The organism is Pseudarthrobacter sulfonivorans, from assembly GCF_014712225.1.
In the GTDB taxonomy this organism is placed as follows: Bacteria; Actinomycetota; Actinomycetes; order Actinomycetales; family Micrococcaceae; genus Arthrobacter; species Arthrobacter sulfonivorans.
Genome location: NZ_JACXBW010000023.1, coordinates 1 through 57,671 on the forward strand (window position 1 = coordinate 1; position 57,671 = coordinate 57,671).

The 57,671-nt window shown below is 64.3% G+C and carries 45 protein-coding genes and 5 pseudogenes (1 of these 50 running past the window's edge); 22 read left to right on the forward strand and 28 right to left on the reverse strand.

Annotated elements, in window-relative coordinates; genetic code table 11:
* The 4 genes and pseudogenes from IAQ70_RS20795 to IAQ70_RS20810 all read right to left on the reverse strand — a co-directional run.
* Window positions 1–2,136, reverse strand: a 2,136-nt coding sequence (locus tag IAQ70_RS20795; RefSeq protein ID WP_190991851.1) for an AAA family ATPase, incomplete at its 3' end; no start/stop codon positions are given.
* Window positions 2,137–3,400: 1,264 nt separating this feature from the next.
* A pseudogene (locus IAQ70_RS23415) lies at window positions 3,401–3,538 on the reverse strand (ATP-binding cassette domain-containing protein); the annotation flags it as partial.
* 6 nt (window positions 3,539–3,544) lie between these two features.
* The gene (locus IAQ70_RS20805; protein ID WP_190991852.1) at window positions 3,545–5,365 is read right to left on the reverse strand and encodes a glycoside hydrolase family 15 protein; all 1,821 of its coding nucleotides are present in this window, start codon (window positions 5,363–5,365) and stop codon (window positions 3,545–3,547) included.
* A 483-nt stretch (window positions 5,366–5,848) separates the two neighbouring features.
* Window positions 5,849–7,432, reverse strand: coding sequence for an amino acid permease (locus IAQ70_RS20810; RefSeq protein ID WP_223860482.1), 1,584 nt, complete (start codon window positions 7,430–7,432; stop codon window positions 5,849–5,851).
* Between the two features lie 497 nt (window positions 7,433–7,929).
* Here IAQ70_RS20810 and IAQ70_RS20815 point away from each other — a divergent pair, with 497 nt between their 5' ends.
* Genes IAQ70_RS20815 through IAQ70_RS20825 form a run of 3 tightly spaced genes read left to right on the forward strand, consistent with a single transcriptional unit; the run spans window position 7,930 to window position 11,197 of the window.
* The gene (locus IAQ70_RS20815; protein WP_190991854.1) at window positions 7,930–9,333 is read left to right on the forward strand and encodes a DUF6421 family protein; all 1,404 of its coding nucleotides are present in this window, start codon (window positions 7,930–7,932) and stop codon (window positions 9,331–9,333) included.
* A complete protein-coding gene (locus tag IAQ70_RS20820) occupies window positions 9,330–10,088 on the forward strand; it encodes an SDR family oxidoreductase (protein ID WP_190991856.1) in 759 nt (252 codons plus the stop codon). The genes IAQ70_RS20815 and IAQ70_RS20820 overlap by 4 nt, the downstream gene beginning before the upstream one ends.
* Window positions 10,085–11,197, forward strand: coding sequence for a threonine aldolase family protein (locus IAQ70_RS20825; protein ID WP_190991858.1), 1,113 nt, complete (start codon window positions 10,085–10,087; stop codon window positions 11,195–11,197). The genes IAQ70_RS20820 and IAQ70_RS20825 overlap by 4 nt, the downstream gene beginning before the upstream one ends.
* A gap of 124 nt (window positions 11,198–11,321) precedes the next feature.
* Here IAQ70_RS20825 and IAQ70_RS20830 read toward each other — a convergent pair.
* Window positions 11,322–11,795 (reverse strand): annotated as a pseudogene (locus tag IAQ70_RS20830) (ATP-binding cassette domain-containing protein); the annotation flags it as partial.
* 177 nt (window positions 11,796–11,972) lie between these two features.
* Between IAQ70_RS20830 and IAQ70_RS20835 the strand changes: the two are divergent.
* Both IAQ70_RS20835 and IAQ70_RS20840 read left to right on the forward strand, forming a co-directional pair.
* Window positions 11,973–13,064, forward strand: coding sequence for a type I restriction endonuclease (locus IAQ70_RS20835; RefSeq protein WP_190991859.1), 1,092 nt, complete (start codon window positions 11,973–11,975; stop codon window positions 13,062–13,064).
* Window positions 13,065–13,212: 148 nt separating this feature from the next.
* Entirely contained in the window at window positions 13,213–13,644 is a 432-nt protein-coding gene (locus IAQ70_RS20840) for a hypothetical protein (protein WP_190991860.1), read from the forward strand.
* Here IAQ70_RS20840 and IAQ70_RS20845 read toward each other — a convergent pair.
* The 3 genes from IAQ70_RS20845 to IAQ70_RS20855 form a co-directional block, all read right to left on the reverse strand.
* Window positions 13,641–15,659 carry an ABC transporter ATP-binding protein gene (locus IAQ70_RS20845; protein WP_317983729.1) on the reverse strand — a complete coding sequence of 673 codons (2,019 nt, stop codon included), beginning with the start codon at window positions 15,657–15,659 and terminating at the stop codon, window positions 13,641–13,643. The two genes, IAQ70_RS20840 and IAQ70_RS20845, sit on opposite strands and share 4 nt — an antisense overlap.
* The gene (locus IAQ70_RS20850) at window positions 15,656–17,404 is read right to left on the reverse strand and encodes an ABC transporter ATP-binding protein (RefSeq protein ID WP_190991861.1); all 1,749 of its coding nucleotides are present in this window, start codon (window positions 17,402–17,404) and stop codon (window positions 15,656–15,658) included. Before IAQ70_RS20850 ends, IAQ70_RS20845 begins: the two co-directional genes overlap by 4 nt.
* 242 nt (window positions 17,405–17,646) lie before the next feature.
* A complete protein-coding gene (locus tag IAQ70_RS20855) occupies window positions 17,647–18,273 on the reverse strand; it encodes a TetR/AcrR family transcriptional regulator (RefSeq protein WP_190991862.1) in 627 nt (208 codons plus the stop codon).
* A gap of 163 nt (window positions 18,274–18,436) precedes the next feature.
* On the opposite strand from IAQ70_RS20855, the gene IAQ70_RS20860 reads away from it, so the two are divergent.
* Window positions 18,437–19,513, forward strand: a complete 1,077-nt coding sequence (locus IAQ70_RS20860; RefSeq protein WP_190991863.1) for an alkene reductase — start codon at window positions 18,437–18,439, stop codon at window positions 19,511–19,513.
* 115 nt (window positions 19,514–19,628) lie between these two features.
* On the forward strand, window positions 19,629–20,342 hold the full coding sequence (locus tag IAQ70_RS20865; protein ID WP_190991864.1) for an SDR family oxidoreductase: 714 nt from the start codon (window positions 19,629–19,631) through the stop codon (window positions 20,340–20,342).
* Window positions 20,343–20,444: 102 nt separating this feature from the next.
* Here the strand turns inward: IAQ70_RS20865 and IAQ70_RS20870 are convergent, their stop codons facing one another.
* From IAQ70_RS20870 to IAQ70_RS20880, 3 genes and pseudogenes are all read right to left on the reverse strand, one after another.
* Window positions 20,445–21,248, reverse strand: a complete 804-nt coding sequence (locus tag IAQ70_RS20870) for a strictosidine synthase (protein WP_190991865.1) — start codon at window positions 21,246–21,248, stop codon at window positions 20,445–20,447.
* Between the two features lie 32 nt (window positions 21,249–21,280).
* A pseudogene (locus IAQ70_RS20875) lies at window positions 21,281–22,148 on the reverse strand (alpha/beta fold hydrolase).
* Window positions 22,149–22,175: 27 nt separating this feature from the next.
* Window positions 22,176–23,171, reverse strand: coding sequence for an NADP-dependent oxidoreductase (locus IAQ70_RS20880; RefSeq protein ID WP_190991866.1), 996 nt, complete (start codon window positions 23,169–23,171; stop codon window positions 22,176–22,178).
* A gap of 100 nt (window positions 23,172–23,271) precedes the next feature.
* On the opposite strand from IAQ70_RS20880, the pseudogene IAQ70_RS23420 reads away from it, so the two are divergent.
* Both IAQ70_RS23420 and IAQ70_RS22950 read left to right on the forward strand, forming a co-directional pair.
* Window positions 23,272–23,379: pseudogene (locus IAQ70_RS23420) on the forward strand (substrate-binding domain-containing protein); the annotation flags it as partial.
* A gap of 24 nt (window positions 23,380–23,403) precedes the next feature.
* A pseudogene (locus IAQ70_RS22950) lies at window positions 23,404–23,744 on the forward strand (catalase/peroxidase HPI); the annotation flags it as partial.
* A gap of 390 nt (window positions 23,745–24,134) precedes the next feature.
* Here IAQ70_RS22950 and IAQ70_RS20895 read toward each other — a convergent pair.
* Entirely contained in the window at window positions 24,135–25,217 is a 1,083-nt protein-coding gene (locus IAQ70_RS20895; RefSeq protein WP_190991868.1) for a LacI family DNA-binding transcriptional regulator, read from the reverse strand.
* A gap of 166 nt (window positions 25,218–25,383) precedes the next feature.
* Between IAQ70_RS20895 and IAQ70_RS20900 the strand changes: the two genes are divergently transcribed.
* The 7 genes from IAQ70_RS20900 (at window position 25,384) to IAQ70_RS20930 (ending at window position 32,046) form a co-directional block, all read left to right on the forward strand.
* A complete protein-coding gene (locus tag IAQ70_RS20900) occupies window positions 25,384–26,250 on the forward strand; it encodes an ABC transporter substrate-binding protein (RefSeq protein WP_317983730.1) in 867 nt (288 codons plus the stop codon).
* Window positions 26,251–26,330: 80 nt separating this feature from the next.
* Window positions 26,331–27,119, forward strand: a complete 789-nt coding sequence (locus IAQ70_RS20905; RefSeq protein ID WP_190991870.1) for an amino acid ABC transporter permease — start codon at window positions 26,331–26,333, stop codon at window positions 27,117–27,119.
* Entirely contained in the window at window positions 27,116–27,895 is a 780-nt protein-coding gene (locus IAQ70_RS20910) for an amino acid ABC transporter ATP-binding protein (protein WP_317983731.1), read from the forward strand. Before IAQ70_RS20905 ends, IAQ70_RS20910 begins: the two co-directional genes overlap by 4 nt.
* Complete coding sequence (locus IAQ70_RS20915) at window positions 27,895–28,935, forward strand: Gfo/Idh/MocA family protein (protein ID WP_190991871.1); 1,041 nt, start codon at window positions 27,895–27,897, stop codon at window positions 28,933–28,935. Before IAQ70_RS20910 ends, IAQ70_RS20915 begins: the two co-directional genes overlap by 1 nt.
* 80 nt (window positions 28,936–29,015) lie before the next feature.
* Window positions 29,016–30,137, forward strand: a complete 1,122-nt coding sequence (locus IAQ70_RS20920) for an NAD(P)/FAD-dependent oxidoreductase (protein WP_190991872.1) — start codon at window positions 29,016–29,018, stop codon at window positions 30,135–30,137.
* 75 nt (window positions 30,138–30,212) lie between these two features.
* Window positions 30,213–31,034 (forward strand): PfkB family carbohydrate kinase, encoded by an 822-nt coding sequence (locus tag IAQ70_RS20925; protein ID WP_190991873.1) that lies wholly within the window; start codon window positions 30,213–30,215, stop codon window positions 31,032–31,034.
* A complete protein-coding gene (locus IAQ70_RS20930; protein ID WP_190991874.1) occupies window positions 31,027–32,046 on the forward strand; it encodes an SIS domain-containing protein in 1,020 nt (339 codons plus the stop codon). The genes IAQ70_RS20925 and IAQ70_RS20930 overlap by 8 nt, the downstream gene beginning before the upstream one ends.
* A gap of 162 nt (window positions 32,047–32,208) precedes the next feature.
* On the opposite strand, the gene IAQ70_RS20935 is transcribed toward IAQ70_RS20930, so the two are convergent.
* From IAQ70_RS20935 to IAQ70_RS20950, 4 genes are all read right to left on the reverse strand, one after another.
* The gene (locus IAQ70_RS20935; protein ID WP_190991875.1) at window positions 32,209–33,963 is read right to left on the reverse strand and encodes a thiamine pyrophosphate-dependent enzyme; all 1,755 of its coding nucleotides are present in this window, start codon (window positions 33,961–33,963) and stop codon (window positions 32,209–32,211) included.
* Window positions 33,964–34,017: 54 nt separating this feature from the next.
* Complete coding sequence (locus tag IAQ70_RS20940) at window positions 34,018–35,559, reverse strand: amino acid permease (protein ID WP_223860483.1); 1,542 nt, start codon at window positions 35,557–35,559, stop codon at window positions 34,018–34,020.
* Window positions 35,560–35,640: 81 nt separating this feature from the next.
* Window positions 35,641–36,573 (reverse strand): glutaminase, encoded by a 933-nt coding sequence (locus IAQ70_RS20945; protein ID WP_190991876.1) that lies wholly within the window; start codon window positions 36,571–36,573, stop codon window positions 35,641–35,643.
* The gene (locus tag IAQ70_RS20950) at window positions 36,570–38,168 is read right to left on the reverse strand and encodes a PucR family transcriptional regulator (protein ID WP_190991877.1); all 1,599 of its coding nucleotides are present in this window, start codon (window positions 38,166–38,168) and stop codon (window positions 36,570–36,572) included. The genes IAQ70_RS20945 and IAQ70_RS20950 overlap by 4 nt, the downstream gene beginning before the upstream one ends.
* A gap of 281 nt (window positions 38,169–38,449) precedes the next feature.
* Between IAQ70_RS20950 and katG the strand changes: the two genes are divergently transcribed.
* Complete coding sequence (gene katG / locus IAQ70_RS20955; protein WP_190991878.1) at window positions 38,450–40,744, forward strand: catalase/peroxidase HPI; 2,295 nt, start codon at window positions 38,450–38,452, stop codon at window positions 40,742–40,744.
* Window positions 40,745–40,805: 61 nt separating this feature from the next.
* Here katG and IAQ70_RS20960 read toward each other — a convergent pair whose 3' ends face one another.
* Window positions 40,806–41,198: a nuclear transport factor 2 family protein gene (locus IAQ70_RS20960; protein ID WP_190991879.1), complete on the reverse strand. Its 393-nt coding sequence runs from the start codon at window positions 41,196–41,198 to the stop codon at window positions 40,806–40,808.
* Window positions 41,199–41,453: 255 nt separating this feature from the next.
* Window positions 41,454–42,920, reverse strand: coding sequence for an HNH endonuclease signature motif containing protein (locus IAQ70_RS20965; protein WP_190991880.1), 1,467 nt, complete (start codon window positions 42,918–42,920; stop codon window positions 41,454–41,456).
* 140 nt (window positions 42,921–43,060) lie between these two features.
* Between IAQ70_RS20965 and IAQ70_RS20970 the strand changes: the two genes are divergently transcribed.
* On the forward strand, window positions 43,061–43,303 hold the full coding sequence (locus IAQ70_RS20970; RefSeq protein ID WP_317983732.1) for an SDR family NAD(P)-dependent oxidoreductase: 243 nt from the start codon (window positions 43,061–43,063) through the stop codon (window positions 43,301–43,303).
* 213 nt (window positions 43,304–43,516) lie between these two features.
* Here the strand turns inward: IAQ70_RS20970 and IAQ70_RS20975 are convergent, their stop codons facing one another.
* Window positions 43,517–43,942: a CBU_0592 family membrane protein gene (locus IAQ70_RS20975; RefSeq protein WP_190991881.1), complete on the reverse strand. Its 426-nt coding sequence runs from the start codon at window positions 43,940–43,942 to the stop codon at window positions 43,517–43,519.
* A 184-nt stretch (window positions 43,943–44,126) separates the two neighbouring features.
* Here IAQ70_RS20975 and IAQ70_RS20980 point away from each other — a divergent pair, with 184 nt between their 5' ends.
* Together IAQ70_RS20980 and IAQ70_RS20985 are read left to right on the forward strand one after the other, a co-directional pair.
* A complete protein-coding gene (locus tag IAQ70_RS20980) occupies window positions 44,127–44,735 on the forward strand; it encodes a sugar O-acetyltransferase (RefSeq protein WP_190991882.1) in 609 nt (202 codons plus the stop codon).
* On the forward strand, window positions 44,732–45,319 hold the full coding sequence (locus IAQ70_RS20985; protein WP_190991883.1) for a TetR/AcrR family transcriptional regulator: 588 nt from the start codon (window positions 44,732–44,734) through the stop codon (window positions 45,317–45,319). Before IAQ70_RS20980 ends, IAQ70_RS20985 begins: the two co-directional genes overlap by 4 nt.
* A gap of 16 nt (window positions 45,320–45,335) precedes the next feature.
* On the opposite strand, the gene IAQ70_RS20990 is transcribed toward IAQ70_RS20985, so the two are convergent.
* Window positions 45,336–46,274 (reverse strand): LysR family transcriptional regulator, encoded by a 939-nt coding sequence (locus IAQ70_RS20990; RefSeq protein WP_190991884.1) that lies wholly within the window; start codon window positions 46,272–46,274, stop codon window positions 45,336–45,338.
* A gap of 240 nt (window positions 46,275–46,514) precedes the next feature.
* On the opposite strand from IAQ70_RS20990, the gene IAQ70_RS20995 reads away from it, so the two are divergent.
* Window positions 46,515–47,633 carry a PrpF domain-containing protein gene (locus IAQ70_RS20995; RefSeq protein ID WP_190991885.1) on the forward strand — a complete coding sequence of 373 codons (1,119 nt, stop codon included), beginning with the start codon at window positions 46,515–46,517 and terminating at the stop codon, window positions 47,631–47,633.
* 12 nt (window positions 47,634–47,645) lie between these two features.
* Window positions 47,646–49,088: an SLC13 family permease gene (locus IAQ70_RS21000; RefSeq protein ID WP_190991886.1), complete on the forward strand. Its 1,443-nt coding sequence runs from the start codon at window positions 47,646–47,648 to the stop codon at window positions 49,086–49,088.
* A 111-nt stretch (window positions 49,089–49,199) separates the two neighbouring features.
* On the opposite strand, the gene IAQ70_RS21005 is transcribed toward IAQ70_RS21000, so the two are convergent.
* The 8 genes from IAQ70_RS21005 to IAQ70_RS21040 form a co-directional block, all read right to left on the reverse strand.
* On the reverse strand, window positions 49,200–50,693 hold the full coding sequence (locus tag IAQ70_RS21005; protein ID WP_190991887.1) for a CoA-acylating methylmalonate-semialdehyde dehydrogenase: 1,494 nt from the start codon (window positions 50,691–50,693) through the stop codon (window positions 49,200–49,202).
* A 2-nt stretch (window positions 50,694–50,695) separates the two neighbouring features.
* Window positions 50,696–51,721, reverse strand: a complete 1,026-nt coding sequence (locus tag IAQ70_RS21010) for a Gfo/Idh/MocA family protein (RefSeq protein WP_190991888.1) — start codon at window positions 51,719–51,721, stop codon at window positions 50,696–50,698.
* Window positions 51,718–52,605 carry a sugar phosphate isomerase/epimerase family protein gene (locus IAQ70_RS21015; protein WP_190991889.1) on the reverse strand — a complete coding sequence of 296 codons (888 nt, stop codon included), beginning with the start codon at window positions 52,603–52,605 and terminating at the stop codon, window positions 51,718–51,720. The genes IAQ70_RS21010 and IAQ70_RS21015 overlap by 4 nt, the downstream gene beginning before the upstream one ends.
* Window positions 52,602–53,387, reverse strand: a complete 786-nt coding sequence (locus tag IAQ70_RS21020) for an SDR family oxidoreductase (RefSeq protein WP_190991890.1) — start codon at window positions 53,385–53,387, stop codon at window positions 52,602–52,604. Before IAQ70_RS21020 ends, IAQ70_RS21015 begins: the two co-directional genes overlap by 4 nt.
* Window positions 53,388–53,390: 3 nt before the next feature.
* Window positions 53,391–54,404: an inositol 2-dehydrogenase gene (iolG, locus tag IAQ70_RS21025; RefSeq protein WP_190991891.1), complete on the reverse strand. Its 1,014-nt coding sequence runs from the start codon at window positions 54,402–54,404 to the stop codon at window positions 53,391–53,393.
* An 84-nt stretch (window positions 54,405–54,488) separates the two neighbouring features.
* The gene (locus tag IAQ70_RS21030; protein ID WP_190991892.1) at window positions 54,489–55,421 is read right to left on the reverse strand and encodes an NAD(P)-dependent oxidoreductase; all 933 of its coding nucleotides are present in this window, start codon (window positions 55,419–55,421) and stop codon (window positions 54,489–54,491) included.
* A gap of 77 nt (window positions 55,422–55,498) precedes the next feature.
* A complete protein-coding gene (locus IAQ70_RS21035; protein WP_190991893.1) occupies window positions 55,499–56,524 on the reverse strand; it encodes a LacI family DNA-binding transcriptional regulator in 1,026 nt (341 codons plus the stop codon).
* Window positions 56,525–56,526: 2 nt separating this feature from the next.
* Window positions 56,527–57,671: the 3' portion of a Gfo/Idh/MocA family protein gene (locus IAQ70_RS21040; protein WP_190991894.1), read on the reverse strand. 67 nt of this gene lie beyond the right edge of the window; only the last 1,145 of its 1,212 coding nucleotides appear in the window; the start codon falls outside the window, past its right edge — the gene reads right to left on this strand; its stop codon occupies window positions 56,527–56,529.

Sequence of the window (57,671 nt, forward strand, 5' to 3'; positions counted from 1 at the left end):
CCCGAGCATGCTCGTCAAGGTCCAGATGTCGTCTGAGTGGCGGAGTATCTCCAACGCCTCATAGCCTGCCGCGGCTGCGTCCTTGTGCTCAAGGAACGCGGGAAGCTGCATCGCACGCATGGCCAGGCCATGCCCGCGAAGCTCCGCATCACCGAGCCGGGAGGCCATGTCCAACTCTTCATCGATGGCCTTCATGCTTGAGTCGTAATCACCGCTCCAAGCCTGGGCAAAAGACAACGCACCAAGCAGCCGTCCCCGTTCGGCGCCCCCGTGGCCGTCAAGCATTTTAAGTCCATAAGCTGCCAAATCGAGGGCTTCATGCATCCGGAAAAACCAAAACATAGTATGAGCGGCCTCGCAGCTCGTGCGGGAGATGGCTTTAAGATCACCCACTTCCGCATAGATGTTTAGGGCGCTACGCAGCGAGGCCACTGAATCCGGCCAACGACCTATCATCCGCAACGCCAAACCGCGCTGGAACCAAAGTTCCGCACGGTCAGAAGCGTCGGCGGTATCCATGACCACCATGGCCTGGTTCAGATAGCGAAGCCCTTCTTCCGCCGCGGAACTGTTCAGCGCTGCCCTGCCAGCCATCGTGAGATACCGCAGAATATTCTGCCTATCTGAAATCGGACCCGCTTGAACAAGGTGCCGTGCGATCTCATCTGCCCGCTCTTCCAAGGTGTGAGAATACAACTGCTCCAAAGCTACGGCAGCTGCGGCGTGGATTCGACGCACGCGGGCTGGCGATACGCTCTCAATGATTGCCTTACGCACGATGGCGTGCACAAACTCATAGCGTTCGACAGCGTCCGGAGCAGCGGCTGTGACGTCATACAAAAGCTGTGCCTGCGTTGCTTCTTCTACTCTCTCCAGGAGAGACTGATCGTCTGCTTCAGCGAGGCGTTGCAGCACATTAAGTTCAAATGTCTGACCTAAGACGGCGGCCATCCCTAACAGCGTCTGCGTCTCTTGGCTAAGCCGCCGAACCCGTGCCGCAACGATGTCCTTCACTCCATGAGGTACATCTGCTGTACCCGCCGATCTCGGTCCGCTATCTTCCCCGAGGCTTCGGATCAGTTCTCGGGCATACAGTGGGTTTCCTCGTGTTTCCGAGTAGATGTCATAGGCCAAGCGCTCGGCGAAGACGTCGTCCGGAGACAGGGGCGACCCATTGTCTCTTCCCAAGAGTTGAGCCACCTCGAGCCGATGCAATCCACCCAGCTCAATTTGAACCGGCGTTGCCTCCCGGCGCAGCTCACCCAGGAAGTCGATTAAGGCGTCTGAAGAATATTTCGGGCGAAGAGTGCAGATTACTAGTGTCCGCTCAAGCATCTCTCTCTGCATAAGGTGCCTGAGCAATAGGAGGGTCGGCTCTGGGGCCCAGTGCAAATCATCAACTGCGAACAGCAACGGGGAAGACATCGAGGCTTGACGGAAAACCCGGGTGACGGCATCGAACAACCGCGAACGGATAAAGTGCGGATCTGCCCGCAATGCGTCAACAGGAACCCTTGGTAATCGAAGGCCGGAATTTGGAACGATTCTGCTCAAGTCTTCAGCCAAATCACCAAGTTCCGCCGCCAAGCGACCCGGATCACAGGCACGGAGATAGGGTGCGAGGGCCTGGCCGACAGCCTCAAATGGGCCTGACACGTCTTCATCACAACGTCCGTGCAGCACCAATGGGTGGTCAGTGACTGATATTTGTCGCACGAATTCAGCAACCAGCCTGCTTTTTCCAATGCCTGCATCGCCCGAGACCAGCACAAGGCGCTGTGCGCCCGCCTTGGCCATGTCCCACTCATCGTGGAGTTGTTCGAGCTCCGGACCCCGGCCCACGAACTCGCCTGCGTTGGCCATGCGTAGCAATGACGGGGGAGCCTCAATTCGCACGGGATCAGCGGTTTGTTGAGCGCGCACAGCAGCCACCAGGCCCGAGCGGTCAGGGACATCGAACTTCGTCAAGAGATTCGAGACGTGACTCTCGACCGTGCGTACGCTGATACCTAAGGCCGCAGCGATGTCGCCGTTCGTCAGGTGGTCAAGAACGGCCTGAAGCACCTCCCACTCCCTGGAGGTGATGCCCCGGTCACGGAACGATCCGGATTTCGGTTCTGTATAGTCTGCCGGCATTGATGGATTCCTCTCCGAACCCCCGAGTGTGGCAGGTCAACTGCACAATCAACCGGAAGCCTCAGCCGGCAGCATGCGCAGTTCGATCTGATCGGAACGGTTAGGCACGTGCAGAGCGACCGACGTGCGGCCGCCACCAACGCCGTTCCAGTTGCGGGACGCACATTCAGACTGTGTTGGACTTCATCGCTGGCGCACCTTGCGCGCCTGGAGTGAAGCCGAATTGCTCTGCAGCTACGTTTAGAATCTCTCCGCAGCTGGCAGATGTCGAGTCCCCGTCGTAGAACCGCAGAGTCCGGAAAGAGTGACGGCCACCGATTCCCGTATCGGTGGCCGCCGGCAGCTTTCGTGGCTGCCTAGAGGCAGTTTTTCATGGCCGCTAACAAGGGGCACTGGTCTGTGGGCGACCGCGGCCCGACAGCCTTCCGTACTGGCTCCCGCACTGGTTCCGTGGAGAAATCCGTGAGGGCCACGGATGCACAGTGCATACGGCACATTCCACACTGATAGGGACAGGTTGTAGTCCCAGGGTCTGGCCAGCGCCCCGCCGGCGGCACCTTACCAACAGCGCACTACCTAGCGAGAAAGGCAGACTGAAATGACACGCGAAGAAGCCTATGCAGGTTGCCCCTCAGATTCGTACGTGGAATTTTATGGCGGCCAATGGCTCGTGGTCCCGTTTGCGCCCGTCCAGCAGCCCGCCTTTTTCACGTGTCTGCCCGGAAACGGCCGGGTCACACCCCATAACCGCTCCAAGTGACCGTCAACACCGCGGACGACCACCACGCTCGGGCTCTTGCCGGCGCCCATGACGCGCTTGGATTCGGGGATGTGTCCTATTCGAACTTAGTTCCCGCGGTGTTCGAAATGCTCGGCGAGGTCGTATGTGGTTTGACTGCGGCAACGCGAAAACGACTTACTAACCCTCCGGTAGGCCACAACCTCCGCACAGATGACATAAGCAAATCCACACCCCGCTCGAAGGAGAATCATGCAGTCCACAATCGCCCCTGTTGAAATTAATGTCACCAGTCTGAAAAGCCTTGAAGAACGGCTTGAGGCCGCTGTCAGTCACCTTCAGGAAGCCGCAATGCTAACTGGTAGGCACGGAATCTTGGTTACTCGCAACCGGGCCGGAAGTTACACAGCTGCACTCTCAGACCAGGTTCCTTTTGGAATGACGCGCGAACTTGTTCGATGACGGCACCAGGACGACTGGGCAGAACCGGTTCGTTCCTGATGGAGCCGTCCACATCAGCCACTGCACCGAGGTGACGTCCACGCCGTCGAGCTTTATCCGTCCGGCATCCGGCTCGTAGAACCGCATCATCAGGTTCACGAGGGTGGTCTTGCCCGCACCGGTCGGCCCCACAATCGCCACCGTCTGCGCCTCAGCTTCGACGGGCCACTAGTCGGGAGCGTCGACCGCCAAACTGAGGGGGTCAACCCCGTGCATCGCATCGGCCGCCCGGACGAGTGTCAGGTGCGAGAAGGCCTGCGGAAAGTTGCCCGCCATCCGATCCTCGTCCGTGGCGTACTCCTCGCTCAGCAGGCCAAGCTCGTTGGCAAACCCCACGAGCCTGTCCATCAAAACCTTCGCATCTTCCTGCCGGCCTGTGCGCGCATACTGCTCCACCAGCCAGAAAGAGCAGGCGAGGAAAGGATGTTCACCCGGTGCCAGGCCATCAACGCCAGTCTCTGTCCGGTAGCGCAGGAGCAGGCCGTCGTCGGTCAGAAGTTCCTCTTCCAGCCGTGCGACCGTGCCAAGCATGTGCTTGTCGTTGTAGGGCAGAAAACCGACTTGGGGCATCACGAGGAGGGCCGCATCTGTCTGCGTTCCGCCATAGGTCTGCGTAAAGGAATTGATGCTGTGGTTGAAGCCCTCACGCATGATTTCTTCACGTAGCCGGTCCCGGAGTTTCTCCCACTTGGTCGCATCGCCAGGCAGTCCGTGGATCTGGATGGCCCGGATCCCGCAGTTGAAGGCGGCCCACATCATCACGCGGGAATGGGTGAAGTACTGCGCGGTCCCGCGCATCTCCCACAGGCCGAAGTCCTTGTCATCGATGTGTTTCTCGACGAATCCCAGGAGTGCCTTCTGCAGGGCCCAGGAGAAATGGTCTTCCTTGCCGCCGGCCATACGAAGCCGTTCCAGTGCCACCATCACTTCGCCCACAACATCGGCCTGGAACTGCGATACGGCAGCATTTCCGATCCGCACAGGCTTGGAGTCTTCATAACCGGGGAGGTGCGTCAGTTCGCGTTCGGGGAGTTCCCGTTCTCCCCCCACGCCGTACATGATCTGCATCTGCTCGGGATCGCCGGCGAGTGCCCGGAGCAGCCAGTTCCGCCATTGCAGCGCCTCGGTCTCGTAGCCATGGGTCAGCATCGATTCCAGCGTCAACGCCGCGTCGCGCAGCCAGCAGTACCGGTAGTCCCAGTTCCGCGGCCCGCCGAAATCCTCGGGGAGGGACGTGGTGGGCGCCGCGACGATGCCGCCCGTTTCAAAATGCGTCAGGGCCCGCAGCACAAGCAGCGAACGCTTCACCGCACCCCCATAAACCCCGTCCTGCCGGCAGTGGCTTCCCCAGCGGCTCCAATAGTCGGTGGCTTCCTCAAGGGCAGCGTCGACGTCAGTCGCAGCGGGCAACGGGCGGTGCGAGGGGAACCACGTCAGTTCGAAATCAAGTTGCTCGCCCTTCGACACGAGGAATTCGCCCTCGTGCGCGTGAGCGTGGGCATGCGGAAGATGAGGTCCCCTCAGGGCGAGGGCATCCGGACCGGCCATCGCCAACAGGACGGGCGCGGCCGTCGGCTCCTGGTCGCGTACCCGGCTCATCCAGGGCAGGACCGTTGAATATCCCGGCCGGATCCGCAGTTCCTGGCGCATCTCCACGGCGCCTTCCACACCGGTGACACGGCGGACAAGGGATGACCCGCTGTCCCCCAGAGGCATGAAATCGGTGACCAGGACGGAGCCGCTGCCGGTCTTCCAGATGGTTTGGAGCACAAAGGTCGAGTCGATATAGCGCCATTCCACAACTTCAGCGTCGGCTTCACTGGGGGCCAACAGCCAGCGGCCATGCTCTTCGGTGCCCAGGATCCTGCTAAACACCGACGGCGAGTCGAAGCGCGGGAAACACAGCCAGTCGACGCTGCCATCCCGGGCTATGAGAGGCCCGGTCTGAAGGTCCGACAGCAACGCATAATCCTCGATGGGGGAAGCCATGCTCCCCACTCAACCACAATTTTTTCACCCGGGTTAGGCCCGTTTTCGGCTCACCCTGACCGGCCCGGAACCTTCCCACCGGCCGCTTCCATATCAGGGATGGTGGGGCCCGATCGCGCTACCTACCTAAAGGGGTGGTTAGAACCATCCAGAAATAGCGTTTCGCCTACCTAACGATGACGGGACGATGGATGACAAGCCCACCTCCGGCGAAAGAGGAAAAAGCAGTTCCCATCCCAACGACGCATGACCTAGCGAGAAAGACTGATCACCATGACACGAGAAGAAGCCTACGCACGGTGCCCCTCGGATTCGTATGTGGAATTTTATGGCGGCCAATGGCTCGTCGTCCCGCTTGCACCCGTTCAGCAGCCCGCCTTCTTCACGTGTCTGCCTGGCGAACGCCGCAGCATCCGCCGTTGATCGATAGGAAGGAGCGAAGCCGGGTGCTGTTCGCACCCGGCTTCGGTCCTTCTGGCCTGGTTATTGGCTGGCGCCCCTCGGTTCGTCCTCGACGTCCTTAGGTGCGGTGAGATCCATCTCGAGCAGCGGCACTACTTTGCACTTGGTGATGTAGCGGTGACCCAGCCATAGAACGATGAAGACCGGCAACCCGATGTAGGAGGACAGCACCTCCACGGACCGTCCGGCAAGCACAGCCTCGTAGTTCTGTCCCGCGATGACCAGTATGAGCAGGGCGAAGGCCAGCAGCGGGCCAATGGGGAACAGGGATGCTTTGTACGGCAGGTCGCTGACTTTGTTTCCCTGGGCCAGGAAGCCGCGCCTGAAACGGTAGTGGGAGACCGCGATTCCCGCCCAGACGATGAAGCCGCATAGGCCCGACATATTCAGCAGCCAGGAGTAGGCTGCACCCTGCCCGACGATCGCGGAGAGGAACCCGAAGAGTCCCACGGCCGCCGTCGCGAGCAACGCCGCGATCGGCACACCACGCGCATTGGTTCGGCCGAAGATCTTCGGGGCCATGCCGTCATGGGCCATGGCGTAAAGCATCCGGGTGGAGGCATACAGTCCGGAGTTTCCCGCGGACAGGATTGCGGTCAGGATCACGGCGTTCATCAAGGCCGCCGCGAAGGCGATTCCTGCGCGGGAGAAGACCAGGGTAAAGGGCGAAGATGCGATATCGGACTCACCGGAGGCCAGCAGGCTCGGATCGGTGAACGGGATGAGGCAGCCGATGATAAAGATGGCGCCGATGTAGAAAAGCATGATGCGCCAGAACACAGTGCGGATGGCCTTCGGCACCTCGCGGCGCGGGTTCTCCGCTTCGCCGGCGGCGACTCCTACAAGCTCGGTGCCCTGGAAGGAGAACCCGGCAACCATGAAGACAGAAATGATCGAGACCCAACCCCCGTGGAACACGTCATCGCGGTTTTCCCAGTTGCTCAGTCCCGGAGAGTTATCCCCGAGGATGCCGAAAATCATCAGCACGCCGGCGATCAGGAAGAGCACCACTGCGCTGACCTTGATCAGTGAGAGCCAGAACTCCGACTCGCCAAAGGCCTTGGCCGAGAGGGCATTGAGCCCGGTCAGCACCAGCAGGAAGATCCCGGCCCACACCCACCCTGGGACGCCCGGGAACCAGAAGTCCATGATGATTCCGGCCGCGACCAGCTCTGCGGCCACCGTGATGGCCCAGTTGAACCAATAGTTCCAGCCGATCGCGAACCCAAAGGACGGGGAGACGAAGCGGGTGGCAAAGGACTGGAACGAACCGGCAACCGGAATTTGGGCCGACATCTCGCCCAGTGACTGCATCAACAGGAAGACCATCAGCCCGACCAGCGCGTAGCCGGCCAGCGCACCGCCGGGACCCGCCTGGGAAATGGTGCTGCCCGAGGCCACAAACAGCCCGGTACCGATCGCACCGCCGATGGCGATCATCTGCAGGTGGCGGTGGTTTAGCCCGCGCTTGAGTTCGTTGGTGGATTCGCCGGTAGGGCGATCTGCCGCTATCGCAAGGGAGGACCCCTGTGTTCCATCGGGCTTGATTTCTTCTTCGAAATCAATAGCCCGATCACTTATTTGCGTGTGGGAGCCAAGTCCCATGGTGCCTCCGAAAAGGTAGCTGCGGTGAGTTTGGGCCTTCCGAAGCCCGCGGGCCGGGAAGGATGGTGATCAAGCTAACACGGGCAAGGGAAGCGATATTTGGCGCGCCGAATGTTGCACGTCTGACGGGCCAGATCCTTACGCATAGCGGTGCCAATCCGCGCTGAGCACAACACTTGCTGATCTGTTCGAGCGCGGTGGCTAAGCAGTCCTGATGATCTGCTATGGCGCGCCAAGAGGCGGTGAGCAGGCAATTTCCACCGATGGCACACGTGGCACAGTCCGAAGCGCGACGCGTCCCGATACCGCTGCTTGCTGATGGTGATGCACCGTTCCCGGCTTGTCCTAAAACCAGCGACCCACAGGTCAGACGCACGCATTGCACTGAAGAGCAGTCCCTGAGCAAAAGTATTTCTTATGCATTAGCGAATAATCCTTCACAGATGCTTACGCACTGCTAGCTTCTTCAGGAATCCCCACAACTGGAAGGAACCAGCATGTCTGTAATCGCAACTCCTGAAGTGACAACCGTCCGGGCAGAAGACCTCAAGGCGCTCCCCGCATGGCAGGCTCTGAAGGCAGCCGTCGTCGGGCTGCAGCAGGTTCAAGTGCAGGACGGTTCCGTCCCGGAACCCGCTGACCATGACCAGGCCCGCCGGAATGTCGGCATCATCACGGACTCAATCAACGATCTGCGCCACCACCTCCTCCACGACACGGACTACCTCGAACTGCTCGTGCAGGACTTCCAGCGGTGGGCGTCCGAGGGCTTCGTCGTACCGGATTTCCTCGACTCATTGGTAGCCTTCCACCCCGAGCAGTGGCGCATCGACGGACTGCCGCACCTGGTTCTGTTTCCCATGTACACGCAGAACGGCAGCACGAACCGCTACTTCGAGGCCGTCCTCATCGAGGTCATTTGGCCTTCATTCGTGGCTGACTTGGAGGCAACTGACTACTCCAACAAGCTGTTCGTCCCCATCAGCTTCGTGGATTTCACGCCCGGCTATGACACGAACTCCGCAGTTCTCTTCCCCGAGAGCGTAGCGGTGCGAAGCACCCCCTCGTTCACCTGGGGAGGGATTTTTGCGGACCGCGAAGCAGCCCGGTTCCGTCGCGTCCTGAAAGCTGCTGCCGACATTACTTCCCTGGACCTGCCGGCCGACGCCGCGGAATTGATCGACGACCAGCACCTCACGGAGAAGACCTTCGTGATGTGGGATCTGATCCATGACCGGACCCACATGCGCGGTGACCTTCCCTTTGATCCGTTCATGATCAAGCAGCGGATGCCGTATTTCCTGTACTCCCTGGAGGAGCTCCGCTGCGATCTGACCGCCTTCCGCGAGTCCGTGCTTATCGAGCGGGACGAAACGGCTTCCGAGGACGCCCGCAAGCACGCCAAGCTGGTCCAGTACGCCGTGATCTTCGACCGCATTTTCCGCTTCGCGATTACAGGCAACCGGGTCCGTAACTACGACGCCGTGGGCGGCCAATTGCTGTTCGCGTGGATGCACCAGCACCGGGTCCTGCACTGGACCGATGGAAAGTTGAGCATCGACTGGGCCGACGTCGCTGGCGTGGTCGTCGAGCTGGGTCTCCGCATCGAGGAACTCTACTGGCGTTCGATCGACCGGCCGAAGACGGCACACTGGCTCGCTGCCTATGAGCTCGTCTCGGAAACCCTCACCCCCCACCCGGCCTCCGTATGGGCCAAGGGACCGGAGGCCCTTCCGCTGGACGGCCCGCCCCGGGGTCTGACGGACCAGATCCTTGATGACGAATTCCCCCTGTCGATGTTCTACGAGGCACTGGAGAAGAAGATGCGCCCTGTTATTGACTCAACTGCCGGAATCACAGGTAAGAGCCCTGTCAAGACTGAGGGCGGGGCGGGCGCATGAGCCAGGACCTCTCGGGGCGTACGGTCGTCGTCGCCGGTTCGACAAGCGCCGCAGGCGTCGCGGTAGTCCATGCCCTTTCGCAGGCAGGGGCACGTGTGGCCGCCGTGGATATCCTTGAGGACCGTGTGCAGGAGCTCGCGGCAGCGTACAACAACGTCACGGGCTATGCCTGCAACCTCGCGGACCTGCAAGCCGTTGAGGACTTGGCGACGTCTGTCCGCAACGATCTGGGTCCCGTGGACGGCCTGATCCATCTTGTCGGAGGGTGGCGGGGCGGTACCGGCATTACAGGCCAGACGGATGAAGACTGGGACTTCCTGCACACCAGCGTCCTCACCACACTGAGGAACACCAGCCGCGCTTTCTACGACGATTTGGCTGCCTCCCCTGCGGGTCGCCTGGCCGTCGTTTCCGCACAGTCCGCCTCCTCGCCGACAGCGGGCGGCGCCGCCTATGCCGCCGTCAAGTCTGCCGCCGAGGCATGGACCCTGGCCGTGGCCGACGGTTTCCGGCACCTGCAGGGAGGAAATGAAAGCCCCCACTCCGCTCAGCACTCAGCCGCCTTGGTCTTCGTCGTCAAGGCTCTGGTCGATGACCGGATGCGCGCGGCCCAGCCGGAACGGAAATTTCCGGGCTACACCGATGTCAGTGTCCTTGCCGACGCTGTAGAGCGGATCTTCGATCTGGAGGCAGAACAGATCAACGGGCAGCGCTTGCCCCTCACGGCCGGCCACCTCGCGGGTGCACCGGCATGAGCGTCAGCGTTGATATGAAAGCAGGCGTTCCACAGGTACTGGCGGGGCGCCTCCACGACCCGGCATACCGGGGCTTCGCCTCGGATAACTACGCCGGGGCTCACGCCGAAATAATCGAAGCAGTTCAGGCAGCCAACGAAGGCCACGTCACCGCATACGGTGAAGATGTCTACACGGCAGCGCTTCAAGTTGTCATCAAGTCCCACTTCGGGGCAGCTGCTACCGCATATCCGGTCTTCAATGGAACAGGGGCCAACGTCCTTGCCCTGCAAGCCCTGCTCCCGCGTTGGGGCGCTGTCATCTGCGCAGCAACAGCGCATATCAATACCGACGAAAACGGCGCCCCGGAACGGATTGGCGGAATCAAGCTCCTCCCTGTCCCCACACCGGATGGCAAACTCACCCCGGAATTGATCGACGCCGAAGCCTGGGGGTGGGGAGACGAGCATCGGGCGCAACCGCTGGTCGTATCGATCACCCAGACCACCGAACTGGGCACCTGCTACACGCCGGAAGAAATCCAACGGATCGCTGAACACGTCCATGCGAAGGGGATGAAACTGCACCTGGACGGAGCAAGGCTGGCCAACGCTGCAGCACATCTTGGGCTTCCTTTGCGGGCATTCACCACCGACGTCGGTGTCGACGTCGTGTCTTTTGGCGGCACCAAAAACGGGCTGTTGTTCGGCGAAGCCGTTATCTGGCTCAGCTCGCAGTCCGACCCAGGCATGAGCTACCTGCGCAAGATGAACATGCAGCTGGCCTCAAAGATGCGTTTCGTCTCTGCCCAACTCGTAGCCCTGCTAACGGATGGGCTGTGGCTGCGGTCCGCCTGTCAGGCCAACGAAATGGCTCAGCTTCTCAGCGAAGGAATCTCGGCCATTGACGGCGTCTCGCTGACGCAACCAACTCATTCCAATGGCGTTTTTGCCGTCCTTCCAACCGGGGCAGCCGCGAAAGTCCGGGAATCCTTCCGCTTCTATGACTGGGACCAGGCACGCGGGGAAGTCCGGTGGATGTGCTCGTGGGACACCACCGAGACCGACGTCCACTCTCTCGTTGCTGCAGTGAAGGCTGCCGTAGGCTCTCCAGCCAAACGAAACGCCTAAATAAGGAGACGTAACTGCCATCTACTGGCGGTACTTTCCAACGGGCGCGGTCTCAAGAGGCCGCGCCCGTTCCTAAACCTCAGCCACCGGAGCCGCGAACTGCGCCTCGTACAACCGCGCATATATCCACTGAAGACGTCGCCTCGTCGAGGATCAGCACCGACGGCCGGGCAAGGAAAGCCCGGGCGATCGTGAGCAGCTGCTTCTCCCCCGCGGACACATTGGAGCCTTCGTCCTCCAGCACCGTGTCGTACCCCTCCGGCAGGGACCGCACGAACCGGTCCACGTACGTCGCCCGCGCGGCCTCCAAAATTTCGGATTCAGTAGCTGAAGGCCGGCCGTACGCGGTTGTCGCGGATGGTCCCGCCGAACAGCCAGGTATCCTGCAGCACCATGCCTAGCCGCGAGCGCAGTTCACGCCGCGGCACAGAGGTGACGTCCACGCCGTCGAGCGTTATCCGCCCCGCATCCAGCTCGTAGAACCGCATCATCAGGTTCACCAGGGTGGTCTTCCCCGCCCCGGTCGGCCCCACAATAGCCACCGTCTGGCCCGGCTCCCACCAAAGAAAGAGACGAGATGTATGGGCTTATCCGGTGACTAGGAGGATGAGCGCACTAGCCAAGGGGCCGTCCGCCTTCCGCGACGCCGACCCGTTCTATCCTGCCCAAGTTGCCCCTTGAATTGAGTTACCAATTTGAGGCCAGCGCTTCCACCAGATTTGTCCTAGTGCTGAGTTACGGTTGGCAACACACAAGTACTTCTTCAGGGGGACGAATGGAATTTTCAGAAAAACTCTCGGCTTTGGCAGCAAAGGTGCGCCAGCAGCGAGGAGTAATTCAAACCGAAGAGGCAACGAAGAATGCTTTCGTCATGCCCTTCATTTCAACGATTTTGGGCTATGACGTGTTCAATCCGATGGAGGTCGTTCCGGAGTTTATCGCGGATGTGGGGTTGAAGAAGGGCGAGAAAATTGACTATGCCATCGTCAAGGACGGTGAGGTCCAGATCCTGATCGAGTGCAAGAAGTCCACCGAGCCGGTGAAGATTGAGCATGCATCCCAGCTATTCCGGTACTTCGCCGTGACGAACGCTAGGATCGCCATCCTCACAAACGGCGAGGTCTACCAATTCTTCACGGACCTCGACGCGCCCAATCGCATGGACGCCAAGCCGTTCCTTGTTTTGGATTTGAACGACATTGACGAGTCTCTCATTCCTGAACTCCAGAAGCTTTCCAAGGATGTTTTTGACCTTGACTCAATCATCAGTGCCGCGGGGGAACTGAAGTACATCGGCGAATTGAAGCGGACTCTGGCTTCGCAGTTCAAGGAGCCGGAAGACGACTGGGTCAAATTCCTAACTGGTCGTGTCTATCCTGGTCCGTACACGCAGAAAGTACGTGAGCAGTTTACGGCTCTGGTGACGAAGGCATCCAAGCAATTCCTGAATGACCAGGTGAACGAGCGGCTGAAGAAGGCCCTCGGCGCTCCAGGTTTCCCACAGACTGAAGACTCCGCCGCCGCCGCAAGCGTTACAAGTGCCCCTGTGGCGGACGCAGACTTGGCCGAGGCGGATGGTCTGGAAACGACCCTGGAGGAAATCGAGGGATACCAGATCGTTCGTGCCATTGTTTGCAGTGAGGTCAAGCCCGCACGGGTAGTCCAGCGCGATGCCAAGTCCTACTTCGCAGTGCTGCTCGACGACAACAATCGCAAGCCGATTGCGCGGCTGCACTTCAACCGCACCCAGAAGTACATCGGGATATTCGATGCTCATAAAGAGGAAACGCGAGTGCCTATCACCTCGCTTGAGGAGATCTACGAGCACACCGAAGCGCTCCGCGCGAGTGTGAAGAGCTACCTGTGAAGTCCGCCGAGCGACGATGAACAAAATTGCCCTAGTTATCGTCTTGATCGGGACAGTTCTTGTCGTATTTGCAACTACCTACATCATGGGGGCGTTGAGTACTGCCCCAAACGCGAGTGAGTCAGAGAGTACCGACAAGAGGGACAAGATGGCAAAGGTAACTACGGCACCCGACATCTTCGATCAAATGGGCGAAAGGTGGGAGGACGAGCTCGGCGAAGGCTGGGAAACGTCCCCACACTTTTTGATCGTGACGGAGGACGCCGACAAGGCAGCAGCCGGCCTCCAGGCCGCTAGTCCCCGGCTCTTCCGGGTGAACGGGAGGGGGCAGGAAGTAGACCTCGCCACTCACGATCCCAATGATTACACACCCAACTGGGTATCAGACGTCTACATCACGAGTGAGGGCCTGGTAATTTACGTGGACACCAAGGGCGACCTGCCGAAAGGTATGGCAGACACGATGCTGCGCATCGTTGTGGAGGAGCTGCTGGCGGCAGACGCTAGCGCTCATGTGACCGCGGCTCCAGCTGACTGGGAAGTTCTCGGAACCTATGCGCCCGCAGCAAGCGGAAACTAGGCCTCCGCCACCGGAGCCGCGAACTGCGCCTCATACAGCCGCGCATAGGCCCCGCCGGCAGCCAGCAACGAAGCGTGAGTGCCCTGCTCAACAATCTGCCCGGCCTCCATCACGAGGATGAGGTCGGCGTCGCGGATGGTGGACAGGCGGTGCGCAATGACAAAGGAAGTACGGTCGCTCCGCAACGCACGCATGGCCTTCTGCACCAGCACCTCAGTCCGGGTATCCACTGAAGACGTCGCCTCGTCGAGGATCAGCACCGACGGCCGGGCAAGGAAAGCCCGGGCAATCGTCAGCAGCTGCTTCTCCCCCGCGGACACATTGGAGCCCTCGTCCTCCAGAACCGTGTCGTACCCCTCCGGCAGGGACCGCACGAACCGGTCCACGTACGTCGCCCGCGCGGCTTCCAAAATTTCGGATTCAGTAGCTGAAGGCCGGCCGTACGCGATGTTGTCCCGGATCGTCCCGCCGAACAGCCACGTATCCTGCAGCACCATCCCCAGCCGCGAGCGCAGCTCGCGCCGCGGCACCGAGGTGACGTCGACGCCGTCGAGCGTTATCCGCCCGGCATCCAGCTCGTAGAACCGCATCATCAGGTTCACCAGGGTGGTCTTGCCCGCCCCGGTCGGCCCCACAATCGCCACCGTCTGCCCCGGCTCCGCCACCAGGGACAAGGACGAGATCAGCGGCTTGTCCGGCGAATACGAGAAGGAAACAGATTCAAAAACCAGCCGCCCCCGCCCAAACACCGGCCCGGACGAAGCGGGAGGCTCCACGGACTCCTCGTCCTCATCCAGCAACGAGAACACCCGCTCTGCAGACGCCACGCCGGACTGCAAAAGGTTGGCCATGGACCCCAGCTGCGCCAGCGGCATGGTGAACTGCCGCGAATACTGGATGAACGCCTGCACATCACCAAGCTGCATCGCCCCGGACGCCACCTGCAGGCCACCCACCACCGCGATCCCCACGTACACCAGGTTCCCGATGAACGTCATGGCCGGCATGATCAGCCCGGAAATGAACTGCGCCCCGAAACTCGCGTCGTACAGCTCCACGTTCTTCTGCCGGAACCGCTCCTCCACCTCACGCTGCCGGCCGAACACCTTCACCAGCGCATGCCCGGTGTACGTCTCCTCGATCTGCCCGTTCAGCTCCCCCGTGTGCTTCCACTGCGCCACAAACAGCTTCTGCGAGCGCTTGGCGATCAGCGCCGTCACCCCCAGCGTCAGCGGCACGGTCACCAGCGCGATCAGCGCCAGCGTGGGCGAGAGAATCACCATCATCACCAGCACACCCACCACCGTCAGCACCGACGTGACCGCCTGGCTGATGGACTGCTGCAGGCTCTGGGACACGTTGTCCACGTCGTTGGTCACGCGGCTCAGCAGCTCGCCGCGCTGGATCGAATCGAAATACCGCAGCGGCAGCCGGTGGATCTTCGCCTCGATCTCCCCGCGCAGCCCGAACACCGTCCGCTGCACCACCCCGTTCAGCACATACGCCTGCACCCACATAAACGCCGACGCCAGCACATACAGCACCAGCGCCCAGGTCAGCACAGTGCCCAGCCCGGCGAAGTCGATCCCCTGCCCCGGCGTCAGCGCCATGGGCGTGAGCATGTCCGCCTTCTGGTTCTCCCCCGCTGCCCGCAACTGCGCGATCAGCTGCTCCTTGGTCACCCCGGCGGGCAGTTGCTTGGACACCACGCCGGCGAAAATCAGGTTGGTGCCCTCCCCCAGCAGCCGCGGCCCGATCACCGAGAGCGTCACGCTGGCCACACCCATGACCAGCACCAGCAGCAGCCACGCCCGTTCCGGCCGCAGCGTGCCCAGCAGCCGCCTGGCCGACGGCCGGAAGTTCATCGCCTTCTCCGCCGGGATGTTCATCCCGCCGAACGGTCCGCCGCGTCCCGGTCCGCCCGCCGGACGCGGAATGCGTACGACGGCGGCATTTCCGGTTTTCGGGGCGGGTGCGGTTCCGGCGCTGGTTCCGGAAGAGGGTTGGCGGCTCATACCGTCTCCTCCGCTGCGAGCTGGGAGGAGACGATCTCGCGGTACGTCTCGGAGGTTTCCAGCAGCCTGCGGTGCGTGCCGCGCGCGACGATCCTGCCGTCGTCGAGCACCAGGATCTGGTCCGCGTCCACGATGCTGGACACGCGCTGGGCGATGATCACCAGCGTGGCGCCGGCGGTGTTGCGCTTGAGGGCCTGGCGCAGCCGGGCGTCGGTGCCGGTGTCCAGCGAGGAGAACGAATCGTCGAAGATGTACAGCTCGGGCCGTTTCACCAGCGCCCGGGCGATGGCCAGCCGCTGCCGCTGCCCGCCGGAAACGTTGGTGCCCCCCTGGCTGATGGGCGCGTCCAGCCCGCCTTCCATTTCCTCCACGAAGTCCCGGGCCTGTGCGATCTCCAGCGCGGCCCAGCACTCATCCTCGGTGGCGTCCGGCTTGCCGTACTGCAGGTTGCTGCGCACGGTCCCGCTGAAGAGGTACGGCTTCTGCGGGACCAGGCCGATGTGCCCCCAGAGCAGGTCCGGGTGCAGCTCGCGCACGTCCACGCCGTCGATCATCACCGAGCCGGTGGTGGCGTCGAACAGCCGGGGCATGAGGTTCACCAGGGTGGTCTTGCCGGCGCCGGTGCTGCCGATGATCGCCGTCGTCTGCCCTGCCTTGGCGGTGAAGCTGATCCGTGACAGGACGGGCTGGTCGGCACCCGGGTAGGCAAATCCGACGTCGATCATTTCCAGCTGCCCGCGCCGGTGCCCGTCCGGCGACACCGCACTGCTCACCGGTTTCAGCGGCGGCCGCACGCTCGATTCGGTGTTCAGCACCTCACCGATCCGGTCCGCTGAGACTGCGGCGCGCGGGATCATCACCGCCATGAACGTGGCCATCATGACGGACATCAGGATCTGCATCAGGTAGCTCAGGAACGCGATGAGGGTGCCCACCTGCATGGAGCCGTCCTCGATCCGGAACGAGCCGAACCAGATCACCGCCACGCTGGAGACGTTCAGCACCAGCATCACCACGGGGAACGCGAGCGCCATGAGCCGGCCGGCACGCAGCGCGGTGTCCGTGACGTCGTCGTTCGCCTGGCCGAAGCGGGCAGTCTCGATGTCCTCCCGGACGAACGCGCGCACCACCCGGATTCCGGTGAGCTGCTCGCGGAGCACCCGGTTCACGGTGTCGATCCTCTTCTGCATCTTCCGGAACAGCGGCACCATCCGGGTGATGATCAGCCCCACGCCGATCATGAGCGCAGGCACGGCGACGGCGATCAGCCAGGACAGCTGCACGTCCTGCCGCACGGCCATGATCACGCCGCCGATGGCGAGCATGGGCGCGGCCACCATCATGGTGGCGGACATCAGCACCAGCTGCTGGACCTGTTGGACGTCGTTGGTGGACCGGGTGATCAGGCTGGGCGCGCCGAACTTCGTGACTTCCTGCTCGGAGAACTCCCCTACCCGCGTGAAGATAGCCCCGCGGAGGTCCCTTCCGGCGCCCATCGCGGCCTTCGCCCCGAAGTACACGGCGATCACCGAGCACACGATCTGCAGCAGGGTGATCCCCAGCATCAAACCGCCCAGGTTCAGGATGACGCCGGTGTCCCCCTTGGCCACGCCTTCGTCGATGATGTCCGCGTTCAGCGTGGGCAGGTACAGGGACGCGATGGACTGCGCCAGCTGGAAAACCACGACGGCGATCAGCAGCTGCCGGTGCGGCCGCAGGTATTCGACAAGCAGTTTCCAGAGCATCAGGCTCCAAACGTTCCGTCCCGCGATAAGTGGTGCGGAGGTCAGTTTACGTCCGGAGGCTGGGATTGAGCCGGGTGGGCGGTGTGGAAAATCGGCCGGTTCTCCGACAGCGTATTCGCCGGTCCCGCTGGGCGCGTTCGCCTACTTGGCTGGCTGCCCGCCGTCGTTCGGGTTCAGGAGGTCCACCGAAGATGTCAGGGTGGGCCGGGTGATTACCGCGGCCATCATGGATCGGTGCAGCTTTACTGCGTTGTTGGGAGCGTTCCCCGTGTCTGCAAGAGAACGGCGACGTGCTCTGAGATCTCGGAGAGGACTTCGTCAACGGACCTCGAGATGTTGATCGTGGCCGCCATGCTGAGGAACATAATCGCGGAGACCATGTGCGCGAGCGCTGCAGCATCCTTGGGCTCGATGCGCGGGTCACGCCGCAACACGTCGGCGATCGCATCCTCGGTCTGAACGGTCAGGGCGAGGGCATCGCGGTGGTGGGGTTCCTCGGGGTCGCCGAACACGATCTCCCGAAGGTAGGTTCGGCCGTTGTCGATCTGCTTACGGTTGCACTCCACGACCGGGCGAACGATCGCCATCACTGCCTCGAACACATCGGGGATGGCCTCGGCGGCCGCTTTACCCTCCACGAGCGCGTCGGCGTAGCTGGAGTTCTGCACGAGCAGGAGCAACTCGGCTTTGGTTTTGGCGTACAGGAAGAGAGTCCCCGTACCGATGTCAGCTTTGTCGGCGATCTGCTGGGTGGTGACGTCATCGACACCGTGCTCGGAGAAGAGCTCCCGCGCGGCGGCCGTGATGCGGTCGAGCTTGTCCTGCTTGTTCCGCTCGCGCCGTCCGACCGGCTGAGGGGCGACTGACATTGAATGTTCCTTCGGGAATAGAATCTGACTATGCTCAGTTATGAGCATAGTCGCTACTGTTGGCGGCTCAAAAGTGCCTTCGCTCATTCTCTCACGGACGACGCATTTCGGGCCGGCGCAACGGTGATGTTCATGACCGATCGATCAAAGGAACACCTTTCCCATGTCCTTGTCTTCTCTCTGGCAACCGTTCACCCTCGGCCGGGTGGAACTCCCCCATCGGCTCGCACTGGCACCCATGACCCGCACGAGGGCCAACCCGGATGGCACCCTGAGCGACCTCACCGCCGAGTATTACGCGCAGCGCGCCTCCCTGGGATTGATCATCACGGAGGGGGTGCAGCCGTCGGAGGACGGGCAGGGCTACATCAACACTCCGGGGATCTACACGCCCGGGCACGTCGAGGGTTGGCGAAAGGTCACCGACGCGGTGCATGCCGAGGGCGGGGCCGTGTTCATCCAGTTGATGCACGCGGGCCGGATGTCCCACCCCGACAACACGCCGCACCACCGCCTGCCCGTGGCACCCTCGGCGATCTCCGCCGACCAGGACATGCTCACCCCCACCGGACCGCAGAAGACCCCGGTCCCGCGCGAGCTGAGCGTCGATGACATCCGGGCCACCATCGCCGAGTTCCGGCACGCCGCAGCTTCCGCCATCGCCGCCGGCGCCGACGGAGTCGAAATCCACGCCGCGAACGGATACCTGCTGCACCAGTTCCTCTCCCCCAACGCCAACCACCGCACCGACTCCTACGGCGGCTCCGTAGAAAATCGGTCCCGGTTTGTGATCGAGGTCGCCCAGGCCGTCGCCGATGAAATCGGGGCGGACCGGGTTGGTATCCGCCTCTCCCCTGCCATGCCGTTGGGCGGTATCAACGAGGGCGACACCGAGAGCGTGCGGGCTCAGTACCGGCACTTGGTCGGTGAGCTCGCCCCGCTGAACCTGGCCTACCTGCACCTTCACCACGTCGGCGACGACGAGCTGCTGCGCTCTTTCAGGGACGCATGGCCGACGGCGGTGCTCGTGGTCCGCTACGGACGAACCCGCGAGCAGATCGCCGGCGACATCGACGCGGGCCTTGCTGACATCGCACCGCTGGGCCGTTTCGCGCTGGCCAACCCCGACATCGTCGAGCGGCTGCGCACAGACGCCCCGCTGAACGACCTTGACCCTGCCACCATCTACGGCGGCGGCGCGGCCGGCTACACCGATTACCCGGCCATGGCACACGCCTGATCGCCGGCCCGTGGGCCGCCCGCCCCTGGGAGCCAGGGGCGGGCGGTCCCCCTAACCATCAACATCATCCGCGCCGACCGGTGCAGATAACCTCACCAGCAGAAAGTCCAGGAAAATGCCCTCACTCAATGAAGCAGTCGTCCTCGTCACCGGAGCCAACGGCGGCATCGGAACCCACTTCGTCAACGACGCCCTCGCACGCGGCGCCAGCAAGGTCTACGCCACTGCCCGTACCCCCCGCACCTGGGAGGACGAGCGCGTTGTTCCGCTCACCCTCGATGTCACCGACCCCGAGTCCATCCAGGCCGCAGTCGAGGCCGCCGGGGACGTCACGGTGTTGATCAACAACGCCGGAGCCTCCGTGGCCAGCAGTGGCATTCTCACCCACACCACTGAAGAAATCCGGACCAACGTCGAGACGAACTTCCTCGGCCCGCTGTTCCTCACCCGGGCATTCGCTCCGATCCTGTCAGCGAGGGAAGAGTCTGTGATCATCAACATCCACTCCGCCCTGAGCTGGTACGCCGTCGCCGGCATCTACAGCGCTACCAAGGCCGCCCTCTGGTCGGCCACCAACTCCCTGCGCCTGGAGCTCGCCCCCGCAGGCGTGCACGTCGTCGGAGTGCACGTCGGCTATGTCGACACCGCGATGGCCGCACACACCAGCGAGCCCAAAACAGACCCGGCCGATCTCGTGAGCACCGTCTTGGATGCCGTGGAAGCCGGTGAGTACGAGGTTCTCGCCGACGACACGTCCCTACAGCTCAAGGCCGGACTCAGCGCCCCCATCGAGGCCGTATACCCGCAGCTGACCGCCAACAGCGCCTAAAACACCCGTGGCGCCGTGGTCACGAGACGATCTCATGACCACGGCGCCGCAATCCCCGATCAAACGAGGGCGGGTATCCTCGACACTTTTCGCGGGTCCTGCCTACTCTTCGTAGCGCGGAAGGATGCGGCCGTCTTTGACGTAAGTCAGGGCCGCAGAGACGTCGTAGGCGTGGACCGCGGAGGCGAAGGTCGCCAGAGGGTGGGACAGGCTCTTAACCTCTGGACTCTCGAAGAATGCCGCACGGGCTGATTTGTCTGCGAAGCCGAGGATCAGTGAGGCATGAAAGTGCTGGTCTTTCGGGTTGTCGTGCGCGACGTCCGGGGTATCCCAGAGCTTCTCATACCAGGGCATGAAGGTTTGGGCGCGGAGTTCCATCAGCCCCGCCTCGGCGAAACCGGGCACGAGTTTCGTCGAGATGAACTTTCGGAAGCCGCGGGCGCTGACATCGTTTCGCCTGCGAAGGTAGACAAGCGCGCGGGCACCGACGTTTTCGTCCGGGCCCGTGACGTCGTACCAGCGGGAGGAGCCCGGCGGCCCGGCGTAGAACAGGGTGCGGCGGAACACGTTGACCTCGTCCTTGAACGCCAACTGCGTCTGCCTGCGGCCCATGAACGGCGACAAGGCGGACTGGAAGGTGACCTCCGCGACGCCGTCGATCTTTCGATCGACGGGGATGTCGGTTTCGATGCCGACGGTCGCCGGCCAGAAACCCGAATTTGTCTCGGCGAGATGGAGCTGCCGGTACTCTTTCAGGCCGGGGGTGGCAGAGATGATCCCGGAATGCGGGCCCTTCCAATAGTCCATCCCGGTTTGGCGGGGCTGGTCGGCGCGTATCCACAGCAGGATCGAGGAGGAGAGATGTTTTTTCAGGCTCAGCTGTCCGCCGTCGGTTGTCGTGTTCATTTCCTTCCTGCTTTGCTTCCTAAGGATCGCCGTCAGCGGGAGAGGAAATCTGCCGCGATGGGGGCGAACTTGTCGTGGAACTGAAAGATACCGCCGTGGCCGGAGCCTGGGTAGATGATCAGTTCGGAGCCGTTGATGCGGCGGTGCAGGTCCTCGGAGAGGAGCGAGGGCACCATCCGGTCGTTGTCCGCGTTGGCGATCAGGGTGGGGTGGGTGATCTTCGACAGGTCAGCCGGCGCCCCGCGCCCCCACTTCTTGATGGCTTTGAGCTGGGTCTGGAATGCCTTGACCCTGATCGGCGCGTCGCGGTCGGCGGTTCGCTCCTCGAGTCGCTGCACGAATGCCTTACCGGCTTGCTTGCCCGCGGTGTCGCGGTTGAAGAACAGGAATTCCTTCGGGTCGGACCGGGTAAGGGTGGCCCGAAGTATGTCGTAGTAGGTGGTCCCGGCCACCTTGTCCATGTCCTTGCCGCCCCTTGGGACCGGTTCCGGTGAGGACGAGCTTTCGGACGAGGTCCGGGTGCTTGACCACCAGGGCCTGTGCCACCATACCGCCGAGGGAGAAGGAGAAAATGTCGATCTTCTCGAATCCGAGCGCCTTAATAAAGGTGTAGGCGTCGTCGGCCATCGCCTCGATGCTGTCGGGCACCTGGCCCGTGGAGGCGCCAACGCCCTGATTGTCGAACGTGATGACATGGCGGTTCTTCGCGATGGGGTCGATGATGCGTGGATCCCAGTTATCCAGGGTCGCGGCGAGATGGACGAAGAAGATGACGGGGATGCCGCCTTGGGGGCCAAGCTCCCGGTAAGCGTAGGTGACGCCACCGGCGCTGATTTGGTGGGACGGCGCTTCGGCGTAGGACGTAACGACGGGTTCTTTTACGGGCTCGTGCGCGTTCATGACGGTTCTCCTGTGAAGTTTCTTTGGTCAGGGGTTGCTGATGACGGCCTTGCCCCGGATGCCGCCCTTTTCCAGGCCCTCGAGGGCCTCGATGGTCCGGCCGAAAGGGAAAACGCGGCCGACGACGGGGCGGAGCGCGCCTTCGTCGATCAGGGCGGTGATCTGGCGCAGCTGGTCACCGCTGGCGCGCATGAACAGGAATTCGTAGCTGACGCCGAGCTTTTTGGCCTGCCGGCGGATGCCTGCGCTGAGGCCGCTGATCGCCAGGCGGAGCACCGGATTCAGGCCGGCTTCGCGGGCAAATGCCGGGTCCGGAGGCCCGGCAATGCCGATCGCTTTGCCGCCGGGCCTGAGCACGCGCAGGGACTTCTCGAGATTTTCGCCGCCGAGGCTGTCCAGCACCAGGTCGTAGCCGCTCAGGAGCTGTTCGAAGTCTTGGCTGCGGTAGTCAATGGCGGTGTCTGCGCCGAGCTCGCGCACGAAGTCCAGGTTGGAGGCGCTTGCTGTGGTCGCCACGGTCGCCCCGAGGTGCTTGGCGAGTTGGATGGCGATCGATCCGACGCCCCCGGCGCCGGCGTGGATGAGGACCTCCTGGCCGGGCCCCACGTTGCCGCGCTCAACAAGCGCCTGCCACGCGGTCAGTGCGACCAGCGGCAGCGAGCCCGCCTCCTCCATGGTGATCGATGCCGGTTTGAGCGCAAGATCGGCCTCGGCAATGGCGATCCGCTCGGCGAACGTGCCGATGCGGTCCTTGCCGGGGCGTGCGTAGACCTCATCGCCAGGCTTGAACGCGCGAACCTTGGAACCGACACGGATGACGGTTCCCGCGACATCGTTTCCGGCGATCAAAGGAAGCCGGTACGGGAGGATCTGCTTGAACTCGCCGGCCCGGATCTTCTCGTCGAGCATGTTGAGGCCCGCGGCCTGCACCTGCACCAGCACATCCTGCTCCCCCACTGTGGGCTCAGGAACATTCGATTCCTGCAGCGGGCCTTTGTACTTTTCGACGACGAACGCTCTCATGGCTCCGACTCCCTCTTGGTGGTGCTGCTTTGCGCAATTACTGACTAACCTCAATTATGAGTTCAGTCAATAATGTTGTCAAGGGAGCACTGCCCTGCCCCTTGCCGTCGTCTCGTTCGACGGAACCTCTGAATCGGAGTTCAGCTGGCCTCAGCTCACGACTGTCCGGCAGCCCATCAACCAGATTGCCGAAGCAGCGGTCGAGGCAGGGCTCTCTGACAAGCATCCAGATGGCGGCATGCGCGCCCTCGGCACCAACATCGGGGGATCCACCCACGGTGTCCTCACCGACAGGCCCCAGGTGCTGACGAACGACTTCTTCGTCAACCTGCTCTCACGGGCACCAAGTGGAAGGCGTCCGAGGCCGAGCAGAACGTTTACGAGATCACCGACGTCACCACGGGCGAACTGAAGTGGACCGCCGCGCCTGTGGACCTGGTGTTCGGCTCCAACTCCCAGCTCCGGGCCCTGGCAGAGGTCTACGCGAGCGATGACGGCAGGGCGAAGTTCGTCAACGACTTCGTGACCGCCTGGGTGAAGGTCATGGAGCTGGACCGCTTCGACCTGCGCTGATGAACGCGTCCGGGCCGGTCGCAGACGCGGCCGGCCCGGAGCAGCGCTCCTGAATCAGAACGGGGGGGTTGTTGCTGAAGAAAAGCCGTCAGTTCTCCGAGGACGGCTAATGGCCCTCAGGACCAGGAATCGGAGGCCTTGGCCGTGTCCTCCTGCAACTCGTTGACCTCGGTGACTTTCCCGTCCCTCAGTGTGAACACGAGCACGGTGACGGTCCGTCAATGCAACCTTGGCGGTGTCGGCTGACCTGGAAAACAATTCACCGAAATAGGCCATGATCTCCTCCTGGCCCTGCTTGTCGCCTGCAAGCCCGCCGCTGCCTCACACGCGGTAGACAGCATCATGGGCGAAGAGGCCCATGAGCGTTTGCGGGAACCCTGGACGGACCAGCTAGCTGAAGACGCTTGCCGCTCGAGGCGCTCCGACGGAGCCGCGTCGGATCAGCCGGGCGGTGAGGGCAGGCGTTGTGGGGGCGGGTTTCCGGCCTTCGATTTGTCGGATCAGGGCTTCCGCGGCAGTGGTTCCCATCTCGTAAACGGGTTGGGCTATGACGGTCAGGGGCGGCGTGGTGAGCTTTGTCCAGGCGAAGTCGTCATACATCAGGAACGAGACATCGGCCGGGATGGTCAGGCCGAGTTCCTGGATGGCCTCCACGACACTGAGCGCGATAAGACCATCCGAGGCGATAATGGCCGTTGCCGCTTCAGGGCCCGCCAGTAGCTCCCGGGTGATCTTCCTGATGGATTCGGCGTTGCCGGCGTTCAGGCGCACCAGGTCCGCGGGGTAGCTGAGGCCCTTTTCCTCAAAGGCCCGCCGCATGCCGTCCAGGCGCTCGGAAATTTGGGAGGAGTCGAGTTCCATGCCGGCGGTGTAGGGGGCGTCGGATTTGAGGGTGGAAATGAAGGCGATCCGTCGGTGTCCGGCCTCGAGCAGGTACTGGGTGGATTCGTAGGAGATGCTGGCCATGTCCACGGAAACGGTCTCGACGTCGAGCCCCGCCGCGGTGCGGTCCAGCAGCACCAAAGGGCGTCCGGACTCGGGAATTCGCTGCAGATGCTGTGTTTCCACCGACGAAGCCGGGGCCACAATGAGGCCATCCACGCGCTTGTCCAGGAGCACGCGGACGGCTTCGACTTCGGCCGCCGTTTCCTCGTCGGTGTTGATGAGGATGACGTTGAAGCCGCGTTTCTTCGCGGCGTCTGTGATACCTCTGGTTGCCAGGCCGAAGTGCGGGTTTTCGATGTCCCCCACAACCACGCCCAGAGTATGGGATTTCCCTGTGTTCATGCTGCGGGCGAGCTCGTTGGGGCGGTAGCCGAGCTCCTCTGCCGCCGCGAGTACCCGCTCCCTGACGTCGTCACTGACGGCACCGTAATTGCCCAGAGCGCGTGCGGCCTGGGCTTTTGAGACCTGCGCGGCCTTGGCGACGTCCGCGACTGTGGTGTCGCGCCGCCTGGATCCATTAATGCTCATGTCGGCCTTCCAAAAAGGGCCTTGACGGCCGCTGTGGCTTGGGTTACATTTTTTAGCAACCCCATGTGAGTCCGGTCTCAATCGTAGTCGGTGAGACCGGACTCAGCAAGGGATACAGAACAAAGGGCTGAGGCCCGCCTCCTGCTTCCTATGATTGGAAAATGTTGTGACCAAACGAGTGAACTTTCGGCCCGGCGCGGTTGTCGCGGTTGCCGTTGCAGCCCTCCTTGCCCTGTCCGGTTGCGCCGGATCGACCTCTCCAGCGTCCTCCGGGGCCGCTGAAAACCCGTATGGCCTGATCCAGGCTGACACCATCAGGGTGGCGAGCCTGGGCGATGCGAAGCCGTATACCTTCGCGGACTCCCAAGGTAACTTCACCGGCTTCGACGTGGAGCTGTTCAAGGATGTGGCCCACCGGGCCGGCGTGGACAACGTGGTCTTCACCGGGCAGGACTTTTCCGCCATTCTTCCTGCCGTGGCCAACGGCCAGTTCGACGTCGGCGTTGCCGCTATCGGCATCACGGACAAGCGCAAGCAAACCGTCGACTTCTCCGAGGGATACCTGGCCGGTTATCTGACCGTCCTGACCACCAAGGACTCCGGGATCAAGGATGTTGACGGGCTCGCCGGAAAACGCCTGGGCGTTGTGCAGGGGACGCTGCAGGAGGCCTATGCGGTCAAGAACTTCCCGTCGGCAAACCTGGTCCGATTCCCGGACAATAATTCGGCCATCGCGGCGGTGAACAGCGGCTCGGCCGACGCCCATTTCCTGGACTACGAGGCAGCCAAGGCCTACAAGGAGCAGCACGGCCTCGTCAGCGTCGCGGACATCCCCTCCTTCGACGCCCCCGCGGGGTTCGCCGTCGCGAAGGGCAAGGACGCCTTCAAGGACGCCCTGAACAAAGGTCTGGCCTCGGCGATGGAGGACGGCACCTGGAAGAAGCTCTACCAGAAGTGGTTCCCCGGATCCCCGATGCCCGAGCAGTACCTGCCCAAGGCCGAACAAACCGCCACGCCCGCCCCGAGCAAATAAGCCTTCCGGCTTTTGACCGGGCGGGCCACCACCGGCGGCCCGCCCGGCTATACACCAACTAACTACGTCTGAGAGCAACCATGGACTGGTTCAACACCATCATCCGCACCTTCTTTGACTTCGGCGCGATGGCCGAAGTCCTGCCGCAGCTCCTCGGGGTCGGGCTCCTGAACACCCTGATCATCTCCGTGGCCGCCACGATCATCGGTGTGGCCCTGGGCATGATTGTCGCCGTCATGGGGATCTCCCCTTCCAGGTGGCTGCGGGTCCCGGCCCGCATCTACACGGATCTCTTCCGCGGGCTCCCGGCGATCCTGACCATCCTGCTGATCGGCCAGGGCTTTGCCCGCCTGAGTCAGTCGATCTTCGGACCTTCGCCCTACCCCCTGGGGATCATCGCGCTGAGCCTGATCGCCAGCGCCTACATCGGCGAAATCTTCCGCGCCGGCATCCAGAGCGTAGACAAGGGCCAGGGCGAGGCCTGCCGCGCACTGGGCATGAGCTACGCCAAGTCCATGGCCCTGGTAGTGGTGCCGCAGGGCATCCGCCGGGTGCTGCCCGCCCTGGTGAATCAGTTCATTGCCATCGTCAAGGACTCCTCGCTGGTCTACTTCCTGGGCCTGTTGGTCACCGAACGCGAACTCTTCCGCGTAGGCCAGGACGCCGCAGTCCTCTCCGGCAACCTCTCGCCGCTGGTCATGGCCGGCATCTTCTACCTGGTCATCACCGTTCCGCTAACCCACCTGGTCAACTACTTCGACAACAGGTTCAGGACCGGCCGCCGCCGCCCCTCGGCACCCAGCAGCGGGCTGAACGAAGTCAAGGAACTCGACGCGGCCTCGCCGCTGATTACCGGGAGCAATACATGAGCACCAGCACCAGCAATCCCAGCAACACCGCCGCTGACGTCCAGACCTTCCACGGCTCCAGCCTGGAGCTGCAGAACCTGACCATGGCCTATGGCGACATCGAGGTCCTGCGCAACGTCAGCCTCACCGTCGCGCCGGGCACGACCACGTGCATCATCGGACCCTCAGGTTCGGGCAAGTCCACGCTGCTCCGTGGCGTGAACCGCCTGCACGAACCCAAGAGCGGCGACGTGATCCTCGCCGGGGAAAGCGCCCTCGCGGTCAAACCGGACATCCTGCGGGCCCGTATCGGGATGGTCTTCCAGCATTTCAATCTCTTCCCGGACCACACGGCACTCGAGAACGTGGCCCTGGCGCTCTGGAGCGTGAAGGGCATGTCCAAGGCCGAAGCCCGGGAACGCGCACGCCGCCGCCTTGCCGAGGTCGGCCTCGCCGAGCGAGCTGATCACAGGCCCCGTGACCTCTCGGGCGGGCAGCAGCAGCGGGTGGCCATCGCCCGCGCCCTCGCCATGGAGCCCGAGGTAATGCTCTTCGACGAGGCCACCAGCGCACTGGACCCTGAACTGGTCAAGGGCGTCCTGAACCTCATGGCGGGCCTCGCCAAGCGCGGCATGACGATGGTTGTGGTTACCCACGAGATGGGCTTCGCCCGCAAGGTCGCCGACCAGGTTGTCTTCATGGACGAAGGCGAGGTCGTCGAGGCGGGCACGCCCGCGGACCTCTTCGACAACCCCCAAAGCGAACGGCTCCAGCGCTTCCTCTCCGAGGTGCTCTGATGCGCGACCTTACAGGTACACCCATCCGGACCGCCGTCGCGGGGTTCGGGGTCTCCGGCAAAGTCTTCCATGCGCCGCTGATCGCCGCCGACCCGAACTACAGCCTGGATGTGATTGTCACCGCGGACCCGGAGCGTGCCGCGGAGGCGTCCAGGCTCTACCCGGACGCCCGGGTCGTCCCGACGCCGGAGGCACTGTTCGCCCTTGCCGCCGGCCTTGACCTCGTCATCCTCGGAACGCCCCCGGTGACACATCTTGACCTGGCCGCGACTGCAATAGCCCATGGTCTGCACGTGGTGGTGGACAAGCCCTTCGTCACCACACCTGATCACGGCGAGGAGCTCATCACCCGGGCATCCGACGCAGGTGTGAAGCTCACGGTCTTCCAGAACCGCCGGTGGGACGCCGACTTCCTGACGCTGCAAAAACTCGTCCGGGAAGGCGCCCTCGGCGAGGTGCGCAGCTTCGAATCCCGCTTCGAATGGTGGCGCCCTGAAGGCTTCGGGAACTGGCGCGATACCGCCACCGTGGCCGAAGGCGGCGGCATCCTTCAGGACCTCGGCGCCCACCTGATCGACCAGGCCATTGAGCTCTTCGGCCCCGTCGCGGAAAGCTATGGGGAGACCGCCAACCACGGACATCCCGACGGCGCCGACACCGAAGCCTTCGTGTCCCTGCTTCACGAATCCGGGGTGCGGTCCAGGCTGTGGATGAACGGCATGGCCGCCCAGGTGGGACCCCGCTTCCACGTCCTGGGCTCCGAGGCCGGCTACACCAAATGGGGCCTGGACAGCCAGGAGCCCGACCTCGCGGCCGGCATGGCGCCCTCGGACCCCGCCTACGGGATAGATCCCCAGGATTCTTGGGGGGTCCTGGGAACCGACGGCGCGAGCGAACGCGTACCTGCCCTGAAAGGCGCCTACCCGAGGTTCTATACGGAACTGGCAGCTGCCCTCCGGGGACAGGGCCCCCTACCCGTCAACCCCGCCGGGCCCCTCGAAGTCCTCAGAATCATCAATAAAATCCACGCCTTCGCTTAACGGGCGCCAGGGTCAAACATCCGGCGCGTCAACAACGCCAACGCACAGACACCCCCGAGAACTTAAAGAAAGGGAGAACTATGTCCTCCATCGCTCCAGCCAAACGCGTCGCCGTCATCGGCGGCGGCATCCTCGGAGTCTCCACCGCGGTCCACCTTCTCCGCGAAGGAGCGTCCGTGGTTCTGCTCACCGAACAAGGCCTCGCCAGCGAAGCTACCGGCCGCTCACTCTCCTGGCTGAACTCCGCAGGCGAGCGGTCCACACCGTACCACCAGCTCCGCCTTGCAGGGGTGGACCGCTACCGCACCCTCTTCGCCGGCAATCCCGGCCGCGAGTGGCTGCAGTTCGGCGGCGGGCTCATGTGGAACGCCGCCGGCCAGGAGGCCGTTACCGAAGCCCGTCACGCCTACGAGAAGTCTGTGGGCTATGACTCCAAACTGCTGGCACCGGCGGAGATCGCAGCCGTAACCCCGGGCATCGACGCCACGGCGGTCCCGGAAAACGCCATCTTCAACCCCGGCGAGGGCTGGGTGAGCCTGCCGCACCTGGTGGAATTCCTCATGGAAGAGTTCCACTCCCGCGGCGGCCAGCTGGTACTCAACGCCGGAAAGGCTTCCGTAAAGGTCGACGGCGGCCGGGCCGCCGGCGTCGAGACCGCCGCAGGCGAAACCTACAAAGCTGACGCCGTGCTGGTGGCCTGCGGAGCGGCGACGCCGGCCGTCGTCGCACCCCTCGGCGTCGAGATCCCCAACGGTTCCCCCGTCTCCATGCTGGTGCTGACCAAACCCGTGGAACACGAGGTCAAGGCCGTGATGAACACTCCGCGGGCAGCAGTCCGTCCCAACCCCGGCAGCACCTTCGCACTGGACCACGACTGGTACGAAGAACACATCACCGAGCACGCAGACGGTTCATTCAGCATCCCCGATGACGTAGTCCAGGAACTCGCCGATGAAGCCTCCAAGCTCATAGGCGGCAACCCCGACCTCAAGCCTGCCTCCTGGAAGATCGGCTACAAGCCCATCCCCGGCGACGGCGAACCGGTCTTCGGTGAACTCGGCAAGGTCCCCGGCTGCTTCGTGGCCTTTACCCACTCCGGGGCCACGCTCGGGCTGATCGCCGGCGAACTCCTCGCCGGCGAAATCCTCACCGGGGACACCCACCCCATGCTGGCCACATTCCGTCCTGAGCGGTTCTCCTAGGCCATTGGCGGGCAGGGCCCCACGGCGCCCTGCCCGCCCTGTACCGGCACTCCCCTTCTCGGTTAAGGAGACACGATGGTTTCCGTCCTCACGGCGAGGGACAACGTGGTGGACCGCTACGTGGACGACAACCGCATATTTGCGGGTGGAAACGCCGTGAACGTTGCGGTCTTCGCCCGTAGGGCAGCGGCACGAAGCGCCTACGCGGGAACCGTCGGCACAGACGCCGCCGGAGCCCTGATCCGCGGTGCGCTTTCCCGCGAAGACGTATGCACCGATCTTCTGCTGACCCGCCCGGGAAGCACCGCACACTGCGTCATCCGCCGGCAAGAGGGCGAAAGATACTTCGGAGCGACCAGCCTGGGCGTTTCGCGCACTGATTTCCAAGATGATTTCGCCGCCACAGCGTCCCGCTTCGATGCCGTCCACATCAGCGAATCAAGCCGGCTGGAAAACATGATTCCCCGCCTCGGAGGGTCTTCCCGTTTGTCGTTCGACTTTGCCGTGAACCGGGATGGACGTCTGGTCGGCTCCGTGGCACCCCACTGCTTCCTCGCCTCCTTTTCTGGAGGCGACCTGACGCGCGCGGACGCACTCGCCCTGGCGCATCACGCAGCCCAGCAAGGCGCAACCTGGTCGCTCGTGACCCGAGGAGGGGCAGGGGCCCTTCTGGTGGGCAGGAACAGATGCTACGAAGTTGCGGCCGCCCCCACCACGCTCGTGGACACCCTGGGTGCCGGTGACACGTTTATCGCCACCCTTCTGGTCCGGATCCTTCAAGGGACACATCCCGCTGAAGCCATGGACCGGGCCTCGAAAGCCGCGGCGCAGACATGCGCCAGGCTCGGAGCCTTTGGAGAAGGACAGCCCTTCAACGACAGGAGATATTTTGACTGACGGAACATACATCGGGCCTGGCCCTGTAGCCCAGATCCCGGAGGACCTGGTGTCCTCCCAGGAGTTGGCCCTCCTACTCTGGCCAGATATCGACGACTACATTTCAGGGCTTCAGCGAGAGATCCGTGAAGTCTTCCTGGTGGGCGCCGGCGGTTCTTTCCTCGCTATGGTTCCTAGCCAATACCTCCTGGATCTCCGCTCCAGCGTTCCGGTGCATACCTACAACTCGGACGAGTTTTACTACCGGGCGCCGGCCAGAGTCGGCGAACATTCCCTCGTCGTGGTGCTTTCAGGTACCGGCAACACGCCGGAAACGATCCGGGCGGGCCGGTGGGCCGCGGAAGTGGGAGCAGCAGTGTTAGCGGTGACTTTGAAGGCCGACGGCCCCCTTGCAAAGGCTCTTCCGACGTCGTTTGTCGCCACAACCGGGCAGGGCAGCCAGATCGTTCTCCAGCTCATTGCCATGGCCATCCTGAAGCAGCAGGGTTTCGACACAACGCTCATGCACAGTGCACTTACCGCCACCCCCAAAGCGCTTTTCGACGCCCTCGCCAGCTTCGAGCCGGAGGCCTCAAGGATCGCTGCAGCCATGAAGGACGTCCCTGTCACCAACGTCCTGGCGTCCGGCCCGCTCCAAGGGGCCGCCGAAACGTTCACCATGTGCTACCTGCAGGAAATGCAGTGGATGCACGCAGCCACAATCAATGCCGACGAATTCTTCCAGGGCCCTTTCGAAGTCATCGACAAGGACATGAAGACCATTGTGTTTCTCGGAGAAGACAAGACCCGTCCCATGGGCGAAAGGGTTCGCAAATTTCTGGAAACTTACAGTGGCGAGACCTTCTACATTGACGCAGCACACTTCGAGCTACCGGGTCTGACAGAACAGGAACGCAGCTTTGCGCTCCCCTTGATCTTCCACGCACTGGTCGCCCGGCTCGCAGCCCACTACGCATCCGCCAGGGGCTACACCCTCGAAGGGCGCCGCTACATGTGGCAGGTAAGCTACTGAACCGAAGCGGCCGAGGAAGACACCATGCCGCTGAGTCGGCCACCCGATGCCCTTTACCCCCTTGTTGGCAGGGTGACCGTTTGGTGTTCAGCCTGGCCAGTCACAGAGCCGCGGACGACGGCGGGATGTCCGCCGTCGACCGCTGCTCTTTCAGCACTGGGCTCAGTAGGCCTTAACGCGCTGTTCCACGATGAGATGGATGAGGGCGAAGACGCCGTCCTCATCGATGGCCGCCAGGGCGGCGTCCAGTGCGGCCGGAACGTCACAGTCCTCGGTGACTGTGACCCCATAACCGCCGAAGGCCCGGGCCATCAGGCCGAAGTCCGGATTCTTCAGCTGGGTTCCGGAGACGCGTGCGGGGTAGTGCCGCTCCTGGTGGGTGCGGATGGTGCCGTATTCCTGGTTGTCCATGACGATCACCAGCGGCGTGGCCCCGTACTGGGCCGCGGTGGCCAGCTCCTGGCCGTTCATGAGGAACTCGCCGTCCCCGGCGATGGTGACCACACGGCGCCGGGGGTCGGCCAGCGATGCCGCAATGGCCGACGGGACCGAGTAGCCCATGGAGCCGTTACGGGCGCTGATCATGGACGCGTACCGTCGCGTGGGGAAATACCGGTGCGCCCAGTTGGTGTGCTCCCCCGCGCCGAACGTCACCATTGAATCCTCGGGCAGCCGGGGCACCAGGTTCGCCATCAAGGTATCCATCCTCGCCTGCCCTGCAGCCGGCGCCGCCGGCGGCAGCGCGGCGAACCGCTCCTGCTCGCCCCGCATCCGGTCCGTCCACGCCTTCCACTCGTCCTTCACCGGCAGGTCAAGGCCCACAAGGTCGCGGACAAAGGCCTCGGGCTTTGCCAGGATTTGCCGCGAGACGGGACCCGACCGGCCACGGAGTGAGGGGTCCACTGTGACAAGGAAGTTCTTTTTGTTCCAGTCCTGCCGGCAGACGAAGCCGTCCGTAATCACATCGCCCGGCACAGTCCCCACAAACACCAGCAGGTCCGTTTCCTCCAGCAGGTCGTAGGTGGGGCGGGGGCGGCCATAGCCAATCGGGCCCACATAGGAGGGTGAATCGAAGGAGACCGTTCCCTGCGTCCGCCATTCAGCTGCCGCCGGGATATGGTGCCGTTCCAGCCATCCCGTCAGCTGGTCCGCTGCTTCCTGCGTCCAGTCGTTGCCGCCGGTGACAAAGAGCGGCTTGCGTGACTCGGCCAGCGCAGCCTCAAGGGCGGCGGCGTCGGACGTGCTCATGCCGCCTGCCGCCACCGGAATGGCGGGGTGCAGCGCCGGGTCAATCTGCTGGCGGATGATGTCCTCCGGCAGGCCCACCACCACCGGGCCCGGCCGGCCGCTCATGGCCGCAAACATAGCCTCGGCAACGATCTCGGACGCCCGCTCCGGGTGGTCAAGGACCATCACCCGCTTCGCGCCCGTATCGAACCAGGCCTTGATGTCGAACTCCTGGAACGCCTCGCGGTCCCGGTGCGCGAAGGGGATCAGGCCCACGAACAGCAGCATGGGGGTGGAGTCCTGCCATGCGGTGTGAAGCCCAACATGCGCGTTGGCCGCGCCGGGCCCCCGGGTCACCATTGCTATGCCCGGGCGCTGGTTCATTTTCCCGTCGGCCTCGGCCATGTAGGCGGCGCCGCCCTCGTGCCGGCAGACGATCGTTTCAATATCCGAATTGTGGAGGCCGTCGAGAACGTCCAGGAAGCTCTCGCCCGGAACCACATAGGTGCGCTCCACACCATGGGCCACCAGCGAATCAACAATCACGTGCCCGGCTGATTTCAGTGCCTGGCCGGTGCCGGCATGAGGCACCTCCGGATGGTGTGCCGGCCGGGAGCCGTGATCAGAGTTCCCGACGGCGGCGGGCAGGGTGTGGGATGCGGTCAGGGTTGCTGCGGTTTCCGTTGTCATGGGCTTTCTTTGGCTGTTTGGACTGGTTTGGCGTTCGTAGCGGATGGTGCGGGTTTATCTGAAGGTCTTCGCGGGTGGGTTGGCGATGACGGGTGCTGTGCCGGTGAAGCCTTCCCGGGTGGCGGCGATTTCACGGATGCGGGTCCGGCAGGCGTACCAGCCCACAACCATGAGGGCGGAGGCGATGGCGGTGACGAGCATGGTGAGGGGTGAGTCGATGAAGACCATGATGAGGACGCCGGCGAGGAAGAGGAGGGAGAGGTAGCCGGTGTAGGGGGCGCCGAACATGCGGAAGGAGGGGCGTTCGAGCCAGCCTTTGTCGGCCCAGCGCTTGAGCTGGATCTGGCACAGGACGATGGTTGCCCAGGTCATGACGATGCCCACGGAGGCGACGTTGAGGACGATCTCGAAGGCCTGGGCCGGGACGAGGTAGTTCAGCGGAACGCCGAGGAGGGAGACGCCTGCGGTGATGGCGATGCCGCCGTAGGGGACGCCTGCCTTGTTCATCCGGGACGCGAACTTGGGGGCGGAACCGTTCACGGACATGGAGCGCAGGATGCGGCCGGTGGAGTAGAGGCCGGCGTTGAGGGAGGAGAGGGCGGCGGTGAGGACGACGAGGTTCATGATGACGTCCACGCCCTGGATGCCGATGGAGCCGAAGAACGTCACGAACGGGCTGACGCCTTTCTCGTAGGACGTGTACGGCAGGAGCAGGGCGAGGAGGATGACGGAGCCCACGTAGAAGACGGCGATGCGGAAGACCACGGAGTTGATGGCTTTGGGCATGATCTTTTCCGGGTTTTCGGTCTCGCCGGCGGCGGTGCCGACCAGTTCGATGGAGGCGTAGGCGAACAGGACGCCCTGCATCAGGATGATCATGGGGAGCAGGCCGTTGGGGAAGATCCCGCCGTTGTCCGAGAGGAGGCTCAGGCCCACCTGTTGGCCGTCCACGGGGGTGCCGAAGATGACGAAGTAGGTGCCGACGACGAGGAAGATGACGAGGGCGGCGACTTTGATGAGCGCGAACCAGAACTCGAGTTCGCCGAAGACCTTCACGGAGACGAGGTTCAGGGCCAGGACCACGAGCAGGGCGATCAGGGCCCAGGCCCACTGCGGGACCGCGGCCATCCAGGGGATGTAGTGGCCGAAGAAGTTCATGTAGAGCGCGGCGGCGGTGATGTCCACGATGGTGGTGGTGGCCCAGTTGATCCAGTAGAACCAGCCGGACACGAACGCAGCTTTCTCGCCGAAGAACTCCCGGGCGTAGGAGACGAACGAGCCCGAGGAGGGGCGGTGCAGGACCAGTTCGCCCAGTGCCCGGAGGATGAGGAACGCGAAGAAACCGCAGACCGCGTAGGCGATGACCAGCGACGGGCCGGCGGCATTGAGCCGGCCGCCGGCACCGAGGAACAGGCCGGTACCGATGGCGCCGCCGATCGCGATCATCTGGATCTGCCGGGGCTTGAGGTTCTTGTGGTACCCCTTGTCCTCGGCGTGGAGGGACGATTCGGTGGCGTGCGCGTGGCCGCCGTCAATGATGTGGTCGGGTGCAACATTCCGGTCCTGTACAACCTCGTCTTTGGGGTTGATGGGCATGGTTGATCCTTTCGATACGGAGAAGATCCTGCTGGGTTGGGAAGAAGTTGTGGGGGGTGCAACCGGCGGGTAGAAAGCAGGTTAGAAAACGGACCAGCCGGTGCGGTCGGAAAGGTCGGCCAGAGCGGCGGTGCCTGCCAGGGAGTTTCCTTTGGCGTCCAGCCGCGGGCTCCAGACGCAAATGGCGCAAACGCCGGGAACGATGACCAGGATCCCGCCGCCCACACCGCTTTTTCCGGGAAGGCCCACCCGGTAGGCGAACTCGCCCGCGGCGTCGTACATCCCGCAGGTGAGCATGATGGAGCCGATGCGTTTCGCGTCGCTGCGGGACACCACGGTTCCGCGTGCTCCGTGGCCGTCGCGGGCGAGGAAGAGTCCCGCCTTGGCGAGTTCCACGCAGGTCATCATGATGGAACATTGGCGGACGTAGTTTTCCACCACTGCTTCCGCGGCCTGCCTCAGGTTGCCGAAGCCCTTGAGGAAGTGCGCCAACGCCAGGTTGCGGCTGCTGCTGGAAAGCTCGCTGGCGGCCGCGGCCTCATCGATGAAGGGCCCGGTGGTGCCAGCCTGGGCGGTGAGGAACCGCAACACCTGGGTGGCGGCGTCGGACTCTTCTTCCATCAGGTGATCGGTGACCACCAGGGCGCCGGCGTTGATGAAAGGGTTCCGCGGTATGCCGTGCTCCACTTCCAGCTGGACCAGGGAGTTAAACGAGGTGCCGGACGGTTCGCGCAGCACCCGGGACCACAGTGTTCCTGAGCTGTCGCCTCGAAGCGCCATTGCCAGCGTGAACACTTTGGAGATGCTCTGGATGGAAAACGGGACGTCGGCATCGCCGGAACTGAACACCTCACCGGAAGTGGTGGCGACGGCGATGCCGAACCTGTCGAAGGGTACTGCTGCCAGGATGGGGATGTTGGCCGGGACAGACCCGGTTTCCCGCTGTGGCCTGTGGGTGCGGACGATGTCGGCAAGTATCTCGTGCAGCGGCGGTGCTTTAAGTGCTGTGGTCATTTCCTGCCCGATTGTTGTGTAGGTGCGCTGGCCCATTCCTGGATGTGGAGCAGGGCCACCAGCGAGTCCCGCGGGCTGCCGAAGTCCAGCCCAGTCGCCCGGGATGCCTTGCTGATCCGGTAGTAGACGGTGTTCTTGTGCAGCCCCATCCGACTGGCGCACTCGGCGACATCGAGCGAGGCTTCGAAGTACGCGTGCAGGGTCTCCGCGAGTTCGGTGTCCTGCCGCAGCAGGGCCGAAAGACCGCGGTGCCGGAACGGGGAGGACGTGAAATTCTGAACCGCTTCGCGGAAGAGGATCTCTCCCTCGAAGTCGTCCACCGTGGCAACGCCCCGGTCCGGAGACGTGCCCACACACCTCAACAGGGCCTCGGTGATGCGGGTGGTTGTGTGCAGCGACAGCAGATCCGGTGCTACCGGACCGACGGCTGCGAACGGGCTGATGCCGAGGTGCTTGACGGCATCCCGGATGATGGCCTCGGCCAGGCTCCGCAGCCCGGGCTCCGCGGACGTTGACTGCAGGCCGGGGACAATTACGGCGGTGTCGCCCTTGAACTGGCCGACGACGGCGGACGGCTTGTAGGCGGCCGCGTGGATGGACGCCAGGTTGGCGAGTTCGCCGTGCTTCAGTGCTGCGTCGTCGGCCTGGGCTTCGGAATCGGGCATTCCGACCAGGATCAGTGCGGCCGGGCGCTCGGCGGAGATCTTCTCGCTGTGGGCACTGGCCGCGGCTTCCGCCGAACCTGACAGGATCCGCACAATGCGGTCCTCGCGCATGTGCATAGACTGCTGGTTGCGGTGACGGATCAGCTCGGACGAGGCCCGGGCAGCAGATCCTTTCAGCACATAATCAACGTCCGGGCCGAAGCCGTCCCCGGTTTCCTGCAGCCAGATGTAGCCCATGATCCGGTCGCCGGCGAACAGTGTGACGGCCACCCGTTCCCGCAGCCCGTCCTGGGGCCGGGCCGGTACCCGCACCGGCAGCCGGGTCCTGTGCAGTTCACGGTAGGCGCCCAGGTCCTTCAGCAGCAGCTCGTATTTACGCGGACCGCGCCGGGCGAGGATGGAGGCCTTGCGCAGCTCGTCGATGTCGTTCGAAACGGTGGAGTATGCCAGCACCTTATTGGCGGCATCTTCGATGAGCACGTGGCTGGATGTGAGCCTGGCGGTGGTCTGGGCGATGGCAAACAGGTCCTCTTCCAGCAGCGTCAGCACTTCGCTCTGGTAGCTGCGCGGCTGGATGCGGTCCTTGGCGATCGACAGCAGCCGGTCCCAATCAGCCCCCGGATCCACCAGGAGCAGGCCCGTGCCGGCGTCGCGCAGCAGCTCTTCAGCTTCGGCAAGCTCTTCACGTCTACCCTTGACGGCCACCACCGGCGGAGGGTTCTTCAGGAGCCGCCGCAGGGCGGGCAAAGCCGAGCGGCCGCGGACGCCGATCAGCAGGACAAAGGCCGCGCCGCCGTCGGACGTTTCATCTTCCGCATCCACTATCAGGAACCGGTCGATCGCAGAGACGGCCGGGCCAGGCCTCAGGATGAGGCTGGCGAAACCCAGGGGGAGATCCGAGAGGATATCGTCCACCGTCACCGCTGCCATGGGCTTCCTTCTGCATCGAGCTGGGCCGGACCGCTCTGTCCGGACACCTCATGTTATCGAGGCAGGCTCCCGCGAAATATGGAAGGCTACCCAAATGCAGTGGCAGCCTTTCGGTCGGCTGACCAAGTTTGCAGGGTTCCTAAGCCTGTATGCGGCCAGCAGCGCTGCGCGTTCTGACGGCGTAGGGGGTCTCCCCCGGCCCTCCCGTCTGTGGTCAAATGGGAAGGTTGAACCGGCCGCCCGAGTCCGCTCCACGGCCTCGGCCAGATGGAAGGAAGCTCATGACCGATCGCCCGGAACACCCCCCGATCCCCACCCCTGGAAGTGCCCAAGGCCTGGACAGCAAGGTCGAGGGCGGCTGCCCGGTGGCCCACGGCAGCGTGACCTCGCACGGCAGCGAGAGCGAGAACCCGGCGATCGATTCGCCGCAGCCCAAGGGGCACCGGCCCCGCACGGTCGCGGACTGGTGGCCGAACCAGCTGGACCTCTCCGTGCTCCACGCCCACAACCAGGCGGGCAACCCGCTCGGCCCCACGTTCAGCTACCGGGAGGAGTTCCAGAAGCTCGACGTCGAGGCACTCAAGCAGGACATCACCCAGGTCCTGACCACCTCCCAGGACTGGTGGCCCGCGGACTTCGGCCACTACGGCGGCCTCATGATCCGCCTCAGCTGGCATGCGGCCGGCACCTACCGCGTCCATGACGGCCGCGGTGGCGCCGGGGACGGCAGCCAGCGCTTCGCGCCGCTGAACAGCTGGCCGGACAACGCCAACCTGGACAAGGCCCGGCGGCTGCTCTGGCCCGTCAAGCAGAAGTACGGCCAAAAGCTTTCCTGGGCCGACCTGATTGTCCTGGCAGGGAACGTCGCCCTCGAGTCCATGGGCTTCAAAACCTTTGGCTTCGCTTTCGGCCGCGAAGACGTGTGGGAGCCCGAGGAGATTTTCTGGGGACCGGAGGACACCTGGCTCGGCGATGAGCGGTACATAGGTGAGGGCCAGATGTCGGAGGAGGTCGGCTCCACGGAGATGGGCCTGATCTACGTCAACCCCGAGGGTCCGATGGGCAACCCGGACCCGCTCGCGGCCGCGGCGTTCATCCGCGAGACCTTCAAGCGCATGGCGATGAACGACGAAGAGACCCTGGCGCTGATCGCCGGCGGCCACACGTTCGGCAAGACCCACGGGGCTGGCGACGCCGACGCGCACGTGGGCCCCGAGCCCGAGGCCGCCAACCTCGAGACGCAGGGCCTGGGCTGGCTCAGCACCTACGGGACCGGCAACGGCCCTGACACCATCACCTCCGGCCTGGAGGTTACCTGGACGGATCGGCCTACCGAGTGGAGCAACCGCTTCTTCGAGATCCTGTTCGCGCACGAGTGGGAGCTTGTTAAGAGCCCCGCGGGAGCGCACCAGTGGGTGGCCAAGGACGCGGAGGAGATCATCCCGGACGCCCACGATCCCGGAAAGAAGCACCGGCCCACGATGCTCACCACAGACCTCGCGCTGCGCGTGGACCCGGCCTACGAGAAGATCTCGCGGCGCTTCCTGGAGAACCCGGACGACTTCGCGCTCGCGTTTGCCAAGGCCTGGTACAAGCTGCTGCACCGCGACATGGGCCCCGTCGGCCCCCACATGCTCGGGCCCTGGGTCCCGGAGGCCCAGCTCTGGCAGGACCCTGTCCCGGACGTGGACCACGAACTCATCAACGAGCAGGACATCGCCTCGCTCAAGGCGAAACTGGTGGACTCGGGCCTGTCCGTCTCGCAGCTCGCGGGCACGGCATGGGCCGCCGCGTCCACCTACCGCAAGACCGACAGGCGCGGCGGCGCCAACGGCGCGCGCATTCGTTTGGAGCCCCAGCGCAGCTGGGAGACCAACGAAACCGAGCAGCTTTCGACGGCGCTGCAGGCGCTTGAGACGGTGCAGCAGCAGTTCAACTCCGCCCAGACCGGGGGCAAGAAAGTCTCACTGGCAGACCTGATCGTCCTCGGCGGCTGCGCGGCGGTGGAGAAGGCCGCGAAGGATGCCGGCTTCGACGTCACCGTGCCGTTCCGGCCGGGACGCACCGACGCCGCCCAGGACCAGACCGACGTCGAGTCCTTCCAGTACCTGAAGCCGCGGGCGGACGGGTTCCGCAACTATGTACGCGCCGGCGAGAAGCTCCAGCCGGAGACCCTCCTGCTGGACAAGGCGTACCTGCTGGATCTTTCCGCCCCGGAGATGACGGTGCTGGTGGGCGGCATGCGCGCCCTCGGCACCAACGTCGGGGGCTCCACCCACGGTGTCCTCACCGACAGGCCCCAGACGCTGACGAACGATTTCTTCGTCAACCTGCTCTCCCCAGGGAGCAAGTGGAAGGCATCGGAATCGGAGGAGAACGTCTACGAGATCACCGACGTCGCCACCGGGGAGCTGAAGTGGACCGCCACGCCCGTGGACCTGGTGTTCGGCTCCAACTCCCAGCTCCGGGCCCTGGCAGAGGTCTACGCGAGCGATGACGGCGGGGAGAAGTTCGTCAAGGACTTCGTGGCCGTCTGGGTGAAGGTCATGGAGCTGGACCGCTTCGACCTGCGCTGATGAATGCGTCCGGGCCGGTCGCAGACGCGGCCGGCCCGGAGCACGCTTCCTGATACAGCCGTTAAGACCAGAACTCGGCGGCCTTGGCCGTGTCCTCTTGAAACTCATTGACCTCGGTGACTTTCCCGTCCCTGAGCGTGAAGACGATGACGCCGTGCTGCTCCATGGACTGGCCGCTCCGCTGTGCCTGAGCAGTTTGCAGGGCGACCGTGTGGCTCTCACCGGCGATGACATCCTGAAGTTCAGCTTTTGCCGTGCCGCCTGACCGCGAAAACAGCTCACCGAAATACGCCAAGATCTCGTCTGGCCCTTGTTTGACCCCCGCGAGGCCGCCGCTTCCGCCGACGCGCCAGACCGCATCAGGGGCGAAGAGGCCTTTGAGCGTTTCTATGTCCCCTGAATTGAAGGCTTCATAGCCGCGCCGCACCAGTGCGGCGTCTTCCTGATTTCCCATCGCGAACCCTTTCCAACACCATTGTCGGGGTCCCAGCGCAGCAAGTTTAGGCCTGGTGGATGGGGTTGTCCATGGCGCGCGGGGCTCGGGGAAAATGGCGGTACCCCGGTGGTCGCGGCCAAGGTCCTCGGCCAGGCTTTCCCGGATGCTCGCAGGTGCCTGCCGATACCGTTGGCCGCGCGTATGTGAAGTCGGTGGAAGGCATCCAGACAGGCCAGATCGACGCGCTGGACTGAGGTATCAAACGGGGCATGCCTAGAACGGCGGCGGCTCTGGCTGCTGGAGCGGATAAACAACCTTGCCGACGTTCGCTGGTTCGGTGGAATATTCCCGGCCCAGCGGTGAACACCACTCGAGATCCCCCGTGGGTGACGACTGTCTATAGCTCCAGGCGCCGATGGACTTCAGCGCATGGTGGCGTCGGCAAAGCAATGCCAGGTTGCCGGCGTCGGTAGTACCGCCGTCCTGCCACTCGATGGTGTGATCGGGTTCGCAGGCGGTGGCCCGACGCATGCATCCGGGGAATCGGCAGGTGCCGTCACGAGAATACAGATACCGGCGCAGAGCCTTCGGCGGACGGTAGGCCGCTCGGCCAACGCCCAGGGCCTGGCCCGTGGTGAAGTCGGTCAATAGCCGCTGCCATGTGGGAGCTAGGGCCGCCAAGCGCCGCGCCGTGGCAGCATCGAGGGGACCGTAGCCTTCAAGCTCAGCCATTTCAATGTCCTGGCCGCCGAGAACACTATTGACGGGAATGGTCACGCTGACTTCGGCACGGAATGCTCCGGATTCCTCCCCGTCAGATCCACCAAAGAGCTCGTCAGAGCCACCAAAAAGACGGTACGCCAGAGCATCAGCGCGAAGCTCTGACAATGTGCCGGAATCGGAAGTGGAGCCGGAATCGGAAGCACCGCCAACCCCGGAAGCGGCGCGGGATTCAGCCGTGCCGTGCCCTGGAAGGCTTCTGAGCTCTGCAGCCCGCGCATTGGCCTGCCGCGCATCGCGATCGAGTCCGTTGTAGATCGCCATCCCGACGTCCGCCGTGAGATACGCGGACAGCGTGCACATTCCGTCAGGCTCGGCGGAAAACCATACACCGCGCTCCCGCTGCGCAGACTCTTTGCGGGCCGTGAGGCTTTCGGGGTGGAGGTGCTCGCGCAGCCGCCTCAGGCAGGCGCGCAATTCGGACGGTGTGCGGCGGCGCCCCTGCCGCGTCCGCGTGCGCTGCAGGGCCGCTGATGCAAATTTTTCGGCCTGCCCGGGAGGAAGGGAACGGGCCTGGTCGAGGATGATCCGGGCGTGCGCGTCGGAAATTTTGCCCGCCTCAAGCGCTTCCAGGACTTCCCACTGGGACGTCGCCAGATCCGCTGCATCTCTCAATGAGCGTGCGGCAGTGCCCTCCGAGAGGGCACAGGCAGTGGACACTTCGGCGACGGCCAGCGCACGGACTTCTTCCCCGCCAAACCGTACCGGCTGGGCCTCTTGCCGCGGTGGAGCATCTTCGCCGACCGCTTCTTCGACCCGGGCCAGGGCGCCGTACTTCACGGCGGTTCCCCAAGCGATGAGCCGGTCGGCGGCCCCCGCCACCTCCAGCGCTTCGTCGGCCGTCAGGAAAGAGGGAAGCGGGAAGCTGACCGTGCCGGTCAGGGGCGAATCCCAGCGCTCCGTGAATGCGACGGCAGGAACCCATGTCTCGTCATCGGTAACGAACGCCTGAACTTCCATACCGCACCTCCTCCGAGAAACCACTTCCGACCTCCCCGCCGCCGGATACTTTCAGGCTAGTGGGAGGGTCTGACATTCATGCTGCGACCGGTTCACGCAGGTAAATACGCTCCAAAGCCAGCACCCCCACACAGCGGCAGGTGAGTCCGGCCGTCGTCGCCGGCCGGATCGTGAACAACGACTCCCAGTGCGGCCTGTATCCGGCGCCAGAGCACATCGCCTACAACGTGTCCACGGCCGCCGTCGTTGCCTTTACGCAGAACCCGGCCGGGGGCTACGCGTCCCACACCAAGGAGAATATCCCGGCCTACGCCGTTGCACCGGGCTGGGTGGCCACGGAGGGACCACCACATGACGCAGCGACGCATCGACGACTGGTGTGAGCTCACCGCGCCACCGTGGACATCCGGCAGCAGGGAAGAATCGTCGGCAGCGGGCTCGTAGACGCCGTCACCGGCGGCGGACAGAACAGTATGCGTCTGCGCCGTCGACCAGACCCTCCACGTCAAGCCCAGAATTCGGAAGCCTTGGCCGTGTCCTCTTGAAACTCGTTGACCTCGGTGACTTTCCCGTCCCTGAGCGTGAACTTGTTTGCGTCAGTGTTTTACGCGCGCGGAGTCCGCTGCGTGGCTGTCGCGCAGGCTGGCTTCGCATGCGGCCGCGCGTCCCTCGACGTCACCCTGAACGGCAGCCGTAATGGCCTGAACAACAGCAATCTGGCCGGTCGTGTCAGGGACGCCGGGGAACTGGACCTGCGTCTCGTCAGGAGCCGTCACAGACGGCTGGCCCGCGGATCGCATGCGAAGAAGCGCGATGCCGGAAATGAGGAACCAGGCAATATTCGTGACCACGGAAGGCCACGCCTCGTGGACCGCACCATTAACAATGAAGGCACAGGCGCCAATGAGGTTCGCCGTCTGGAAGCGTCTGCCGGCCTTCAACCAGCCCATGGACACCGACAGATAGGCACTCAGAATGAGAGCCGCGCCCGACCAGCCGGCGATTTCCCACAGCGCTTCCATAGTGACCTTTCAGGGGTTGGCCCGGCTGCTCGTGGCGGGGCGTGGTGTTGACGGGCAAGGACCTTATGCGTTGGCCGACGGCGTAAATCATACTCCTCGTACGTACTGCCTTTAGCCACCCATAGGTACGGCCGTACACATGTAATGTACGGTTGTACCTAACCGATTTCGCCAAAGGAGAGCCATGGAGAACAAGCACTTGATCGACGACGGCCGCAGCATGCGTCAGCGGATGCTGGACGGTGACGACTACATCGCCGACGATCCGGATTTGGCGGCTGCGAACCGCCGGGCCATCGAGCTGTCGTTCCGCTTCGAACAGACCTGGCCATCCGACCCGGCAGCAGGCAACGCGATCCTGGCGGAGCTCGTGGGCTCACTGGGCGCAGATACGGAAGTGCGCCCGCCGCTTCGCGTGGATTACGGCAGCTACATCTCCATTGGGGCCAGGACGTTCATCAACTACAACCTGACGGCCCTCGACGTCGCCCGCATCACCATTGGCGATGACGTTCAGATCGGACCGAACGTCCAGCTACTGACGCCCACCCACCCGGTAGCTCCCGAACCGCGCCGCGCGAAAGTTGAAGGCGCGAAGCCCATCACCATCGGGGACAACGTCTGGATTGGCGGCGGGGCAATCATCCTGCCCGGCGTGACCGTGGGGGAAAACTCCGTCGTCGGCGCCGGCGCCGTGGTCACACGCGAGGTCCCGGCGAACGTCGTGGTGGTGGGCAACCCCGCCCGCGTGGTTCGGCACCTCAACGAGACCGATCCGATCGACCCGGCATGACGCCGTCGTCGGCCAATGCCGCTACCGGCACGCCGCCGGGGCACCGCCAGCGCCGGCACGATCCCGACCGCAGGGAACGGCTCATCGATGTAGCTCTGGCAGTAATCGCCGAGCACGGCGTTGCCGGGACCTCCCACCGGCGTGTTGCCGCGGCCGCGGAGGTTCCCTTGGGCTCCATGACCTACCACTTTGCCGGCATGGACGAATTGCTGGAGGCCGCCTTCACCCGGCTGGCCGAGCACGCCGCCGATGCCTTCGATCAGGCCATGATGCAGGCCCGGACCCCAGTGGAGGCGGTGGAGGCGATCGTCGGACTGATCACCGGCACCGTACTGAACCGGCGTGAAGCGATGGTGGCCACGTACGAGTTGTACTCCCTGGCTGCCCGCCGGCCCGAGATACGCACCATCACCAACGCCTGGATGGCGCGCAGCCGCAGGGCCCTCGAACGCCACTTCGAGCCAGATACGGCCTTAATGCTTGACGCCTTGATTGAAGGCCTGACCATCCACCGGGCGCTCTCCCTCAAGCCCATGCCGGTCAGCACTGTCCGTGAAGCTGTCCAACGGATCGTCGCCTCATGACCCGTCGCAGCTCTCCCTAGAGGTAGTCGCCCACGTGCTCCCGGGCGATTTCCAGGAGAGTGGAGTGGAAGGCGACCTCTGCCGGGGCATAGACCTTGTCCTGGCGCTGGGCCAGCAATACGCGCCGCATGGGGGCCGCAGCACCGAGACTGATGACCCGCACGTCGGGGTGCTGGAGGGCCACTGCGGTTTTGGGCACCATGGCCACGCCCATGCCGACACTGACCATGGCCTGGGCCTCCTGGTAGTCGTTGGCCAGGAAGCCGATCGTCGGCTCGAATCCGGCGTCGTGCGCCGAGCGCTGCAGGACCTCAACCACCGGGTGGGCCTCCGCGCGAACTATCCAGGACTCCTTCCGCAGCTCCTCCATCTTCACCTCATCCCGGTCAGCAAGCGGATGCCCGCGGGCTACGAGGATTACTGTGCTCTCCTGGAAGACTTCTGTTACCCGGATGGAGTCGTCGTGGAACCTATTCCAGGGATAGTCCCAGAGCAGGCACAGTCCGGTGACGCCGGACTGGAGGTCTGACACCAGTTCGTCAAAGCGCGCGCTGCGCACCGAGAGGCCAATTGCCGGGTACCGCTTCTTGAAGGCCCGGATGACAACGGGCAAAAATGATCCGGCGAGGGTGGGAAACGTTCCCACGGTCAGGGAACCGCGCCTGAGGCCGGCGATCTGGTCCAGGTCAGATTGAGCTGCCCGCATCTGACCGATGATCCTGCGGGCGTGCCCGGCCAGCACCTGCCCGGCCTCGGTGGGCACTACTCCCCGGGAGCGGCGGTTGAGCAGGGGCTGCCCCACTTCCTGCTCCAGCTTCCGCAGCTGCTGGGAAACGGCCGACGGCGTGTACATCATCAAATCAGCCGCAGCGGTGATGGAGCCCTGCTCCACGACCTCAACCAGCAGGGCCAGGCGGCGGATGTCGAATAATTCTTGGCTCTCATCGTGAAGCAAAACTTCACCCTTCTGTTGTATTGGTTCATTCTATGCAGTTGTCCGCAGATCGGCGTGCCAGCAGCGGCATATAGTGCCGTGAATTGACCGGCTGGCCGTTCTCTAGCGTTGACCCCACAATGATTGAAGCAAACCTACATAGTCCCTCACATATTGAACATTGTCTTCATATGTGATTCGGCTCATTCTCTTATCAGGCCCCTGAACCGAATGCGCGGCCCGAGAGATGTGGGAAAGACAATGAAGATAGAAGCTGAATGGATGCGCGGAGGCACCAGCAAGTGCTGGGTCTTCGAAACGGAGCACCTGGACCAGACCCGCACCAGCCTGGATGAGCTGCTTCCCCGGCTGTTCGGAAGTCCCGACCACAGGCAGATTGATGGTGTCGGCGGGGCAACGTCGACCACCAGCAAAGCCATGATCCTTCGGCGGCCGTCCGATGCGGATGTCGACGTCGAGTTCACCTTCGCCCAGGTCGGCATCGAAGAGGCCGCGGTGGACTGGGGCAGCAATTGCGGGAACTGCTCCGCGGTGGTGGGACTTTACGCGATTGAAAAGGGGTGGGTGGTCCCCCGCGGAGACGTCACCCGGATCGTCACCCGCAACACGAACACCGGCCAGATCATCATCCAGCGCGTGGCCACTCCCGCAGGGGCCCTGCCCATCGTTCCGGACGCGCACATGCCCGGGGTTGCGTTTCCGGGCTACCGGGTGGGACTCGGCTTTCAGGACCCGGCCGGCAAGACCACTGGAAATCTCCTGCCCACCGGCGCCGCCACCGACACGATAACCGCGGGCGGAACGCGCTGGACTGTATCAATGGTCGACGCCGGCGCCCCGGTGGTGATCGTCCGCGCTGATGAGCTCGGCCTTGACCCCGCCCGGTACGACAGCTGGGCAGCCGGGGTGGAACTGCAGCTGGAAACGCTGGAGCACATCCGTCGCCAGGCAGCCGTCCGGATGGGGCTGGCACCAACCGTTGCCGCTGCCGCCCGCGCCATCCCCAAGCTCGCGATCGTCGCCTCCCCCGCCCAGCCGGACGCGGACAGCGACGTCAACGTCATGATGCTCTCGATGGGCAAGCCCCACCCGGCCCTGGCCATCACCGGGAGCGTCGCCCTGACTCTCGCCGCACGGACACCGGGCACCGTACTCAGCAGCATCACCGGCGACACCCCGCGGGCCACGCTGCGGCTTCGCACCCCTGCAGGGGTGATCGAGACCTGGAGCGAGGAGCGCGACGGGACTCTGCTGGTCGGCGTCGACCGGACTGCCCGCACCATTGCCACCACAGTCATCCACCTCCCCGAGGCCCTCGGCAACGCCGTCGAAGCCTCACTCGCATCAGCCACTCAATGAGGAGCCAAGATCATGACTAAAACCATTTACGAGCCTGCTTCCGAAGCAGAGCGCGATACCCGGAAAGTCCCTGCCAAGCGTCCCAGCCGCCGTATCCTGCTGATAGCGGTAGCCGCGACCGCGATCCTGGGTCTGGTCGCCCTCGTGTTCGGGGGTGCCATCTTCAACCCGGCAGCCACCCCGGAATCGGAGCCGACCATGACCGCCACCCAGATCATCCCCCTGGTCATCCTCGTCGTAATGTTCGTCGTCGCCACAAAATGGCCGCTGAACATCGGGGTGATGGGCCTGGTGGCCTCCTTTGGCGTCGGGTACTTCATGCTCGGCATGAGCGACAAGCAGATCCTCGAAGAGTTCCCCGCCAGCATCGTCCTGACGATCATCGGCGTCACTTACTTCTTCAGCATGGCGCAGCGGAACGGCACCATCAATATCATCGTCCAGACCTGTGTGCGCCTCGTCCGCGGCAAGACGATGCTGCTTCCTTGGGTGTTCTTCCTTATCGCCGCCGCCCTGACGTCGCTGGGCACCTTCTCCCCGGCCGCCGTCGCCCTGCTGGCACCCGCTGCCATCGGCTTCGCCTACGAGTCCCGCATCCACCCCGTCCTGATGGGCGCGTTCATCATCAACGGCGCCCACGCCGGCGGCTTCTCCCCGCTGTCCGTAGCCGGCGTGCTGGTCCACGACATCTCGGTAAAGAACGGCTTCGCCATCGACCAAGGCTCGCTCTTCGCGGCCAGCTTCGCCCTGAATCTCATCCTCTCCGCCCTCACCGTGGCCCTGTTCGCCCTCCTGGGCAAGCTGCGCGACGGCAAAGGCGGCCAGCACGCCGACGTTGACACCTCCCGCACCGGCCGTCCCCACGGCCAGCAGATCCTCACCCTGGCCCTGATCGCCGTCATGCTGGTGTGCACCCTGGGCTTCCACATGCCGATCGGCTTTGTGGCCCTCGCCGCCGGTCTCCTGCTGGCATTCGTGAACATCAAGGAACACCAGACCTTCATCGGCGGCATCTCCTGGTCCACCGTCCTGCTCGTGGCCGGCATGATCACCTACGTCTCCCTGCTCCAGCACGTAGGCGTCATCGACACCCTCGCCGAGCAGGCCCTCGCACTGGGCGCACCCCTGCTCATCGCCCTGGTCCTCTGCTACGTCATCGGCGTCGGCTCGGCCTTCGCATCCTCCACAGCACTGCTCACCGCGTTCATCCCCCTGGCCGGCCCGCTGCTCGCCACCAGTTCCCTCAGTGCTTCCGGAACCGTTGCCGCCCTCGCCATCGCCGCCACCGTGGTGGACGTCTCCCCGTTCTCCACCGACGGTGCACTGGTGGTTGCCAACGCCCGCGCTGACGACCGGCAGCGCGTCTACAAGCAGCTGATGATGTACGCCGGCGGCGTGGTGCTGGTGGCACCCGCCCTGGCCTGGGCCCTGCTGGTGCCGACCGGCATCATGTAAACGGTCCGCCCGTCATCGGAACCCCCGTATTAGCAGCCCGCCCGTAGCGGCCCGCCGGCATCAGCCGGCGGGCCGCTACGTGCATTCACTGACTACGAGGTTCCCCGGCGCTCAGTTGGAAGGGAAGTTGTACGAAGCGCCGGACGCGTGGCTTGCCTCGGGCCAGCGTGAGGTGACCACCTTGCCGCGGGTGTAGAAGGAGACGCCTTCGGGACCGTAGATGTGCTTGTCGCCGAACAGGGACGCCTTCCAGCCGCCGAAGGAGTAGTAGGCAACCGGAACCGGCAGCGGCACGTTGATGCCGATCATCCCGACATCCACGGAGCGCTGGAACTTCCGGGCCGCAGCACCGGATGAGGTGAAGATCGCCGTGCCGTTGCCGTAGGGGTTGGCGTTGATCAGGGCGATTCCGGCATCCAGGTCCTCGACCCGGACGACGACGAGGACCGGTCCGAAGATCTCCTCGGTGTACGCGCTCATTTCGGTCTTGACGTGGTCGATGACGGTGGGGCCAACCCAGAAGCCTTCCTCATGGCCGGGCACCACCAGGTCGCGGCCGTCCACCACCATCGCGGCGCCCGCGGCTTCCGCCTCGGCAATGGTCTTGACAATGAAGTTCCTGGAGTCCGCGCTGATGACCGGGCCCATGTCGGCGTCGGGTTCGGTGCCATTCTTGACCCGAACGGCGACGGCGCGCTCCTCGACCTTCTTGACCAGCAGATCTGCAGCATCTCCGACGGCGACGGCGACGGAAATGGCCATGCAGCGCTGGCCTGCGGAGCCGAACGCGGCGGCGGCCAGATGGTCGGCGGCGTTGTCCAGATCGGCGTCGGGCAGCACGATGGCGTGGTTCTTCGCCCCGCCCAGGGCCTGGACGCGCTTGCCGTGTGCGGTGGCCACTTCATTGATGTGCTTGGCCACCGGGGTGGACCCCACGAAGGAGATGCCGTCCACGTCGGGGTGGGTGAGGAGGCCGGAGACCACTTCCCGGTCACCGTGCAGGACCTGGAACACGCCGTCGGGCAGGCCGGCCTGCTTGAAAAGATCGGCGAGCAGCATGGCCGCGGACGGGACGCGGTGGGAGGGCTTGAGGATGAACGCGTTGCCGGTGGCGATCGCCATCGGAGCCATCCACAGCGGCACCATCACGGGGAAGTTGAACGGGGTGATGCCGGCGACGACCCCGATCGGCTCGCGGAAGGAGAACACGTCGATGCCGGTGGAGACCTGGTCCGAGTATTCCCCCTTGAGCAGCTGCGGGATGCCGCACGCGAACTCGATAACCTCCAGGCCGCGACCGATCTCGCCCTTCGCGTCGGACAGGACCTTGCCGTGCTCGGCGGTGATCAGCGCGGCCAGCTCGTCCACGTGGGATGCCACAAGCTCCCGGAACTTGAACAGCACGGCCGTGCGCTTGGCCAGGGAAATGTCGCCCCAGGTGACGGCCGCGGCCTTCGCCGCAGCGACTGTCGTGTCGAGGTCCGCCTGGTTGGCCAGCCGCAGCTCCGCGGTGATGGCGCCCGTGGCGGGGTTGTAGACAGGCTTGGTGTCGGTTCCCGAACCTGAGGCCTCGGATCCGCTGATGAAGTGGTTGATGAAAGTCATGGTTACTGCTCCTGTAGTAAGTGGTGTTCCACCGCGTGCACCGGTTCGACGTTCCGTGGGAGTCCTGCGGCGAGGGATTCATGGAGGGCGAGGCGGACGGCCAGGTTTTGCTCCGTCAGTTCCTGATGGACAACCTCTTGCCCGGAGTCGCGGGCCCAGATGCTGAACCGTTCAATTTCGACCTTGAACGGGTCCTCGATGACATCAAAGGCCTCCGTACTGCCATCCCGAAGCGAAACCGTCACGCGGGCCGCGTCCCCCGGATTCGGGTCAAAGGCGTTGTCGAGCGTGATCTGCCCCTTGGTGCCGATGATCTGGAACGTGTTCACGCGGGGTCCTTCAAAGCCGCAGTCCAAAGTTCCGATGACGCCGTCATAATCCAGGATCGCGGCGACGGTGGTCTCCACGGGGTCAGCCGGGCTGGTTCCCTTGGCGTACACGCTGACGGGAGCCCGCCCCATCACCATGTTCATGATGTCGACGGCGTAGCATCCGACGTCATTGACGGCGCCTCCCTCAAGTCCCGCCTGCAGCCGGACCTCCCCCGGGCTGCGGTCCATCACAAAGTGGAACCGCGCGTGCATCGAGACAATCGGGCCGATCCGGCCCGCGTCGATGAACTCCCGGACTTTCTGGTGCTGCGGATGGAAACGGTACATAAACGCCTCCATCAGGCTCACCCCGTTCCGCCCGCAGGCCTCGACGACGCGGGCGTAGTCCTCGAGACTGCCCACCAGCGGCTTTTCGCAGAGGATGTCCTTGCCCGCCTCCGCCGCAGCGATGATCCATTCGGCGTGCAGTCCGTTGGGAAACGGCAGGTAGACGGCCTCGATGGCCGGATCAGCCAGGAGTTCTTCATGCGATGAGTAGACGGCCGGGATGCCGAAGCGGGCAGCGACCTCGGCGGCGCGGCCGTTGGGGCTGCTGATCGCCGCGGCGGTTGCGTTGCGGGCCTTCTGCATGGCCGGCAGGAACTTGTCCTGGGCGATGCGGGCGGTGGTGAGGACGCCCCAGCGCACCGCGCTCATGTGGCGAGCCCGGCTTCCAGCTCACGGAGGAACGCCACGGACTGCCGGACATCCCGGACGGGCCCGTCGCCTGCCGGCGCGGCTTCGAGGATGGTGTCCTGTTCCATCGTGAACCAACCGCCATAGCCAGCCTCGAGGAGGTGCAGGACGATGTCGGCAATTCCCACGTCCCCCTGGCCAAGGGGGACATACATTCCGGTCTTGACGCCGTCGGTGTAGGAGATTTCACCCTTCTGGACCCGCTCCGCGACGGCCCTGCGTACGTCCTTGAGGTGCGTGTGGCCGATGCGTGCGGCGTAGTCCCGGGCGAGCTGGCCGGGGTCCGTGCCGCCGATGAGCAGGTGGCCGGTGTCCAGGCAGAGGTTCGCGGCGGTGTCGTTCAGGACACGGTTGACGTCCGACGTCGTCTCGATCATGGTGCCCACGTGCGGGTGCACCACTGCCTGGATGCCCTGATCGGCGGCGGCCTTGACGATGGTGTCCAGGTTCCGGCCGAACAGGTGCCAGCCATCGGCGTCGAGCTCGTGCCGCTGGTCATAACCGGCGACGCCGGTTTCCGCTGCCAGCACCATGATGCTCGCCCCTGCCGCCTGGTAGGCGTCCAGTTCGGCCGCCACGGCCTTGAGCGGGTCCTTGGCGGCATCGTGCAGGATGATCGGGAAGAATCCGCCGATGGCCTGCAGGTTGTGCCGCTGCAGCACCTCAGCGCGTGCGGTTGCTTCCTCGGGCAGGAAGCCTGCCGGGCCGAATTCCGTGGCGGTGATGCCCAGGGCGGTCATCTCGGACAGGACGCGGTCTGCCTCAAGCTGGTGGCCCCACCCGGGGACTTCACACACGCCCCAGGAGATGGGGGCGGCGGCAAGGCGGCTGGTGATGGTGCTCAATCTGATCCTCCAAGTACGTTCTGATCCCAGTCAATGACCGAGCCGGTGACCACTCCGCTCCTGCTGGAGAGGAGAAAAACTGCAAATTCGGCGATCTCGTCCACTTGGCCGAGCTTGCCCATCGGCACGGAGGCGTTGGCTTTTTCCAGCCAGTTGTCTCCTGCCCCGTGGAACTTCTTTTGGGTTTCGGATTCGCCGTCGGTGGCCGTCCAGCCGATGTCCAGGCCGTTGATCCTGATCTTGTCCCAGCGGTGCGCGTGGGCGGCGTTCCGGGTGGCGCCTGCCAGCCCGGCCTTCGCCGCCACGTAGGGCGCCAGGTAGGGCTGGCCGCCGAGTTCGGCGATGGAGATGATGTTCAGGATGCTGCCGGAAGCTCCGCGTTCACGGAGGTGTTTGATCGTTTCGGCCATGATGAAAAACGGTGACTTCAGGTTGACGGCGATGTGCGCGTCGAAGAGTTCCGGTGTGGTGTCCAGCATGGTTCCGCGGGTGGTGAGGCCGGCGGCGTTCACGGCGCAGTCGAGCCGTCCGAACACGGAGATGGTTTCCAGCACCGAGTTGCGTGCCTGCTCGACGTCGGCAAGATCGGTTTTGATGAAGCGGGCCTGGACGCCGGACTTCTCCAGCTCGGCGGCGAGTGCCTCGCCGGAGTCGGCGTTGCGGCCGGTCACGGCCACTCCGGCCGCGCCTTCGGCTGCCGCCCGGCGGGCGATGCCGGCGCCGAGGCCCTGGGTGCCGCCGCTGACAAGGACCACCTTGTCGGCGAGGAGCGGGCTGTTCATTCCCTACTCCTTTCCGATGGTGACCACGCGGCCGGACCTGGCGGATTCATCGGCGGCGTTGGCCAGGACGAGGGCCATTACGCCGTCGTCAAAGCCCGGGCTGCAGCTGGTTCCGCCGCGGATGGACTGGACGAAGCTGTCCAGCTCATTGCGGTAGGCCTGGCCGTAGCGTTCCAGGAAGAACGGCAGGTAGGCGTCGGACTCCTCGGTGCCTGCGGCGCTGTACTTGCGGACGGTGGTGGGGGCCATGTTGCCGGCGGTCAGCAGGCCTTCGCTGCCGAAGGCTTCCAGCCGCTGGTCATGGCCGTAGGCGCTGTGGCGGGAATTGATGATGGTGATCTGCTCCCCGCCGCGTCCGCGCAGGTTGATGACCACCGAGTCGAAGTCGCCGGCCTCTTCGATGTAGTCGCAGAACAGGTTCGAACCGGTGGCGGAGACTTCGATGATGTCCGGGACGAAGAACCGGGCCATGTCCAGGTCGTGGATGCTCTGGTCCCGGAAGATTCCGCCGGAGGTTTCGATGTACGCCTTCGGCGCGGGGGCGGGGTCGCGGCTGATGATGGTCAGCTGCTCCAGGCGCCCGATTTCGCCGGCCTCAACCCGTGCGCGGAGCGAGGCGAAGTTCGGGTCGAAGCGGCGGTTGAAGCCGAGCATCAGCGGGCTGCTGGTGCCGCGGAGCTGATCACGGCATTCGCGGACCCGGTCGATGTCCAGGTCGATCGGCTTTTCGCACAGGGCGGCGACGCCGGCGGCGGCGGCCCGGGCGATCAGGTCAACGTGGGTGCTGGTGGGCGAGCCGATGATGACGGCGTCCAGGTCGGCGTTGGCGAAAACCTCATCGGCGGTTTCGACGGCCTGGGCTCCGGTGGTGGCGGCGAGGTCCTGCGCGCCCTTGATGAACGGGTCAGCGATCCAGGCCAGTTCCAGGTCGGGGTGGTCGGCGATGTTCCGGGCGTGGACCTGGCCGATGCGGCCGGATCCGAAGAGTGCAACCTTGAGGGGTCGGTCACTGGACATGGGTGAGGGTCCTTTCCTGTTTGCCGCCGGCGGCTGATCCGCCGGCGGCTGCGTGGGCCTGATGGGGTGTGGTGGGGCTGTTCGTCACGGGGCCGCCACGGCCGCCGGGACGCGTCCGGCCAGGACATCCACGGCGCCTTTGGCGGCGTCGCGGACCGTGTGGGCCATTCCCTGGCGGGTGAACCCCATCAGGTGGGGCGTCAGCACGACGTTCCCGTGATCAAAGAGGACATGGTGGGCCGGTGGTTCGGGATCGTAGACATCCAGTCCGAGGCCGCCCAGCTGCCCGGAGAGTAGGGCCTCATGCGCGGCGTCCAGGTCCACGAGCCCGCCCCGGCTGCAGTTGACGAGCACCGCTCCGGCGGGCATCACGGCGAGCCGTTCGGCGTTGATGAGGTTGTGGTTTTCCGGCGTCAAAGGCACGTGCAGCGTGACGAAGTCGCTGCGGCGCAGCAGTTCCTCGACAGTTTCGCAGCGGATGCCGGCAGGGACGTCCGCAAACGGATCAAAGGCCAGGACCTTGAGGTCGAAGGCCTCCGCGATCCGGGCCACGCGGCGCCCGATGCGCCCGTAACCGATGATGCCCAGGGTGAAGCCCTCCAGGTCACCGACGGCCACCCCGGACCGCTCGTCCCAGCGGCCGTCCCGGACCAGCGCCGTCAGCGTCGAGAGCTTCTTGACCAGTGCCAGCAGGTGGGAGAACACGCCTTCGGCGACGGACGCCGTATTGCTGCCGGGTGTGATGACCACGGGGATGCCGCGGCGGTTCGCCTCCGCGACGTCCACGAGGTCGGTGCCGACGCCGGTCCGGGCGATGACCTTCAGGGCGGGCATCCGGTCCAGGAGTTCACGGTCCACGCGGTAGGCGGCGCGGACAATGGCGGCATCGGCCCGGGCGAGGTCCGCGTCGGTGGGATTGTGGATGATTTGCTGGTGCGGAGCCAGTTCAGGTTCCACCAGGCCGGCCTCGACGCTGCCAAGAGCTACGACTATTTGGGGTGTGCTTAGAGAAGCCATCGTCATCCTTGATGATGTGGGGGTGCACTCCCGGGAAGGCTTGGGAAAGCCCGCGGGGTGACGGTATGGGTGGGAGGTTAGAGGCCGAGCAGGCTGGACTTGCGGATGACCAGTTGCGGGACGATCGGCTGATGGACGAAGCCGCCGTCAAAGTCACGGTCCTGGATGCGCTGCAGGAGCGTTTTCGCCCCGAAGACGCCGATGCCGGAGCTGTCCGGGTCCACGGTGGTCAGTCCCAGGCGCGGCATGGCGCCCAGTGCGATGTTGTCGTATCCCGTAATGGCGACTTCGATGCCGCGTTCATCGGCAGCAGTCATGGCGCCGAAGGCGGCGAGGTCGTTGATGCACGCCAGCGCCGTGGGGCGCTGGTGCCTGGACCGCGAGGAACCCAGCGCCCGCTGGGCGGCGACGTAGCCGGACTCCTGGAAGAAGTCGGCGTCAACCACGTGGATGTGGCGGGCCAGCCCGTGTTCTTCCATCGCGGCCGAATATCCGTCCACGCGTGCCCGGCCCACCGAGCCGCCCAGCCCGCCCAGGTGCGCGATGTTCTCGTGCCCCTGGGCGATCAGGTGCTCAACAACCATGCTCATGCCGAGGGCATCGTCACTGCGGACCACGTCTGCGGTGTCAATGTAGTCCGGTCCGCCGCCGGCGAAGACCACGGCCCCGCCGGAAACGGCGCGGTTGAACGGCGCCTTGTCGGGCACCGTTCCCACTACGAGCAGGCCTGCGACGCGCAGGTCCCGGAAGGCCTGGAGGATGGACTGGTCCACTCCCCTGCCGGCCGCCGTGACCGCACTGAAGAGGACGGTGTGTCCTGCCTCTTCCAGGACGGTCCGGGCGGCGTCGGCCACGTCAAACGCCCACGGGTTGTGCATGTCGCTGACCAGCACGCCGATGGTTCCGTTGTCGCGTGTTGCCAGGGACCGGGCTGCGAGGTTCAACTCATAGCCCATTTCCTCAACAACTTCGAGCACCCGCTTACGGCGTTCGTCACTGACGCGCGGTGAGTCGCGCAGGACGAGGGAGACCAAGGACTTGGAGACGCCGGCGCGTTCGGCCACGTCCTTGATCGTGGGCCGACGGGCGGATGCGGTGGTCATCGCTAGACCCGCGCTGCCGTGGTGCCCTGGATTTCCTCAATCTTCTGCCACTGGCCGGAGAGTGAGGATGCTTCGGCAGCGCTGACGATCGCGGCAGCCGAGGCGGCATCGTGGATGTTGGAGTTTTCCTGGGCTCCGCCGGCGACGGCGACGAGGAACTTCTTCGCCTCGATCACCTTGAGGTCGTCAAAACCCATGCTGTTGCCGGGTCCGGGCTGGAAGTAGGCGTAGTCGCCGTGGCGCGGGCTGGCGTTCACCGTGGTGTAGCCCTGCTCGTCGTTGTTGCGTCCCAGGCAGACCTTGAGTTCGTTCATGCGCTCAAAGTCCCACTTGAGGGAGCCTTCGGTGCCGTAAACCTCAATCTGGTAACCGCACTCGGGGCCGACGGCGACGCGGGACGATTCGATGGTGCCGACGGCGCCTGCGCCGACTGCGGACGGGCCGAAGCGGACCAGCGCTGCAGCGTAGTCTTCATTCTCGACCTCCCCCATCTCACCGTTCTCGATCACCGCGAAGTGCGTGCCGGATCCCATGGCCAGTTTGGGCCGCTGCGTGTAGACGGTGCTGGTCAGCGCAGTGACCTCGGCGATGGGTCCGACTACATACTGGCACAGGTCGGTGGCGTGGCTGAACAGGTCGGCCAGCACGCCGGTCCCGGCGAGTTTCCGGTCGAAGCGCCAGGACAGGGCGCCGTTGGGCTCGGAGGCGTAGCCGGAGAAGAAAACGGCACGGACGTTGGTGATCCGGCCCAGGCGGCCGTCCGCAATCAGTTTCCGTGCGTGCTCCACTGCCGGAGCGTGGCGGTAGTTGTAGCCGATGGAAGTTACGACGCCGGCATCCACTGCGGCTTCCTGCACGGCGGCGGTTTCCTGGTACCCGCGTCCAACAGGCTTTTCGATCCAGAAATGCTTTCCTGCCCTGGCAGTTGCGATGCCGATTTCAGCGTGGAGAAAGTTGGGGGCGCAGATGGAGACGACATCCACGTCCGGGTGGTTCAGGACATCGTTGTAGTCGGTGGTGCCTTCGGCGAAGCCCAGGACGTCGCGGGCATAGTCCACGCGGCCGGGCGCCGTGTCGGCGGCGATGACGAGCTTGGTCTTCAGGCCAAGCTCCGGGTAGGCGTACGGGACGGTCTGGTAGGCCCGGG

Excerpts from the sequence above, each read along its gene's own strand:
- IAQ70_RS21020 (WP_190991890.1), bottom strand. The coding sequence starts at position 53,387 with ATGAACAGCCCGCTCCTCGCCGACAAGGTGGTCCTTGTCAGCGGCGGC.
- IAQ70_RS20905 (WP_190991870.1), top strand. The coding sequence starts at position 26,331 with ATGGACTGGTTCAACACCATCATCCGCACCTTCTTTGACTTCGGCGCG.
- IAQ70_RS21035 (WP_190991893.1), bottom strand. The coding sequence starts at position 56,524 with ATGACCACCGCATCCGCCCGTCGGCCCACGATCAAGGACGTGGCCGAA.
- IAQ70_RS20880 (WP_190991866.1), bottom strand. The coding sequence starts at position 23,171 with ATGAGAGCGTTCGTCGTCGAAAAGTACAAAGGCCCGCTGCAGGAATCG.
- iolG (WP_190991891.1), bottom strand. The coding sequence starts at position 54,404 with ATGTCCAGTGACCGACCCCTCAAGGTTGCACTCTTCGGATCCGGCCGC.
- IAQ70_RS20965 (WP_190991880.1), bottom strand. The coding sequence starts at position 42,920 with ATGGAAGTTCAGGCGTTCGTTACCGATGACGAGACATGGGTTCCTGCC.
- IAQ70_RS20980 (WP_190991882.1), top strand. The coding sequence starts at position 44,127 with ATGGAGAACAAGCACTTGATCGACGACGGCCGCAGCATGCGTCAGCGG.
- IAQ70_RS20860 (WP_190991863.1), top strand. The coding sequence starts at position 18,437 with ATGTCCTTGTCTTCTCTCTGGCAACCGTTCACCCTCGGCCGGGTGGAA.
- katG (WP_190991878.1), top strand. The coding sequence starts at position 38,450 with ATGACCGATCGCCCGGAACACCCCCCGATCCCCACCCCTGGAAGTGCC.
- IAQ70_RS20835 (WP_190991859.1), top strand. The coding sequence starts at position 11,973 with ATGGAATTTTCAGAAAAACTCTCGGCTTTGGCAGCAAAGGTGCGCCAG.
- IAQ70_RS20920 (WP_190991872.1), top strand. The coding sequence starts at position 29,016 with ATGTCCTCCATCGCTCCAGCCAAACGCGTCGCCGTCATCGGCGGCGGC.
- IAQ70_RS20985 (WP_190991883.1), top strand. The coding sequence starts at position 44,732 with ATGACGCCGTCGTCGGCCAATGCCGCTACCGGCACGCCGCCGGGGCAC.
- IAQ70_RS21030 (WP_190991892.1), bottom strand. The coding sequence starts at position 55,421 with ATGGCTTCTCTAAGCACACCCCAAATAGTCGTAGCTCTTGGCAGCGTC.
- IAQ70_RS20960 (WP_190991879.1), bottom strand. The coding sequence starts at position 41,198 with ATGGGAAATCAGGAAGACGCCGCACTGGTGCGGCGCGGCTATGAAGCC.
- IAQ70_RS20975 (WP_190991881.1), bottom strand. The coding sequence starts at position 43,942 with ATGGAAGCGCTGTGGGAAATCGCCGGCTGGTCGGGCGCGGCTCTCATT.
- IAQ70_RS21010 (WP_190991888.1), bottom strand. The coding sequence starts at position 51,721 with ATGAGCGCGGTGCGCTGGGGCGTCCTCACCACCGCCCGCATCGCCCAG.
- IAQ70_RS20910 (WP_317983731.1), top strand. The coding sequence starts at position 27,116 with ATGAGCACCAGCACCAGCAATCCCAGCAACACCGCCGCTGACGTCCAG.
- IAQ70_RS20945 (WP_190991876.1), bottom strand. The coding sequence starts at position 36,573 with ATGACCACAGCACTTAAAGCACCGCCGCTGCACGAGATACTTGCCGAC.
- IAQ70_RS21005 (WP_190991887.1), bottom strand. The coding sequence starts at position 50,693 with ATGACTTTCATCAACCACTTCATCAGCGGATCCGAGGCCTCAGGTTCG.
- IAQ70_RS20825 (WP_190991858.1), top strand. The coding sequence starts at position 10,085 with ATGAGCGTCAGCGTTGATATGAAAGCAGGCGTTCCACAGGTACTGGCG.
- IAQ70_RS20950 (WP_190991877.1), bottom strand. The coding sequence starts at position 38,168 with ATGGCAGCGGTGACGGTGGACGATATCCTCTCGGATCTCCCCCTGGGT.
- IAQ70_RS21000 (WP_190991886.1), top strand. The coding sequence starts at position 47,646 with ATGACTAAAACCATTTACGAGCCTGCTTCCGAAGCAGAGCGCGATACC.
- IAQ70_RS20940 (WP_223860483.1), bottom strand. The coding sequence starts at position 35,559 with ATGCCCATCAACCCCAAAGACGAGGTTGTACAGGACCGGAATGTTGCA.
- IAQ70_RS20805 (WP_190991852.1), bottom strand. The coding sequence starts at position 5,365 with ATGGCTTCCCCCATCGAGGATTATGCGTTGCTGTCGGACCTTCAGACC.
- IAQ70_RS20915 (WP_190991871.1), top strand. The coding sequence starts at position 27,895 with ATGCGCGACCTTACAGGTACACCCATCCGGACCGCCGTCGCGGGGTTC.
- IAQ70_RS20935 (WP_190991875.1), bottom strand. The coding sequence starts at position 33,963 with ATGACAACGGAAACCGCAGCAACCCTGACCGCATCCCACACCCTGCCC.
- IAQ70_RS20995 (WP_190991885.1), top strand. The coding sequence starts at position 46,515 with ATGAAGATAGAAGCTGAATGGATGCGCGGAGGCACCAGCAAGTGCTGG.
- IAQ70_RS20820 (WP_190991856.1), top strand. The coding sequence starts at position 9,330 with ATGAGCCAGGACCTCTCGGGGCGTACGGTCGTCGTCGCCGGTTCGACA.
- IAQ70_RS20865 (WP_190991864.1), top strand. The coding sequence starts at position 19,629 with ATGCCCTCACTCAATGAAGCAGTCGTCCTCGTCACCGGAGCCAACGGC.
- IAQ70_RS20815 (WP_190991854.1), top strand. The coding sequence starts at position 7,930 with ATGTCTGTAATCGCAACTCCTGAAGTGACAACCGTCCGGGCAGAAGAC.
- IAQ70_RS20810 (WP_223860482.1), bottom strand. The coding sequence starts at position 7,432 with ATGGGACTTGGCTCCCACACGCAAATAAGTGATCGGGCTATTGATTTC.
- IAQ70_RS20840 (WP_190991860.1), top strand. The coding sequence starts at position 13,213 with ATGGCAAAGGTAACTACGGCACCCGACATCTTCGATCAAATGGGCGAA.
- IAQ70_RS20895 (WP_190991868.1), bottom strand. The coding sequence starts at position 25,217 with ATGAGCATTAATGGATCCAGGCGGCGCGACACCACAGTCGCGGACGTC.
- IAQ70_RS20870 (WP_190991865.1), bottom strand. The coding sequence starts at position 21,248 with ATGAACACGACAACCGACGGCGGACAGCTGAGCCTGAAAAAACATCTC.
- IAQ70_RS20855 (WP_190991862.1), bottom strand. The coding sequence starts at position 18,273 with ATGTCAGTCGCCCCTCAGCCGGTCGGACGGCGCGAGCGGAACAAGCAG.
- IAQ70_RS20850 (WP_190991861.1), bottom strand. The coding sequence starts at position 17,404 with ATGCTCTGGAAACTGCTTGTCGAATACCTGCGGCCGCACCGGCAGCTG.
- IAQ70_RS20845 (WP_317983729.1), bottom strand. The coding sequence starts at position 15,659 with ATGAGCCGCCAACCCTCTTCCGGAACCAGCGCCGGAACCGCACCCGCC.
- IAQ70_RS20925 (WP_190991873.1), top strand. The coding sequence starts at position 30,213 with ATGGTTTCCGTCCTCACGGCGAGGGACAACGTGGTGGACCGCTACGTG.